This window comes from Terriglobales bacterium, assembly GCA_035937135.1.
Classification (GTDB): domain Bacteria; phylum Acidobacteriota; class Terriglobia; order Terriglobales; family Acidobacteriaceae; genus DASYVL01.
This window is the reverse complement of record DASYVL010000047.1, coordinates 1-46604: the sequence shown is the minus strand read 5'-3', so window position 1 is coordinate 46604 and position 46604 is coordinate 1. Positions and strand designations below refer to the sequence as shown.

The following is a 46604-nucleotide window of genomic DNA, read 5'->3' as shown; positions in this document are numbered from 1 at the left end:
TGCGCCTACCCTACGCCTGAGACAGGCGTGGCAAAGAACCCGCTTCCCAGACTGTGCGGAAAATCCTCTCGACTAGACGCCTCTAAGCTGCTGGAATTGCAAGATCAAATGGCCTGGGTTACTAGCGAGCCGAAACCACATCATTTCGGCGCTGGAAGGCTACTGCGGGAGGCCGATGCGACGCAGCAGGTCTGCGAAGCGCGGATCGGAACGCAGGGGATCGAACCGGGGCTCCACTTTGAGATTACTCAGATTGAACGAGTGCTCCTCATATGCCTTATCCAGCCACGCAAAGGCCTTGTCTCTCTCACCCAGGCCTGCATAGACAAGGGCCACGTCGTGCGCTGGGACATAGCTGTGTTCGGATAACCTCTGCAACTCCGCGAGTATCTTGCGTGCTTCGGTCTTCCTGCCGGACACGGCATAGACGTGGCCGAGGCTAGCCATTGCCAGTATCTTGTCAGCGCCTTTCGTAACCGTGATCGCTCTTTGAAACCCGGTGATGGCTTCCTCAAACATGCCCTTTTGCTCATAAGCCGCTGGGAGGTACGTGTGGGGCGGGGGGAAGTTCGGGTCTAGCTCCAGGGTCTTCTGGAATTGATCGATCGCCTGGCCGTAGTTCCGGGAATAGTAGAAAGCCAATGCCACCCCAAAGTTGTTAACGAGTGAAAGCGGCTCCAGCTCTTGAGCTCGTTTTTCCTCTGCGTCGCCTTCTCGGAGCCGACCTGTTGCACTCAGATAACCCCCATACCATTGGTGAGCCGGCGCATAGCGCGGATTCAGCTCAATCGCGCGCTTGAATTCTTTCTCGGCGGCCGACCAATCCCAATCGTATACAAATAGTACGCGGGCCAGTGCGGTGTGCGCTTCAACAAGCGTGTCGTCTAATTGCAGGGCCCTCATCGCTGCGGCCTTCGCGCGTGGCATTCTTTCTCTCGGCGGCAGCGGATTCGCTGGCACATGGTAACAGTCAGCCAACCCCGCGTAAGCCAGAGCGTAGCTCGGGTCTTTTTCGATCGCCTCTTGAAAGTACTCGATGGCTTTCTGTATGCCATCCGGTGTGCGTTTATTCCAGTAGTATCGACCCTTTAGATAAAGTTGATAAGCCTCAGTATTCTCTGTGAAGTGTTTGGTCAGCCGTTTTTCCTCCTCACCCTCCAACCGCAGGCGCAGCTTGTCCGTGATTTCACGGGCGATATCTTCCTGCACGGCGAGGATGTCCGCGAGCTTGCGGTTGTACTGCTCGCCCCACAATTCGGAGCCATCCCTGACGTCCATCAACTCCATGCTGATGGTCAACGTTTCGCCGCGCTGCGAGACTCTCCCCGTCAGAACCGCGCGGACATTGAGGTCGCGTCCAACTTTTTGCGGATCAATATTGCGGCCTTTATAGCGGAACACGGTACTCCGCGCCATGACCTTCAGCCGGGGTATTTGAGACAACTGCCTGATTAGAGTTTCGGTAATCCCGTCGCTGAGGTATTCCGTATCCGGATCAGTGCTGGCGTTGACAAACGGCAAAACAGCCACCGAGTCGATGGCCTCGCCCCGCCCTCGAAACAGGGTGAACCATATGGCGACCACCAGCAGGGCGGCCAGCGCAGCTCCTCCCCCTGCGAGTGCCCACTTGGCGCGCCACCACGGTCGAGGCTGGACCGCAGGGGCCACTGCGGTTATCGTACCCACCCGAGCTGAATCCATATCGCGTTTCAGCCGCTTCAGATCCGCGCGAATATCCGCTGCATGCTGGTAGCGCGTCTCGCAGTCCTTCTCGAGCGCTTTCAGAATGATTTCTTCGAGCTCCGGCGAAATATACGGGTTCAACCGCACCGGCGCCACCGGCGCCTGGCGCAGGATGGCGTCAGTCAGCATGGGCGCGCTGGACTGCGGGAACGGCCGCCGGCCGGTGGCCAGCTCGTAGAGCACCGCACCCGCCGCCCAGATGTCCGAGCGCGCGTCCGCGGGCTGGCCCTGCAACTGCTCCGGCGCCATGTAGGGCAGCGTTCCCACGGCTCCGTGGGTCTGGCTCAGGCTTTCCGTCGGGGCGGCGTCGCTGACTGGATGCAGCAGCTTCGCCAGCCCGAAATCGAGAATCTTCAGTCGCCCGTCCGGCGTCAGGCGCAGGTTCCCCGGCTTCAAGTCACGATGAATCACGCCCTCGGAGTGGGCCGCCGCCAGACCTTCCGCCAATTGCATCCCTAGACGAATGACCTCCTTCTCCGGAAGCGCGCCCGCCGCCAACTTTTCGTCCAGGGTCACGCCGGGAATCAGCTCCATGACTAGGAAGTCCACCCCGTCCTGTGTGTCGAAGTCGAAGACGGTCGCGATGTTGGGGTGGTTGAGCTTCGATAGCGTGAGCGCTTCCTTGCGGAAGCGCTTGCGGGCGTTTTCATCGGTGAGCGTGCCCGGCGGGAGAACCTTCAGCGCGACCTCGCGGTCCAGGCGCTCGTCGTGGGCGCGAAAGACCAGGCCCATGCCTCCGGCGCCGATCTGTTCCAGCACGCGATAATGGCCGAGTGTCTGCCCGATCATGGCGAAGGAATCTAGCTTGGGGCGAAATCTTAGGCTGCCAGTCTTGGCAGGTCAACGCATGGAAGGTCGGTCGCCTTTAGCCCATTGCTGTACCGACCAGACAGGGCGCGCCGAAACCCTTTCTTCCGGCACTGTGATGGCTCCCACGCCCAAGGCCAGCGGGCAGAGGTGAGCTGGGGGCGTGTCGAAACAGCGCTCGGACCGATTCCGCGCACAGGGGGGCCTGTGCTAAGGCGGGCAGTTCGGGTATGCCGTGGGCCGCCAGAGTTCTAAAATCGTCTGCTAGGGCCGACCATCTTTTCCCAAGCAGTTCATTGGATTAGCGAGCTTCCGGTTTTCGGGATTTCCACATTTTGGATCTTCCTGTTCAGGTGCTTACCCCCAATCAATCCTACCTATCCCGCACGTTAGGGGCGCTGAACCCCTGGTAAGCAAATTAAGGCCAGGGGTTCTGACTGTGAACCCCTGGTAAGCAACCACACCCAAGTTCCGGTCCAAAGCCGCGAATAGTCCGCGAAATAGTAAAAACAATAGGCGAGGCTTCAACGGGCCAGATGTCCTCCGAGCCGCGACGGTCCACGAGGATGTCAGCCTAAACGCCGCCAATCGTGATTCGCTTCGCGCTCAAAGTGCCTCCTAAGTATGCGAGGTTGTCCGTAATTATTCGATGAAAGTTGCGGCCAGATTGGTTGTGGAAGTCGTTGAACTTGCGGAATTCTGCTGCAACTCTTGGGGTTTCGTTTTACACTTCTGACACGAATCGTCCCCTTTCAGTTGGTGGGAAGGACACTTTACTTTGACTCTTTCGCAGCGCATTCGATCCATCTTCCTGTTGTCGTGCCTGGCAGCGCCTCCGTTCTCCCCTGGTGCGGACGCTCCTCATGCGGTGAAACCGCTGCAGCTCAAGGTCGTTGAGATTAACGAGCCGAACGGCCAGATTCTGAGTTACCAGCAACGTGCCGGCTCGATCACTGTCCAGATGCGCGGCACCAAGCTCGCGCCAGAAGCACAGATTGACATGAAGGTTGGAAGCCGGCCCGGATTCCTGGGCCTGAACATCGGGAAACGACCGGGACTTGTGGAGGTCGAGATCAACGGCAGCGCGGTGAGCGGATTGCGACCGGCGCATACCTTCGGCAAGGACTTCCTGACCTACGTAGTTTGGGCAGTATCAGCAGATGGCAAGGCTTCGAACCTCGGCGAAGTCGCCTTCAGCGGCAACCGCGCGAACAACACGAAACTGACCACACCGCTCCAGACCTTCTGGTTGATGGTGACGGCCGAACCGAATTATGCGGTCATCGACCCGAGCCGCTTGGTGGTGATGTACAGCAGAGGACTGCCGAACAGCATGCCCCCCGAGAGCAAGGCACTCGTCATCCCAGGGAAGCTGTTCTACTTCACCCACTACAACGTTTATGACTCGGCGGTGGGAAGCCCGCTCGAGCCAGTGCCGAACCAGCTGTTACAAGCGCGAAAAGCGGTGGAGTTGGCGTCTGAGTCCGGGATCCTGGTGAACCGTCCTACGGGGACCCTCCTCAAGGAAGAGGAATACACACGTGCGGGACTGGCGCAGGCGAAATCTTTCCTGGCCAAGGCCGAAGCTGCTTATCAGACGAATCCAAAAGGCCAGGACGTGGTGCAGTTCGCGCGCGCTGCCGTACAGAGTGCCGAGAATGCGCGGTCGCTTTCCACCGGGGCGGCCGGCAATCTCCAATTGCCGCCGCCAGAGATCAAGCCCGTTAGTGTTCCACGGCGTGCCAGAGCGCCTACGCCGGAAGTCGCAGTGAAGACCCATCCGCCGGAGCAGCAGACCACCAAGACCGTCGCCGTGGCCCCGGCTCCACCGCCAGGGACCGTCATCAGGTTGGTTTCGCAGCCCGCATTCTGGTTCGCGTTGCTCGGTTGGGGCGTTGCCATCGTGCTGCTATTCCGACGCAAGACTCGGTAGTTGCGGGCAGCGGTGTGGTGGTGCAGGAAAGGCAGAGGCAAGCGCAATGCGTCATCTTTTTGGCATGTTGGCACCCGGAGGTGTATTGCTGCTGGCCGCCTGGGCCGTGCAACAGGAAGAGGTGGTGCGGGGGATGGCGGCGCCCTACGCCGTCTACTTCTGCTTCAGCGCTCTCATCGTGCCGGTGCTGCTCAGCTGGTATCACGACCAATCGCGATTACTCGCGATTTCCCTGGCGCTCGCGTTCACGGTATTTGGTTGGGTACGGCTGCCGGCGGAGGCGAATACCGCCAGGCTGGCGATGATGTTCTTCCTGCCTCTGATCTTTCTCCTGACGGAGGTCTTCTCCGAGCAGCGCGTTCTGACGCGCATTGGTTGCCTACGCATTGGCTTGGTAGTCTGCGCCGCTCTTGGCGTGGCCTGGATGAGCGGTGCGAAGGATGGATGGTGGACCGCTTTGTTTGCGTGGGGAGGAGGTCGGAGCACATGGACGTGGCTGCCCTGGGCCGAGCAGCTGTCGTTCGCTGTGGGGGCGCTCCTGATCTTGTTTTTCGCCATCCGTCGGCGGAGCAAGACGGAGCAAGCCATGCTCTGGGCTTTGCTAGCGGCATTCCTCGGGGCGCATGCCCGGAAGCCTGAAGCAATGTACTTCTACTACGGCACCGCCGGGTTGGTCGTCATGTTCGCAGTGATGGAGCACAGCGCTGAGATCACCGACCGCGACGAGTTGACTGGTCTTCCTGGCCGGCGGGCGCTTAACCGTGTTTTGGAACAGCTCGGCCGTCGCTATGCGCTTGCGATGTGCGACGTGGACCACTTCAAACGCTTCAACGATACCTACGGCCACGAGACCGGCGACCAAGTGCTCCGGATGGTAGCCTCGCGCCTCTCGCGCGTGTCGGGCGACAGCGAAGTATTCCGTTTTGGCGGGGAAGAGTTTGTCATCGCCTTTCGCGGTCTCTTGGCGGAAGAGGCGGAGCCGCTCGCTGATTCCGTGCGCAAGGCCATAGCGGACGCCGGTTTTACCATCCGTGGACCGAATCGCCCCGCGGAAAGACTAGTCCAGGGTCCGTTGCCGGCTTCGGACAAGAAAACCTCCGTCCCCATCACAATAAGCATCGGCTTGGCCGAGGCCTCCAGTAAGGATTCCAGCCCAGAGGCTGTGCTGCGGGCCGCTGACCAGGCGCTCTACCAAGCGAAAGAAGCGGGACGCAACTGCCTCTGGGTCGCGGAGAGCGCTCGCGCCTCGGGTGCATTGGCTCCGTAGCGTCGAGTCGTGCTAGCAAACGGCCGGGGAATCACTTACTCCCTTGTGTCGCTCTGCTGGGCCTCCCGTATTCCCATCCCCCAACTCCTGCAATCAGGATTTCGTGAGTTCTAAAATCGTCCGCTAGGGCCGACCATTTTCTTCTCAGTCCGCAGTGTCAGTTCCCAGTTCGAGAATCTGCCCGTTCCGACTATTCTTCTCTTTGAGCCCGTGGTAGAAGTCTTACCCCCTCTGGCAGGGCGCGCCCGGCGCGTTGCTGGCGCAGGACGAGGTGGCGCTCGCGGAAGTGATTGCGGGCGCGCTCACCCCAGGCACGTACGAAGTAGTAGTTGAGCCCAGCGCCCAGGATCGAGCTGGCGAGGGGGATCACCCGCGCCGACCACTTCTCCACCACCTCCACGCTGGCGCGGGCAGCGATGCGCTCGATGACGCGTGGCACGAACTTGTTCACGATCTGCCTCTCTACCAGTTCGCGCCCGATGTCCACGCCGGCGGCGCTGGCGGCGGCGATCCATAGCTCGGCAACCTCCTCGTCCGTGTTGTACTCGAAGCCGTAGATCAGGCTGAGCTTCTGCACCGTGCGCAGGGTGATGACGGCGAGAATGCTGAGGTCGGGGAGCAGGGAGAAAATGCCGGCCAGGCCGAACCCCGCTCCCTCCGCAGCGGCGATCTTCATTCCGGCGCGGATGGTCTGCGCGGCCAGCTCGTCGAGCAGTTCCACGGGGAGCGAGTCCATGTCCTGAAAGCTGCTCACGGGAAGGCGGTGGGCGGCTTGCAGGTGGGAGAGGTACTGCTGGGGGTCGACGCGCACGGTTTCGTAGGCGCGCTGGAAGCCGCGGCGGAGCGCGCTCTCCGCGCGGCGCAAGAACCAGGTGCGTTTGGGCGGGTCAGCCATCGCTCCTAGTCTACGTTCTCGGAGCGAGAATTGAGGATTTCCCTAACCGGTGCCCACCAGTACCCGTACCTTGCTCATCCCTCGCTCCTGTTCTTGGAATTCCGAAGCAATCTGCTCACAGTCCGGCCCACGTCTTATTAAACCGCATTGGTCTTCATAGTTGTCAGCATCGTCTCCCATTCAGTAGGCAACACCGGGTGTCTTGCGCAGATAGGTGTCGTCGGTCAGTTGTTTGAGCATGAAGTCGGCCACATCGGCGCGAGAGATCTTCGTCGGGCGAAACCAGCCGCCAATGTCCATGCCGGCCCGATAAATGCCTTTTCGCGGCCCGTTGGTCAGGGAAGAAGGCCGAACAATCACCCAGGCGAGTCCGCTTGCCTGGATGATCTGCTCCTGCACCGCTTTGTCGGCAAACATGTTCCGCAGTAACAGAGGCACCAGAATGAGGTTGTAGAAAATCCCCAGCCGCCCTCTGCTGTCAGCGACGCCGAGCGACGACTCGCAGATCAGGCGCTGCACGCCGTGCTTCTTCATCGCCTGGACGATGTTCTTGGTTCCCTCCGAGAGGGCGGTGGTCCGTCTGGTCAGAAACAATAGCGCCAGGATCGGCCCGCCGATCCGAACCGACCAGCCGAGCGGCCCCGTGAGCGTCAGGACTCGGGCAAGGATCTGAAAGGCGAAGGTAAGAAAGACGATAGTCCACACGGGAAGGTGAGTGCCAAGCGCCGACAACACAGCGTCCTGCCCCTTTACGGCTGCCTCAACCGAGTTGAGGTCCAGCATGTTGCCCTGTGCGACGGTCAGGTTCTGGTGCGTGCTTCGGACCTTGGCTGGGTCACGGGCAAAGGCCGTCACCACATGTCCCTGCTCCAGCGCTTGCTCGAGCAGCGCCCTGCCCGTTCCGCCGGTTGCGCCGAAAATCAGAACCTTCACCGCGTTCGTTCTCCGGGAAGCGCCGCCAGCTCGCGGTCGCCACTAAGCATTCTCCGCCGCCTGGCTCGCCTTGGCCTGCGCCAGCATGGCCTGGATCTCCTTCACGTTGAGCGAGCCGGTCAGGGTTTGGCGGAGCTGCACCTTCAGTCCCTCGAGTTGTTCCTTCTTCACCTGGCGCAAGCCCTGTTGGACGAAGCCGAAGAGCACGTACCAGGCGACCAGGCCCAGCGCAATGTACTTCAGGAAGAAGATGCTGGGGAAGTAGGGGAAATCCCAGATCATGTGCAGCGCCACCGGGATGAGCATGGCCTTGAGGAAGCGCTTGTCCCAAAGCATGTTGAGTTGGAAGCTGGCGTCTCCCCGCACGCGCCAGAAGGCGGCGGCGGCGATGGCGGTCCAGGCCACGTGCCCGAAGGGCGCGAGGAAGCCGCGCAGGTAGATGACGCTGGTCATCTGGCCGTAGTTTCCCTTGGATATCAGCAGGTAGCGGAAGGCGTATCCGGCGCTTTCGAAGGCGGCGAAGCCGGCGCCCACGGCCGCGCCCAGCAGCAGTCCATTCAGGATGTACTTGTAGCGGCTTCCGCCGCGGCTAAGCGCGACCACCGTCAGCAGCTTGGCCGTCTCTTCGATGACGCCCGCCTCCGGACTGCCCAGCCAGGAAAGCGGCGACCACTCGAACTCGAACAGCGCGACCAGCATTGAGATCACCCCGCCGATCAGGAACAGGCGCAGGACCTCGTAGAAGGAGACGTTGCGCGGCGTATTCATTTCGAAGACCAGGACGGCGGTGGAAAGCGGCACGGCCAGCGACCCCATCATCAGCAAGCCGGGGATGAGGTTCAGATTGTCCGGCCAGAGGTGCAGGGCGTAGTCGAGCACCGCGTACGTCAAGCATAGGAACGCCAGCATGCGCATGAAGAACCAGGGCTTGGGCCAGCCGGTGGGACAGTCCTGGATGGCCGGCGTGGTGTGCGAGGTTCCCACCAGGAAATACTGCTCCGTGTCCTCCTGGCTGCGGTGCTTGAAGACCTCGGAGAACATCTCGCTCAGGCTGAAGCCCTCCAGCTTTTCGGTCGAGGCCAGGCGATCGATGCGTCCCTTGAGAGAGTCAATGAGGTGGATCTGATGGCTCGGCGCGGGCGCCGGCGGCGGCATGCCGGCTCCAGCCGGAACGGCGGCCACGGCCAGCGGAGCTGCGGCGGCCGCGGAAGCCGGGGCCAGGGCGGCGCCACACTTGGTGCAGAAACGGTGGCTCTCGAGGTTGGACGCGCCGCACTGGAGGCAGTGCATGGGAACAGAACTCCTGGGTACCCCACAGCCCGCTCCCGGAGCGGAGACCGCGCCTCCGGTGAGCGGGGATAGTGCCGCGCATTCTACAACCGCGACCTCAGTTTTCGCACATCTTCGCGGCTCTCTTCTTTGTGGTTCATCTAAAGCTAATGGGACCGCCCATGGAGAAGACCGTCAACCCTCCTCACGTCGTCATCCTCGGCGGCGGCTTTGGCGGGCTGTACGCCGCGCGCGCGCTGGCGCGGCATCCCGTGCGCATCACGCTGGTGGACCGCAAGAACCACCACACCTTCCAGCCGCTGCTCTATCAGGGGGCCGCGGCGGAAAACATCGCGCGCGACCTGCGCTCGGAGCCCCGCCAGAACTTCCGCTACCGGGACCGGGGGAACCTGGCGACCATCGGGCGCGCCGCCGCGGTCGCCGACTTCGGGCGCATGCGCATCTCCGGGCTCATCGCCTGGAGGGCCTGGCTCACCATCCACATCTTCTGGCTCATCGGCTTCCGCAACCGCCTGCTGGTCTTCATCCAGTGGACTTGGGCGTACATCACCTACCAGCGCGGCACGCGGCTGATCACCGGCGACCCCGAGCTGCCCGGCCGGGCTCCCTGAGCGTTTCTGCAAGGGGAAATATTTTCTCTTTGACCTGGGCCGCTGGATAGCCGAAACTTGATGGCTCGACCCCCAAACCCTCATGCCGCCGGAAAACAAAGGCAAGGCCAAGCACGGACCCACCGCGCTGCTCATTCACCTGGAAAAGGATGAAGCCGAGTTGCTGGGCGGCGTCTTTCGCCAGTTCTCCATCGCGAGCGAGACCGTCTCCGGAGACGTCGCGAAGCTTGTGAACCAGAAAAAGTTTGAAGCCTGCGTGCTGCGGCTGGACGAGGGCGCGGAGCGCACCCTCCAGACCCTGCGGGATTCCGCCCGCAACCGCAACGTGCCCATCCTGGGCATTTGTTCCAGCACGCCGCAGGCCCTGCGTTTCTCCAAATACGGCATCAACGCCCTGCTGCGCGATCCGCTGGAGCGCCAGGACGCCATGCGCGGCGTGCGCTCCGCCCACCTGCTCATCATCCATGAGCTGCGCCGCTACATCCGCGTCCCCATCGTGTTGGAGTGCGTGATGGATCTGATGGGCGGCGGGAAGGTCGCCGGCCTCACCCGCGACCTGAGCTATGGCGGCATGTCGGTAATCACGTCGACGCGCGTCTCCGTGGACCACGCGGGCGAAGTTTCCTTCAAATTGCCCAACGAGACCGGGGTGAAGGTGGGAGCCACCATCCTGTGGCGGCACGAGCCCGAGTTGGTGGGCCTGCGCTTCGAGCCGGCGGACGACCGCCGCCTGCAGCTCCGGCCCTGGATCGATGACTACCTGAAGCTCACCTGAGCCCCGCGCCCGCTTAGTGCCGCGCGGAGAGGATCTCCAGAATCTCTTTCAAACCGTGGCGGACGGCGAGCAGCCCTTCCTGGGAAGCCTTGCGCGAAAAGGGAAGCGCGGGCTGCTCCTTGCCGGCCTTGACCTCCGCCCGCAAGTGCTGGCGCGCCCCGGCGATGGTGAAGCCTTCCTCGTACAGCAGCCGCTTGATCACCAGGACGCTCTCCACATCGCGCCGGCGGTACATCCGCTGCCCGGTGCTGCTCTTGGTGGGCCGGAGCTGGGGAAACTCTGTCTCCCAGAAGCGCAACACGTAGGCCGGCAGACGGCATAGCCGCGACACTTCGCCGATGCGGAAATAGAGCTTGTCGGGAACCACGACTTCGGAGGGCGTCGACCGGCTGGAGCGGGACTTGGTTCGCGTGGGCATGAGGGGAAGCGTGTTAGCGCGATACTACGGCGCGTGCGCCCCAGCGTCAACCGCAGAGTACAGCGACGAAAATGAGAGAGGGCCAGCGCTTGCGCGGCGGCCCTCGAACCCTGTTGCAGGCTCCCTTTTTAGAAGCGAGGTTTTGGCCTCGCTGTTGTTACCTCTTTTTCTTCTTTGCCTTTTTCTTTTTCTTCATCAGTTGGCTTTCCTCCCTAGAAGTTTGGGGCCCGATTTGCCCTCATGGCCCAATCTGTGGTGTGGGTATGAGGTACTGCACTAGATGTTGGGGCAGAAGCCGAAGCATGTCAACAAAAAAAGATGCCGCGGGCGGGCCGCCGGCTCGCCTGCGCCGGAGACCGGGGAGGGGAATCGCCATGACGTAGACTCTTTCGGAGGCGGACAGGGAAGGTGCGGCGCGATCCCATCGAGCTCGAGGTTTTCAAGAACCTCTTCCACTCCATCGCGGAAGAGATGGGCGCGGCGCTGCGCCGCACCGCCTTCTCCCCCAACATCAAAGAGCGGCGCGACTACTCCTGCGCGGTGTTCGACGCGCGCGGCGAGGTGGTGGCCATGGGGGATCACATGCCCGTGCACTTGGGCTCCATGCCCATGTCGGTGCGCGCCGCCATCCGGGCCTTTCCGCTCGCGCCCGGGGACGTCGCCATGCTCAACGATCCCTTTTGCGGCGGCACCCACTTGCCGGACATCACGCTGGTGGCGCCGGTGTACAACACAAGACCACATGGCGCGGCCGCCCTCGGCCGCGCGCCCGACTTCTACGTAGCCTCCCGCGCGCACCACGCCGATGTCGGCGGCGCCTACGCCGGTTCCATGGGCCCGTGCCGCGAGATCTACCAGGAAGGCGTCCGCATCCCGCCGGTGAAACTGGTGCGCAGGGGCAAGACGGACGAAGACGTGCTGGCGCTGCTACTGGCCAACGTGCGCACGCCGCGCGAGCGCGAAGGCGACTTGGGGGCGCAGCTCGCCGCCTGCCACACCGGGGCCACGCGCCTGCGCGAGGTGTGCGTGCGCTACGGCCGACCGCGCGTCCGCCGCGCGATGAGTGCGCTGCTTGATTACTCTGAGGAGGTGATGCGCGCCTTCCTCGCCCATGTCCCACGCGGAACCTTCCGTGCCGAGGATTTTCTGGACGACGACGGCATCACGGACCGCCCCATCCGCATCGCCGTCAGCATCGCGTTCCATACCGGGCCACGTGGCGCGGCCGCCCTCGGCCGCGGTCCCGTCGTCACCGTGGACTTCACCGGCAGCGACCCGCAGGTGGCGGGCAGCGTCAACGCAGTGGAGGCCATCACTTACTCGGCGTGCTTCTACGTCTTTCGCTGCCTGCTGGCGGAGGACGTACCGGCGACCGCGGGGCTGATGCGACCCATCCGCGTGATTGCGCCCGAGGGCAGCATAGTGAACGCGCGGCCGCCGGCCGCGGTGGCCGGAGGAAACGTAGAGACCTCGCAGCGCATCGTGGACGTCCTGCTGCGCGCGCTGGCCCAGGCCATTCCGCAGCGCATCCCGGCCGGCTCGTCAGGGACGATGAACAACCTCACCCTGGGAGGGATCGATCCCAGGAGCGGCGAACCCTTCGCATACTACGAGACCATCGCCGGCGGCATGGGTGCGCGGCCTACCAAGGACGGCGTCTCCGGCATCCACACCCACATGACCAACTCGCTCAACACGCCGGCGGAGGCGCTCGAGCACGCCTATCCCTTCCGTGTGACGCGCTACTCCCTGCGCCCGGGCTCGGGCGGCCCTGGAAGATTCCGCGGCGGCGACGGCATCGTGCGCGAGATCGAAGTGTTGACCGACTCCGACATCGCGGTGCTCGCCGACCGCCGCTCCCGCGGGCCCTACGGCCTGGCCGGCGGCGATGCGGGCGCGCCCGGAAGGACGCAGATCATTCGCCGCGACGGCTCGGTCGAAGAGTTGCCCGGCAAGACAAGCGCGCGGCTACGGGTGGGCGAGCGAGTGCGCATCGAGTCGCCCGGCGGCGGCGGCTGGGGCAAGCGAAACATAAAGGCGTGATTTAGAATGCGCGCGGTGATTCCTGATGCCTGAGACCATGCTGGCGGTGGTGAAGCCGGAGGCCAAGCCGGGCGTGGAGCTCCGCGACGTCCCCATCCCCAGCCTCGGCCCCACTGACGTGCTGGTGCGGGTGAAGGTGGCCTCGGTCTGCGGTACCGACCTGCACATCTACAACTGGGACGCATGGGCGCAACGGCGCATCCATCCGCCGCTCATCCCCGGGCACGAATTCTGCGGCGAGGTGGCCGAGGTCGGCCGTGAGGTCACCGCCGTCAAGCCGTTCGACTTCGTCTCCGCCGAAATGCACGTGGCCTGCGGCGAGTGCTTCCAGTGCCGCATCGGCGAAGCCCACATCTGCCAGAACGTGAAGATCATCGGCGTGGATTCCGACGGCGCCTTCGCCGAGTACGTGCGCATCCCCGAGTCGAACATCTGGAAGATCGATCCCGCCATTCCCGTGGAGTACGCCTCGGTGCTCGACCCGCTGGGCAACGCTGTGCACACCGTGCTGGCGGGCCCCATCGCCGGCCGGACGGTGGCCATCACCGGCTGCGGGCCCATCGGGCTGTTCGCCATCGCGGTGGCGCGGGCCGCGGGCGCGACCCAGGTCTTCGCCGTCGAGGTCAACGAGCATCGCCGCAAGCTGGCGGAGACGATGAAAGCCGACCTGGTGCTCAATCCCGCCACCGACGATGTGAAGGCGCGCATCTTTGACGCCACCGATGGCGTGGGCGCGGACGTAGTGCTGGAGATGTCCGGCCACCCCGACGGCATCCGCACCGCCTTCGACGTGGTGCGCCGCGGCGGACGCCTTTCCCTGCTGGGACTGACCTCCAAGCCCATCTCGCTCAATTTTTCCGAGGACATCATCTTCAAGGGCATCACCATCCAGGGCATCAACGGGCGGCGCATGTACGAGACCTGGTACCAGATGACCGCGCTGCTCAAGAGCGGCAAACTCGACCTGCATCCTGTGATCACCGACCGCCTCTCCATGCGCGACTTTGACAAGGGGATGGAACGGCTGAAGACCGGAGAGGCCTCGAAGATCCTGCTGTACCCCAACGGGGTAAAGTGATTGGCAAACGGCAGCCAGCAGCTCGACGAGGTCAAGGCTCAGTTCGAGGCGGCCTCCTCGCAGGCCAAGCAGTTGCTCACCGGAAATAGCTCGGATATCCTCACCCGCCGCCCGCAGCCCGAGCGCTGGTCGGCGGCGGAGTGCATCGCCCACCTCACGCTTACCAACCAGCACTATCCTCTGCTCATCCGCGGGGCGCTGGAGCAGGCGCCGCCGGGCGACGGTCCCTACGGCATGGACTTTCGCGGGCGACTGCTGCGCTGGATCCTGGAGCCACCCTATCGCAGCGGGGTGAAGACCATGCCCAGCATGGAGCCGCAGAGGGGCGCGTCCCCCGAGCAGGTGCTGGCCGCCTTCCTTGCCTCTCAGGACGAGCTTCTGAGGCTGCTGGAAGCGGCGCGGGGCAAGGCGCTGGAGAAGACCACCATCACCTCCCCATTCTCGAAGCGCATGCGCTACAACGCCTATTCCTGCTTCCATGTGCTAGCGGCACACGAGCGGCGACACCTGTGGCAGGCGGAGCAGGCGCTGGCCCAGAGGAAGACGCCCTGAGGGCAGAGATGTTGCATGCAACGTCTCTACGGCGGTTGTTTTAGACTTATCCGGCCATGGCCACGACGACTGCGCGCACCAATCCTCTCTCCTATCTTTCCGGCGAGTTGAACAACCTGAAAGAAAAAGGCACCTACTTCAAGCTGCGCGTGCTCGAAGACGAGCAGGCGCCGCTGTGCACCTTTGACGGCAAGAAAGTCATCAACCTGGCGTCCAACAACTACCTGGGGCTGACCACGCACCCCAAGCTGCGGGAGGCGGCGCTCGCGGCGACCAAGAAGTACGGCGTGGGCTCGGGCGCGGTGCGCACCATCGCCGGCACCATGACGCTGCACATGCAACTGGAGGAGCGCATCGCGCGCTTCAAGCGCGTGGAAGCCTGCGTGGTCTTCCAATCGGGCTTCGCCGCCAACGCTGGTACGGTCTCCGCCATCCTGGGCAAGGACGACTTCATCATCTCCGACGAGCTCAACCACGCCTCCATCATCGACGGGGCGCGCCTCTCGCGCGCGAAGATCCTCGTCTTCCGCCACAAGGACATAACGCACGCCGAGGAGCAACTGGCCTCCGTCAAAGACCAGCCCGGGCGCAAGCTGCTCATCACCGACGGCGTCTTTTCCATGGACGGCGACATCGGGCCGCTGCCGCCTCTGTGCGAGCTGGCGGAGAAGTACGGCGCCATCATGATGGTGGACGACGCGCACGCCTCCGGGGTGTTGGGGCACAACGGCCGCGGCACCATCGACCACTTCAACGTCCACGGCCGCGTGGACGTGCAGGTGGGTACGCTCTCCAAAGCCATCGGAGCGCTGGGCGGATACGTCTGCGGCACGCGCGACCTCATCGAGTTCCTCTACCACCGCGCCCGGCCTTTCCTGTTCTCCACCTCGCATCCGCCGGCCGTGGCGGCCACCTGCATCGCGGCTTTTGATGTTCTGGAAAACGAGCCGGAGCGCATCGAGAAGCTGTGGGAGAACACGCGCTTCTGGAAGAAGGAGTTGGCAGCCCTGGGGTTCAACATCGGCGGGGTCACCACGCCCAAGAGCGAGACGCCGATCACGCCCATCATCATCGGCGACGGAAGGCTGACCATGGAGTTCTCGCGCGAGCTGTTCGCCGAGGGCGTGATGGGCACCGGTCTCGCCTTCCCCACCGTGCCCGAGGGCAAGGCGCGCATCCGCACCATCGTGACCGCCACCCACACGCGCGAGGAGCTGGAGCAGGCGCTGGAGATCCTGAAACGCGTAGGGAAGAAGAAAGGCATCCTGGCCCATTGAGAGATTGGATTCCAACGCGCTGGGCTGCGGTGTCGGCCCTTCCCACGGCGCTTGCCGGCGCGGCGGTGATGGCGCCGGTCCTTTCTGCCGGCGGCTACGGCCTGACGGCTTTCGGGATTCTTCTCTTCTTCTCGCCGGTCTGCCATCAAGACCCGGCGCGGTTGTTCTGGATCTTTGGCGGGCCTGTCGCCGTTTGCGCACGCTGCCTGGGGATCTACCTGGGAGCGGCGGTGGGAGCGTGGATTCCGGCGCCTCGACGGGTGCTCCTAGCAGGATTGGCGCTGTTTGCGGCCCTCAACCTCGCGGACGTTTTGACGGAGGCCGCTGCGTGGCACGGGAATTGGAAGCTGACCCGGTTGATCTTGGGTGCGCTGCTGGGGCTTGCCGCCGGGTCCCTGGTCGCGAACTCGATGAAGCGCGATGTTTTCAGCGCCTCCGTGACTGTGCGGTGAATCAGTCCAGCCGGTAAACGAAGTGCCCGCCCACAATCGTAGCCACAACTCTGCCGGTGAGCTGCCAGCCGTCGAAGGGAGTATTGCGCGACTTGGAGCGCGACTTTTCCGCGTGGAAGGTCCAGCGGACGCCGGGGTCGAAAATGGTGACGTCGGCGATGGAGCCGCGTGCCAGGCTGCCGCGTCCTTTTAGGCCGACGATGCGCGCGGGATTGGTGGAGAGCAGTTCGATGATGCGGGTCAAACCGATCTTGCGCTCGCGCTGCAGCTTGGTGATGGCCAGGCCCAGCGCCGTTTCCAGCCCGGTGACGCCGAAGGCGGCGCGCTCGAACTCCACCTGCTTTTCGTGCGCCGCGTGGGGCGCGTGGTCGGTGGCGATGGCGTCGATCGAGCCGTCGGCCAGCGCGATCAGCAGGGCCTCGCGGTCGTCGGCGGAGCGCAGCGGCGGGTTCATCTTGCAGTGGGTGTTGTAGTCGCCGACGTTCTCATCGGTGAGCGCAAAGTGGTGGGGTGTGATCTCGCAGGTGACGTGGGCGCGGTTGCGGCGCCCGCGGCGGACGGCCTTGATGGTCTGAGCGGTGGAGATGTGGGCCACGTGCAGGTGGGCTCCCGCGGCCTGCGCCAGCCGCGCGTCGCGATCGACGATGGCGGCCTCGGATTCCGCGCTCATGCCGCGCAAGCCCAGGCGGAACGCCGTCGGCCCATCGTTCATGGAGCAGCCGGCGCTCAGCCGCGTGTCCTCTGCGTGCTGCATGACGGGAAGGTTCAGCGCCGCCGCGGCGTGCAGAACGTCGCGCATGAGTTCGTCGCCCAGGATGGGCCTACCGTCATCGGTCAAGGCGACTGCCCCGGCGCGCTGCAGCGCGCGGAAGTCCGTAAGTTGCTCTCCCTTGCTGCCCAGAGTGGCGGCGGCCACGGGAAAGACGTTGACCACCGCGCCCCGCGCCGGGTCCTGCATCCAGGTGGTGATTTCCGGGGAGTCGTTCACCGGCGAGGTGTTGGGCATGGCGCAGACGGAGGTGAAGCCTCCGGCGGCGGCGGCGGCGGTGGCGGTAGCGATGGTCTCCTTGTGCGACTGGCCGGGCTCGCGCAGGTGAACGTGCAGGTCGATGAAGCCGGGAGCGACGATGAGGCCGCGGGCGTTGAAGGTCTCGTCGGCCGAGCCGCGGAGCTTGTTGCGCGGCGCGATCTCGGCGACGCGGCCATCGCGCAGGAGCACGTCCATCTCCGCGTCGATGCGCGAGGCAGGGTCGATGACGCGGCCGCCCTTCAGCAGCCAGGACACGGGTTTGCTGTCGCGGGTCATCGCGCCACTCCCATCGAACTGGCGAGGATGGCCATGCGCACCGCCACACCGTTCTGCACCTGCTCAAGGATCACGGATTGCGGCCCATCCGCGACCTCGGCGGTCAGCTCCATGCCGCGGATAATGGGTCCGGGATGCATCACCAGGGCGTCCCGCCGCGCCAAGCGCAGGCGCTCGCTGGTGAGCTGATAGCCGGCGACGTACTCGCCCACCTTGATCTGCCGTCCCGCCAGGCGCTCTTTCTGCACCCGCAGCATCATGATCACGTCGGCGCCGCGCAGGGCTTCCTCGAAGTGCCGCGTGACGCGGACTCGGGGGGCGAGCGTGGCGGCGACGTCCGGGGCCATCTCGACCGGGCCGCAGAGAGTGACTTGAGCGCCGAACTGGCTCAGCAGGTGGACGTTCGATCGAGCCACGCGGCTGTGGTAGATGTCGCCCACGATCACCACGCGCAGCCCGCGAAGATTCCTCTTATGCCGCAGGATGGTAAAAGCGTCGAGCAGCGCCTGGGAGGGATGCTCGTGCATGCCGTCGCCGGCATTGATGATCGGGATGTCGAGGTGGCGGGCCATCAGATGCGGCGCTCCGGCGGCGGGATGGCGAACCACGATCAAGTCCGCGCCCAGCGCCCGCAGGGTGTAGCCGGTATCGAGCAGCGACTCGCCCTTCTCGATGCTGGAAGCCTCGGCGTGGATGACGCTGGTGGTCGCGCCCAGCGCCTTGGCGGCAAACTCGAACGAGACCCGGGAGCGGGTAGAGGCTTCGTAGAAGAGCAGCGCCACGCGCTTCTTGCGCAGGAGCGGCCGCGGCTTGGCGGGATTCATGCGCCGGGCCAGGCGCAGCAACGCGGTAATCTCGTCCGTCGCCAGCGATTCGATGTCGAGAAGGGAGCGGCGCTTGGTTTTCATGCGTCGGCGAAGGGTTTCCCCGGCTTCTTGGTAGAGCGCTCGGCCGGCTTCCCGGCCAGAAGCAGGACTTTTTCCGTGCTGTCAGTCTCCTTGAGCCGCACTTCGACAAGTTCTTCAGCGGTGGTCTGGGTGGTGCGGCCGACAAAAGTGGCTTCGATGGGAAGCTCGCGATGCCCGCGGTCGATGAGCACGCAGAGCTGCACGCGCCGCGGGCGTCCGTGGTCGAAGAGGGCGTCGAGGGCGGCGCGCGCGGTGCGGCCGGTATAGAGCACGTCGTCCACCAGGATGATGTCCATGCCCGCCACCGCGAACTCCATCGGCGTCTTCTGCACCACGGGCTTCGGTCCCACGGTGGAGAGGTCGTCGCGGTAGAACGTGATGTCCAGAGTCCCCACCGGGATGCGCGTCCGCTCGATGCGCTGGATCAGCCGCGCCAGCCGCTCGGCCAGCGGCACGCCCCGCCGCCGGATCCCCACCAGACCCAGGTTGGCGACCCCGGCGTTCTTCTCCACAATCTCGTGCGCCAGACGCACCAGAGTGCGCTCGATCTCCGAAGCGGACATCAATTGCGCCTTTTCGCGCAGTTCGGGCGGTCGCATTCGGGGCTGGGAAGCCATGCGAGCGAAATCATAACAGCTTCGAGTTTCTGGCTACGAGGTGGAGGTGCCGAAGCGGGCTCGGGGATCGGGTCCGGGCGCGGAGGTCGCCGCCAATCTAAGTGACTGTTAATGAAAGACTTACTGGCTTGATTTCCGCTTCCCGAACAGTGAAGCGCCCAAGGCTCCGCCGGCGGCGGCGAAGGCCATCAGTGCAAGAAAGTTGATGGCGAATCCAAGGGTCATCATGAGCGCGAAACCGCCGGGGGAGGTTATGAACTGCATGATCCCGTGGACCATTTGCTGAGCGTTGGGATCGGGATTGCGGGTGGCGGACTGCTCCATGGCCTGGCGCATGGTGTCGCGCATCTTGCCCGAGCCCATCACCAGGATGGTCAGAGTGGTGACGGCGGAGTTGACGAGCGAGGCCACCATCCCAGTGACGGTGCCCAGGCGCGCTCCCAGGCCGACAGGAACGCTGATGGCGGCGCGGTTGCGGTAGAACAGGACCGAAACTGCGCCCGCGGCCAGCACCCACAGGCAGCATCCGATGCTCAGCACGGGAGCGGCGGAGATCAGTCCCGCCACGCCTCCGGCGATGAGCACGCCGGGCCAGGCTTTGTGCCAGTCAATGCGGGGCGTAGAAGGCGGAATCGCGGGCGAAGGCGCCGGCGGAGGAGGGCTTGGTGCAGCAGCGGCTACTGCGAGGATTTGCGGGGCCGGATCCCCCAGCGGCGCCAGCCGGGCACCGCACTGTCCGCAAAAAGGGACGCCCTCCTGGATCGAAGCGCCGCAACTGGGGCAGAGATGTTCCACGCGCAGGTCAAGCTACAGGAAGTCCGGGCGGTGGCGCAACCCCGGCTACATGGTGCTTTCCTTGCCGCCGTGCATCTGGAGATAGACCAGGGCGAACTTGCATCCTTTTGTCAGCGGCTCCACCGAAACGATGCGGTGGCTGGAGCCCTTGCCAACCGCCAGCTCCACCTTGTTTCGCATCTCCGCCCCCAAGCCTTCCTTGCAGGTGATCTCTTGGTTGCCGGGATCGCCCTTCAGGTTGATGCCGCCCTTGCACTCGGTGACGCTGCCGTAAGTCTTCAACTCCTTGCGGTAGAACTCGAGCACTTTGTCCGAGGAATCGTCGGATTCAAACTTCGCTGCAATCACCTTCAGGCCGAAGCCAGGGAGTCCCAGGGTGACGTTGGCGCTGCTCGAATCGTGGCCCTCGTCCGGCACGCGACGCGCGCCCGCGTACACCGGCAGGCCGATCTCCTTGGGGTCGACCTCGGTGCGCACCTTGAGGCCGCCGAAGGGCGTTTGGATGTCCACGCTCTTCTTGGCTTCGCCCTGCTTGCCCACGTTCATGCTGCAGGCGCTGAGGCCGAGCAGAAGCACCGCTGCCGTCGCAGCGGCGGCTCCGCCCCGGGCCAGCCTATGGAATCGTTCTTGGTCTCGCATGAAAGCCTCCTTGAGAGTGCCGCAAGAATGTGGATTGTGCCGGGCGGTCGAGCCCGGCGCCGCGCTCGGCCACGCCGGGAATGGTTACCGGCAGCCGCCCGTGGATGGGGATCTCTCCAAACAGCGCCTTCACGGCCGCTGTCTCCGAAACCGGCACCCCGGAAAAAGTGCAGAGATAATTCTGGGTCTGGGGAAAGCCGGCGGCAACGTATGGGCTGCCCAGCGCCACCACCACCGTCAGCGGCGCCGCCTGCTCGAGGATGCGGTTGAGCAGGGCGGCGGTTGCGTCGTCGAGAGAAACCGAATTGGTGGTCACGCCCTGCACTTGGACCTTTTTCCCTGCCGAGGGAGTCACGTACACCGCCGCTACCACCGCGCGCGCCTGCGCAACCGCGTTGGCGATCGAATCCCCCAGGGCCGCGGCGCTGCGGGGATCGACAAAAAAGATGCGGGCATCCGGAACGCGCGCGCGCAGCTCCTGCTCGAATACCCGCCCGTACTCCGTGCGCACGTCGTCGGTGAACAGCACCGCCACCAGGCGTTTCTGTCCTTCCCCTGGTGTGGTATACGCGCCGGCCGGAGCCGGGGTTCCATTGTGTTTGAGCGGCAGTACCTGCCCGTTGTCGCGCACCAGGGTCACGGCGGTCTCGGCCACCTCGCGCGCGGCGGCCAGATTCTCCGGCCGGGCGATGATGCTGGAAAGGGCTCCAATGTCCACCAGGCGCGCCTTGTTGAGGCCCACGGAGGCCTTCAGCCGCAGGATGCGTCGGACCGAGGCGTCAATGCGCTCTTCCGAGATCTCGCCACTCTGCACCGCCGCCAGCAGCGCGTTGAACGACCCATCGAGGTCGGCGGGCAGCAGGATCACGTCGTTGCCCGCCTTCACCGCTTCCACCGCCGCGCGCCCCGACGCGTTCTTTCCCGGCTCGGCGGGGAAGAGCCGGGTGAGCGCGTTCATGTCCATGGCGTCGGTGACGACAACTCCCCGGAAGCCGAGCTGACCCCGCAGCAGCCGTGTCACCACCGCCGGCGAGGTGGTCGCGATGCGCTCGGGATCGGGCTCGAGCGCCGGCACCGTCAGGTGCGCCACCATCACCGAATCCACCCCGGCCTCAATCGCTTTGCGGAACGGGACCAGCTCCACCGCGTCCAGGCGCGCCCGGTCGCCGGTCACCCGCGCCAGCGAGAGGTGCGAGTCGGTATCGGTGTCGCCGTGTCCGGGGAAGTGCTTGGCCGTGGTCAACAGGCCGTTCTCGCGCGCCGCCTTGATGTAGGCGGCAGCGAAGGTCCCGGCCTCCTGCGGGTCCTCGCTGAAGGCGCGAGTATTGATGATGGGATTGTTCGGCGAAGAGTTCACGTCCGCCACCGGGAAGAAACCCCACTCCACGCCAATGGCGCGCGACTCCCGCGCCGTCACCCGGCCGAGCGTCGCGGCGTACTCCGGCTTGCCGGTGGCGGCGAAGGCCATGGCGTGGGGAAATCCCGTGGTGGAGTAGAAGCGCATGGCCAGGCCGCGCTCGAAGTCGGCGGCCACGATCAGCGGCAGCTCCGACTCGCCCTGCAACTGGTTGGCGAACATGGCCGCCTCGTAAGGCGGATTGCGGTAGAGGAACGGAGCCTCGAAGCGCACCGTCAGCAGCAGTCCGCCCACGTGGTACTTCTGGATGCTGTCGCGGAGCTGTGTGTACTCCGGGCTGGCCAGGTTCAGGAACTCGGCCGGCGCGCGCAGCATGAACATCTGCCCGATCTTTTCTTCGAGCGTGAGCTTGCGCAGGGTCTTCTCCGCCCACTTCTCGCCGTCATGGTCGAGGTGGACGGGCCCGGGCTGCTGGTACTTGTCTTTGGGAAAGGCCAGCGGCGCGAGCAGGAGCAGGAGGACGAGCAGCCGCCGGAACATGGCTAGTGACAATACCAGAGCGGTTGGCGGTTGTCAGTGCTCAGGTCATACGGCGCAGTCGCCCCCGGCTGTGCGACTAGCAGCGGACTGAACTAGATCCATAGCTTCAGACTGGATTTGCATGACGTCCCCGAAGCTCTTGAGCCAGTGCACCTCGGGCTCGCGCCGGAACCATGTCATTTGGCGCTTGGCGTAGTTGCGGTGGGCCTGCTGGGTGGCCCAGATGGCAAGCTTGCGGTCAATCTCGCCGCGCAGCAGTTGTCCGGCCTGCTTGTAGCCCAGGGACTGGAGCGGCCGGGCGTCGCCGTACTTCGCGAGCAGCGCGCGCGTCTCCTCCACTAGCCCGGAGTCGAACATGTGGCGGGCGCGCTCATTGATGCGGGCGTAGAGCGCGTTGCGCTCCGGGTCGAGGCCAATCCGCAGAACGCGGAAGCCAGTAAGCGGCTCGCGGCCGCGCTGCCACAGCTCGGACATCTTCTCGCGCGACTGCATGCCGACCTCGATCGCGCGGATGAGCTTGGGCGTGTCGTTGGCGTGGATCTTGGCGGCGGCGGCCGGGTCCAGGCGCTGGAGCAGCCGGTGCAGGCCCGCCGGGTCGTTCTTTGTAGCCTTCCCGGCCTTCGTGGCGCGGGCGCGCAGACGCTGGCGCAACTCTTCCGCCCGTGGCGGGCCGGAGAAGAGTCCTTCGAGCAGCGCGCGCAGATAAAATCCGGTCCCGCCGACCACGATGGGAATCCTGCCCCGGCCGGCGATCTCGGCCAGCACGACACGGGTGCGGCGGGCGTAGTCGCCGGCAGTGACCGCTTCGTCGAGTCCGGCAATGTCGAAGAGATGGTGGGGGACTCGAGCGCGCTCGGCGGCCGTGGGCTTGGCCGTCCCGATCTCTACCTCGCAGTAGAGGGCGACGGAGTCGCAGTTGACGATCTCGCCCTGGAAGCGCTCGGCCAGGGCGAGAGAGAGCGCGGTCTTGCCGCTCCCGGTGGGGCCGAGAATGACCACCAGCAGGGGCTCCTGCCTGGCCTGTGTGGAAGCAGCCGACTCGGCCGCGCGTGCGGGCGAGGTCGCCCGCATCCACACATTTTTGCCCGGGCGGCTCACGGAGTCAGCGCGCGCCCCAGGGGATATGCCGGAAGTGGCGCGCGATGATCAGCGCCAGAATGAGCAGCGCGATGATGAGGTAGCCGAGGACTTGCTGGCGCAGGGGTCGCACGGGGTCATTCTAACGCGGGGCTTTCGTGGCGCTCGCGGCGAAACGCAAGGTCCTTCGTCCCGCTAGGCGGGACTCAGGATGACAACCGCGAAAAACGCTACCGCAGGCCTTCCTTCTCCGGGTCCTGGTTGTAGAAGAAATAGAAGCGGAGCGCGAGGTACTGGCCGCGGAACTCCGGGGGCAGGGGCTGGAACGGGTTGGAAGCGGTGACGCCGCCCCAGGCGGCGCGGTCGAGCGCGATGTCACCCGAGGTGCTGTCGAGCTTCAGGCCGGCGACGCTGCCGTCCTTGAGGATGGCGAACTGGATGACCACGCGGCCGCGCTTCATCAGCGGCGCGCGCGCGACTTCGGGGATCAGGATGATCCAGTTGGCGCGGACGTCGTGGACGACGCGAGCCAGGTAGGGGCCGAAATCCACGCCCATGGTGTCGCTCAAGACGTCGAAGCCGCTGCGGACGTTGCCGCGCGGCGAAGAGCCCAGGCCGAAGTCGCCGTCCATCCCGCCCGTGCCGCCGCGGTTGGCAGCGGCGGCGTGCGCCGCCTGCTGGATGGCGGAGCCGGCGGACACCCCGTTGCCAAAGCCGCCCTTGCCGGCGAAGGCAGGGGGCTGCAGCTCGGCCATCTGGTTGGCGGGCCCCGACTGGGTCGGGGGCGAGCCTGCACGGCTTGCTCCGGATGGTGCCGCCTGTGAGCCGGGCTGGGGCGGCGGCGCCGGAGGCGCGCTCAGGCCGGGAGCGCCGGGACGCGCGGCGTCCACCAGCTGGTCGAGCACCTTCCTGTCCGGCGAGGGAGCGCGCGAAGTGGCGATGCGGTTCTTGTCGGAGAGGATGTTGGTGTTGGTCGGATGGTCGAGCTTCTGCGAGTCAGGAGGCATCGCAAGAAAGGTAAAGTCCTTGCCCTTGAACATGTCCATGGGAACGGCCAGAGCGATGTAAGAGCGCTCCGGGAGCAGCCGGCCCAGCAGGGGCAGCGAGGAAATCAGGGCGATGTGAAACAGGACTGACAACAACGCGATGGCCAGCAGGCGCCAGCGCGCGCTCTCGTCGGCGTACTCGATGAGCAGGACGGGGACGTCGTGCAGCCCGGGTGGGGGAGCATCCCCGCGGCGCGGCGCGTATTCCAGGGGCGGGATGGGAGACACAGCCAAGGGACTGATTGAGCGTGAACCCCGGCCGCCGGCCAGAGTTGTTAGCGATTGGATGCCGGAAGGGGCCGGCAGGCTGCCGCCACCGGCGGCTCCCTAGTAACTATTGTCGCACTATTCCTTCGAGATTAATACGGCGGCCGTGCTCGCGGATCTGGGTCAGGATGTCGAGAGCGACGGCCAGGGCGCGGCGGCCGTCCTCGAGCGGGACGACGGGCTTGGAACGCCGGCGGACGGCGTCGAGGAAGGACCGCAGCTCGGCATGCAGCGGCTCTTCCGCCGTTACTGCCGGCCGGGTCACGCCGATGTTGGGGCTGGAGGGATGCGCGGGCGGCTCCGCGGCCTTCGCGTCCTGAGCGGCGCCGGGGTCGCCCGCGACGCTGAAGACCAGCACGTCCTGCCGGCTATAGTCCACGGAGACGTACTGGTGGGGCTGGAAGAAGCGCAGTTTGCGCACCTTTTCAGTCGAGACGCGGCTGGCGGTGAAGTTGGCTACGCAGCCGGAGTCGAACTCCATGCGCACGTTGGCGATGTCCACTTTGCCGGAGAGGATGGGCAGGCCGACGGCGCGGATTTCTTTCACCGGCGATTTCACGAAGCTGAGCACGATGTCGAGGTCGTGGATCATGAGGTCGAGGACCACGTCCACGTCCAGCGCGCGGGGCGTGAAGACGCTGAGGCGGTGAACCTCGAAGAAGAGCGGCTGCGTCACCAGCGGCAGCGTGGCGCGCACCGCGGGATTGAAGCGCTCCAGATGTCCCACCTGGGCGACGCGCCCGGTGCGCTGCGCGATGCGGATGAGCTCATCGGCTTCGGCCAGCGAGGAGGCGAGCGGCTTTTCGACGAGCACGTCCACGCCGGCTTCCATCAGCTCGCGCGCGACCTTCAGGTGCTCGACGGTGGGAACGGCGATGCTCGCCGCCTGGACGCCGGACTGCACCAGTTCCTTCAGCGAGGCGAAGGCGGCTGTGCCGTATTCAGTGGCTGCCGCGGCGGCGCGAGCCGGGTGGCTGTCCACGAGGCCGGCCAGCTCGACATTGCCGTCCTGCTGGGCCAGTTCGCGGTACACCCGCGCGTGGTTGCACCCAAAGGCGCCCACCCCGACGACCGCCGCGCGGATTGGCTTGTCTGACGTCAACGCTTCGTCCTCGGCTTCTTCAGCAGGGCGATCTGGCCGGCGTGGTAGAGGTCGTGCTGCACCAGGCCGTGGAGCAGGAAGTAGACCGTGTGCTTGCGGCCAGGGACGATGCGCTTCAGCCGCGATTCCGGCAGCCGGGCAACGGTCCTCTCAAGTTCGCGATGCGCCCGCTCCAGCGCGTTGAGGGCCTTCCGCCAGGCGGCGGCGCTGGCTTTGCCAACGGGCGGCCAGTCCTCGCGCTGAGAAAGCTCGATGGCTTTTCCCATCACACGCTGGCGTACCGCCTTCTTCCAGGCGGTGATGTGCAGGACGAGTTCCCAGATGCTGTGGGTGCCGGCGAGTGGCCGCGCCGCAGCTTGCCTTGCGGTGACGCCGACCAGCAGCTCGCACAACGCTGGGCCGTGCCAGGCGCCGCCGTGGTAGGCGCGGTGGAGCTGGTCGGCGATGCGTTCGGTCTCACTCATGACGACGCCTCGACCGAAGTGGCGGCGATGCTGATGCCAGCGGCGTCAGCAGCCGCGACAATCTTATCGCCGTCGAGCAGCAGGCACCTGCCGGCATCAATCGCCAGGCAGGTGGCGCCGGCGCGCTGCATGGTCTCGATGGTCGAGAGGCCGATGACGGGGACGTCGAAGCGCATGTCCTGGTTGGGCTTTGCGACCTTGACCACGGTGAGCGCGCGACTCAGGGTCGAGGCCGTGCCTTCCAGTCCGCGCATGATCTCGCCGGCGCGCTGGATGGTCGCGTCTGTGCCCTCCATGGCTTCGACGGCGACGCAGGCGGATTCGGCGATGACTACCGTCTGGCCGATGTCGTACTGCGCCAGGTGGCGGGCGACCGCGCGCCCGTAGGCGATGTTCTTCCGTTCTTCCTCGCTGGGAGCGCGTTTGGTCAGCACGCCGGCACGGGCCAGCAGCGGCTCGAGGAACGAAGTCGAGTCCAGCAGGGTGATGCCTTCGTCGGCCAGGACTTTGGCCACGGCGCCGATCAGGGAATCGGTACTGCGCGTGGTGAGCGACACTATCAGTTTGGCCAGGCGCCAGTCCGGCTTGATGCTGGAGAAAATCTGCTTGTGCTTCACCTGCCCGGCCATGATGGCTCGGGTGACGCCTTCGCGCTTGAAGGTGTCGATGAGCTTGGAAAGGTCGCCCAGGGACATCCAGTAAACGGCTGCGGCGCCGTGCGACTCGATCTCCGGGGAGGTCTCCTCCTGGATGGCTGCTACGACCACGTCGAGGCCGCGGGCGCGGGCGGCGTCCAGCACCAGCAGCGGGAAGCGCCCGTTGCCGGCGATGAGGCCGAGTTTTTCCTGGTTCGCCACGGATTACACGGATGAACACGGATTTTACAGGTATCGGTGCCAATCCGCGCGAATCGGTAGCGAGAACCTTGCCGCCAGCGCGGTCACTTGATGACGCCGCGTTCGCTGGTCTCGATGAAGCGCAGGAGTTGAGCCACGTCCTCGCCCAGGTCACCCTCCGCCTTGAGTCGCTCCAGGGCCTGCGAGGTATTGAGCTTCGAAGCCATCAGGACCTTGAAGGCGTGACGGAGCTGGCGGATGCGCTCCGGGGTGAAGCCGCGGCGCTCCAGGCCGGTGGAGTTCACGCCGTAGGCGCGGGCCTCGCGGGCGGCGCTGGTCTTGGAGAAGGGCAGCACATCCCGGGTGATGATGGTTCCGCCGCCGATATAGGCGTGGGCTCCGACGCGCCCGTACTGGTGCACCGCGGAGAACGCCCCGACCACCGCCCACTCTTCGACGGTCACGTGGCCGGCCAGGGTAGCCGCGTTGGCGAGGATGCAGTGGTCGCCGACGATGCAGTCGTGGGCGACGTGGGCGTAGGCCATGATGAGCGTGTGGCTGCCGATGCGGGTGACGCCGCCGCCGCCGGGCGTGCCGCGATGCAGGGTGACGAATTCGCGGATGATGTTGTGGTCGCCGATCTCCAGGCGCGTCTTCTCGCCCTGGAACTTCAGGTCCTGGGGCTCCTGGCCCACGGAGGCGAAGGGGAAGATGCGGTTGTGGCTCCCCAAGCGCGTGGGGCCGTCGAGGGTGACATGGGAGACGAGTTCGCAGTCCTCGCCCATCTCCACCCCGGCTCCGACCACGCAGTAGGGGCCGATGCTGCAGGACGAGGGAATGTGCGCGCCGGGATCGACAATCGCAGTCGGATGAATGGGCATGCGGGAGCTACGGCGAGGGAGCCCCGGCATTGGGGGAAGCTGGTCGGTCCACGAGTGCGCAGCTGACCACGGCTTCGCAGGCCAGCTTGTCGCCCACATAGGCCGTGCCCCGCATGCGCACGGCGGTTTTGCGCCAGGCCAGGACCTCCACCTCGATGCGTAGCTGGTCGCCGGGGACCACGGGCTTGCGGAAGCGGGCGCGCTCGATGCTGGTGAAGACCACGAGCTTGTCTTCGCGGTCCGGGATCTCGCTGAGCACCAGCGTGCCGCCCGCCTGGGCGATGGCCTCGATAATCAGCACCCCGGGCATGATGGGGTAGCCCGGGAAGTGTCCGGCGAAGTGGGGTTCGTTGGCGGAAACGTTCTTCAGGGCGACGAGGCGCTTCCTGGGCGTGAGGCTGATGACCCGGTCGATCAGCAGGAAGGGATAGCGGTGCGGCAGGATGCGCTGGATCTGGGTGACATCCAGCACGGTCGAGTCGGCCGGGCCTTCGGAGAGTTCCACCGGGAGATTTGCGGCTTCCGTCATGGTGAAATGCTATGTTTACAGGCGGTTGATTATAGTGGATTCCGCGCGCAGGTAAAGCGGGAGCGCGAGCGCCGATGAAAAAGTCCATTCCGAACCGTAAGGCCGTGATGCCGGAGGATGAGCCGGGCGGCGTGGGCGAGCTGCTCCGGTTTCTGGAGCGGCAGCGGGAGGTAATGCTCCAAACGCTGCGGGAGTTGGTGGAGATGGAGTCGCCCAGCCACGACAAGGCGGCGGTGGACCGGCTGGGAGAGTTCGTTGCCGCAGAATTCAAGCGGGTGGGCGGCCAAATCATCGTCCACCCGGACTCGCGCGCCGGCGACAACCTGCAGGTGGAGTTTCCGGCGAAGGCCGGTGGCGGCCCGCCCATCCTGCTGCTGGGGCATCTGGACACGGTTTGGGAGATTGGCACGCTGGACGCCATGCCCTTCGCGGTGCGTGACGGGCGCGCATGGGGGCCGGGCGTCTTCGACATGAAGTCCGGTATCGCCCAGATGATCTTCGCCCTGACGGCGCTGCGCGAGGTGCGCGGCGGCCTGCAGCGCCGGGTCACCGTGCTGCTGAACTCCGACGAAGAGGTGAGCAGCGAGTCCTCGCGCGCGCTCATCGAAGGCCTGGCCCGAAGGTCGGCGGCGGTGCTGGTGTGCGAACCGGCGCATGGCCTGGAGGGAGCGGTCAAGACCTCGCGCAAGGGAGTGGGCGAGTACATCGTGCGGGTGACCGGGAAGGCGGCGCACGCCGGCCTGGACTATGAGAAGGGCGCGAGCGCCATCGCGGAGCTGGCGCGGCAGATCGCGCGCCTGGAAGAGTTCACCGACCTGAAGCGTGGAGTCACGGTGAGCGTGGGCGTGATCCGCGGCGGGACGCGGACCAACGTGATCGCCGGCGAGGCGGTGGCGGAGGTGGACGTCCGCATCCAGCGGCCGAGCGACGCGCGAACTCTGGAGCGGAAGTTCCGCTCCCTGAAGCCCTTCGACGGGCGCTGCCGGCTGGAGGTAAGCGGCGGGATCGAGCGTCCGCCTATGCCGCGGAGCCCGGCGGTGGCGCGGCTCTACGGCCTGGCGAAGGGCGTGGCCAAGTCGTTGGGCATGGATTTGCGGGAGGCAGCGGTCGGGGGAGGCTCGGACGGCAACTTCACGGCCGCCCTCGGCATCCCAACCCTCGATGGTCTGGGAGGAGTGGGCGAGGGTGCGCACGCCAAGCACGAATCGGTGCTGGTCGCGGAGCTGCCGCGGCGGGCGGCGCTGCTGGCAGGACTCATTGAAGCTATCTGACCCCAGCCGGATGCCTTTGACTCCTCAGTAAACAGGGCCTAGAATCGGAGCCAGTGGAGGCACCATGTTCGGTGGTAAGTTGGGTTTGCCCGAGATTCTCATACTCCTGGCCATTGTCCTGCTCATCTGGGGTCCGGGCCGTCTGGCGAATCTGGGCAAGAGCATGGGCGAGGGCATCCGCAACTTCAAGTCCTCGGTCAAAGACGGCGAAAAAGAGCCGGAGAAGAAGTAGCGCGGCTCCGCCGAGTCTTTCCTGCCCGATTCCAGCTTTTCTTCCTTTAGCCAGACTTAGAGGCAGTCGTGCGCCTGGAGCATGCGGTAGACCAGGGGCACGGGCAGGCCCACCACGTTGAAGTAGCATCCCTCGATGCGTGAGATCCAGCGCGAGGCGATTCCCTGAATGGCATAGGCGCCGGCTTTGTCCCTAGGCTCGCGGCTCGAGACGTAGTCGCGGATCTCCTTCTGGCTCAGCTTGCGCATGGTCACCCGCGTGGTCTCCGAGCGGAGGTCTTCGAAGCTCGGGCCGGCGAGGCAGACGGCTGTCGTGACCTGGTGAGAGCGCCCGGATAGCAGGCGCAGCATGCGCCTGGCGTCGCTGTGGTCGCGAGGCTTGCCCAGGACTTTGCCGCGAACGACCACGATGGTGTCGGCGCCGAGGACAAGACTGCGCGGGCGCTGCGCGAGGATGGCGTGCGCCTTCTCCCGCGCCAGGCGCTCGGCGAATTTCCTGGGTGATTCCCCTTGCCGCCGGCGCTCGGGAATCCTGGTGGCCTGCGCCGTGAAAGCGATTCCGGCGTTACGCAGCAATTCGGCGCGGCGGGGCGAAGCCGAGGCCAGGATCAGTTTCGGGTTTCGAGTTCCAAGTCTCAAGCGGAGTTTCAGCGGATTCCCACCAGCCCGCGCACCGACTGGATGAGCTTTTCCGAGTCGTAGCCGACGCCGTCCTTGAAGACGATCTCCACGTTCTCGATGTCGGCGATGTTCTTGCCCGGGTCGCCCTTCACCACGATGAGGTCGGCGGCCTTGCCGGGAGCGATCGAGCCCACCCGGTCGGCGACGCCGAGGAATTGCGAGCCATTCCAGGTACAGATCTTGATGGCCTCGAGCGGGGTGAAGCCGGCCTCGACCAGCAGCTCGACCTGGCGCTGATCACCGAAGCCGGGCAGCGCGCCGCCGTTGCCGGTGGGATCGACCCCCGCGATGAGCAGCCCGCCGGCTTTGGCGAAGGCGTACTCGAACTCCATTTCCATGCGGAAGGCCTTGGTCCACGGGGAGTCCGGCCGGCCATAGCGCTGCTGGTTGCGGGCGGCGTCGTCCAGGCGGGCGCGCGAGGTGAGGAAGCTGACGCGGGCATTCTCGCTCATAGCGTCGAGCACGCGCTGCGGCGTCGCCGCGCGGCCGGGGACGAACATCTCGAAGACCGGCAGGGTGGAGGTGACTGCCACCTTTTTTTCGACCAGCGTGCGGATGGTTTGCTGGATCTCCGGCCCGGCGACTTCCATGCTGGTCAAATGGACGACCGCTTTGGTCGGATTGGGGCACTGGTCGGGCTTCTTCTCGGGAAAGAACTCGGTGTCCACCACCAAGCCGTGTTCCAGGTCGTCGATGCCCAGCTCGGCGGCTTCGCGGAAGCCGATGGAGCAGAGATGTCCGGTGACCTTGAAGCCGCGAGCGTGGGCGGCGTCAATGGCCGCCTTCAACTCGTCGCGCGTGATGAAGTTGTAGGCCTTGAACGAGGTGGCGCCCTGGTCGGCCCAGAAGTTCACCGTGCGGCGCGCGTCGTCAGGGTCAGGAATGGCGTGCATCTGCGGCGTGAACGAGCCCTTGCCTTCGAGGTAGGGCCCGGTGACGTGCATCTTGGGGCCGGGCGTTTGGCCCGCGTCGATGAGCTTCTTGATCTCGAGGTCGGTGTAAGGCTCGATGCTGCCGCCGGTGCGGATGGTGGTGACGCCGGCGGCCAGGTAGAGCCGCGGGAAGCTGTACGCCATCTCGTGGAAGACGGCGCCGCCCGCGGGATAGAACAGGTGCTCGTGCACCATCACCATGCCGGGCAGAACGGTGCGGCCGGCGAGGTCGAGGACCTTGGCGTCGGCCGGGACGGGGCCGCCGACAGATTGGATCCATCCGCTGGCGAGGACCACGGTCTGGTCTTCTTTCGCAGGTGCGCCGGTGCCGTCAATGACGCGGACGTGGGTGAGAGCGACGACCGGCGAGTCAATCTTCACGTACTCGCGGACCGCGGGCGAGAGCGTCTGGGCGGCGGCCATGGCCGAGAGGAGGCAGAACAGCAGCAGCTTCTTCATGGGGTGGAATTGTAAAGCAGAGGGCTTCCTCGCTGCGCTCGGAATGCAAATCAAAAGCGGATGTTAGAATCGAAGACTACCCGCGCAGTTCCTGCCGCCTATGGACCGCAAGTTCATCCGCAATTTCGCCATCATCGCGCATATCGACCACGGGAAGTCCACGCTGGCCGACCGCCTGCTGGAGCTGACCGGATCGCTCACGGCGCGCGAGATGCAGGCCCAGGTGCTGGACAACATGGATCTGGAGCGCGAGCGCGGCATCACCATCAAGGCGCACGCGGTGCGCATGAACTACACCGCGCGCGACGGCGACCTCTACCAGCTCAATCTCATCGATACCCCGGGGCACGTGGATTTTTCCTACGAAGTCTCGCGCGCGCTGGCTTCCTGCGAGGGAGCGCTGCTGGTGGTGGACGCCTCGCAGGGCGTGGAGGCGCAGACGCTGGCCAACGCGCACATCGCCATTAACAACGGCCTGGACATTATCCCCGTCATCAACAAGATCGACCTGCCCAGCGCGGAGGTGGAGCGGGTGAGGGAGATGATCGAGCACTCGCTGGCCCTCGACGCCAAGGACGCGCTGCTGGTGAGCGCCAAGACTGGCGTGGGCGTGCCCGAGGTGCTGGAAGCGGTGGTGCACAGGGTCCGGCCGCCCAAGGGGTCGCCCGATGCTCCCCTGCAGGCGCTGGTCTTCGATTCCTGGTTCGACCCCTATCGCGGCGTGATCGTGCTGGCGCGCGTGATGCAAGGCACGCTGAGCCGCGGACAGCGCATCCGGCTGTGGTGGAACGGGGCTGTGTTCCAAGTGGAGACTCTGGGGGTGCTTACGCCCAAGCCGGTGGAGCTGGAGACGCTCTACGCCGGCGAAGTCGGCTTCCTGATGGCCAACATCAAGAACGTGGCCGACACCAAGATCGGGGACACCATCACCGACGATGCGCATCCCGCGATCGAAGCACTGGCTGGGTTTGAGGAGATCAAGCCCATGGTCTTCGCCGGCTTGTACACGGTGGACGCCCACGAGCACACCCAGCTGCGCGAGGCGCTGGAGAAGCTGCGGCTGAACGACGCATCGTTCTTCTTCGAGCCGGAGAGCTCGGTGGCGCTGGGCTTTGGCTTCCGCTGCGGCTTCCTGGGACTGCTGCACATGGAGATCATCCAGCAGCGGCTGGAGCGCGAGTTCAACCTGGAGCTGATCACCACCGCGCCCAGCGTGCGCTACCACATCACCAAGAGCACCGGAGAGGTGCTGGACGTAGACAACCCGTCGAAGTGGCCGCCGGCGGGCGAGATCGCCAAGGTGGAGGAACCGATCATCACCGCCATGATTCTGACCAATGAGACGTATGTGGGCGGGATTCTGAAACTGGTGGAAGATAAACGGGGGCGGCAGAAGGCGTTTGAATACGTCAGCGCCAGCCGGGTGATGCTGACCTACGAGCTGCCGCTGAACGAGATCGTGATGGATTTTTACGACCGGCTGAAATCGGTGTCGCGCGGCTACGCCTCGCTCGACTATCACCTCTCGGGGCGCTGGGAGTCGCCCATGGTGAAGCTGGACATCCTGGTGGCGGGCGAGCCGGTGGATGCGCTGTCGCTGATCATGCATCGCGACTTTGCTTACGACCGCGGCCGGGCCCTGGTGGCGAAGATGAGGGAGCTGATTCCGCGGCAGATGTTCGAGGTGGCCATTCAGGCGGCCATCGGCAGCAAGATCATCGCGCGCGAGACCGTGGCTGCCATCCGCAAGAACGTGCTGGCCAAGTGCTACGGCGGCGACATCACCCGCAAGCGCAAGCTGCTGGAGAAGCAGAAGGAAGGCAAGAAGCGCATGAAGCGCATCGGACGCGTGGACATCCCGCAGGAGGCCTTCTTGGCCGTGCTCAAGGTCAGCGAGAACGAGTAGCGGAGCGGCCGCCCTGGTCGCCAACGTGCTGCGTTAACTGTGCAAAAACTCCGTAGGTCTCCCGGTGGCTCGAAACCCCGGCAGCGCACGGTTATATATCAGCTAAGTAGTTTATCTACAATGAGTTATCGCACAGTTTGCGGTTTACGGTGCGGTTCGGGTCAGGTGGGCGGCAATCCAGAGAATTCCACAGATTTTCCACAGCCCGAGGAAAGCAAATTGCCGGGCGGGTTTAGTGAGACATGATGAAGTTCACCGTAATCTGGGCCTCGACCTCAACCGGAACGCCGTTCAGCAGATAGGGGCGGAAGCGCCACTGCGCGACGGCCGCGAGCGCTGCGTCGTTGAGCGTGGGATGCGCGCTGCTGACGACGCGAAGGTTCTGGACCGCTCCATCGGCTCCGATCACGGCGTGCAAGACCACCGGCCCCTGGGCTCCGATCTGCTTTGCAATCGGCGGATACACCGGCAGGACCCTGTAGATCACGTTGCCTTCGGTCACGATGGAGGGGTGGCGCGGCGGCGGAGGCGCCGCCGGGCGGGGCGTAACCGCAGGCGCATCGAGCAGCGGACCGGTGGAGTGCTCCACGCCGTTCGGCAGACCCTGTGGCAAGTCCGGGCCGGTCCCGCCGGTGTTCGGGCCCTGCGCGTCGGGAGTCCGGTCGGTGCTTGTCGGGATGGTTCTCGGCGGCATCAAGACCAGGTTGACGGCGTGGGGAGGCCTGCGACCTGCAGCATTGTGTCCGGGATTCGGCACGCCGCGAGGTGGCGGAGGAACCGATGTGGCGACGGTGGAGGTCCATAACGCGCGCGGAAGGCCCTGGTTCTGGAGCAGTGGGATCAAGACCAGAAGACTGATGAACGCGCCTGCAGGGCAAGTGAGAAAAGCACGGTCCAACGCTGGTTGGTTCTCACACCGCCAGCAGACTCAAGCAGGCTCTCCGCAAACATGGCGCGCCTCCGGTGATGTTGACTTAGACACCGCGGCGGTTGTGGGCGGCGCCCGGGCGGGCGGAGGGAAGACCTCCCAAGAACGAATCGGGCCGCTCGAAGGCGGCCCGGAGAATTCGCTATTACTGGAATCTAGTTGGGTTTGGTGGAAGGAGGAGTGGTGGTCGGCCGGCGAGCGGCCCCTGAGGCTCCAGCGGCCGGGGCAGGTGGCGGCGGCACGCCCGACTGGGCGTTGTAGGCGTCCACGATGTCCTTGGTCACGTCCGTCGAAGCTCCGGCCCACAGCACTCCGCTCTGAGGGTTGGAGACGTCCAGGATGACGGCGAAGCTACGGTCCTTGGCGTACTTATCCAGGACCCCCAGCATCTTGCGCCCGATCTGGTTGGCCAGTTCCTTCTGCTGGTTCTGGAAGTCGGTCTGGGCGTCCTCGAGCGAACGCTGAAGATTCTTCTGCTTCAGCTCGATGCTCTTCACTAGGCCGGCGCGAGCGTCGTCGTTCAGCTTGTCCCCCTGGGTATTGAGCTGTTTCTTGAGGTCGTCCACTTCCTTGCCCAGGGCTTGAAGCTCGTTCTGCTTGGGCTCGAAGCGCTTCTGCAGGGCGGCGAAGTCGCGCTGACCCTCGTTGCTGCCGACGATGGCCAGCTCGATGTTAATGATACCCAGCTTGGTGGGCGGCGGTCCGGCAGGAGCCGGGGGAGGGGCAGCCGGCCTGGCGGTCTGAGCCAGCGCGGTGAAGGAAATCGCCACAAACAGCGCCAGCATGTACGGTGCGAACTTGTGTTTCATGAGATTGGGTGTACTCCTTAAGGGAATCCTGTCCGGGCTGCCGAAAGCCGGCGCCAGAAGACCGGCGGAAAGCGCTCCTGACCAGCGGACTAACAAGGATTATAGTGGCCTTCTTGCCAGAGCGTCAAACCACGCGGGGGAGGCTAGAAGGTGGTGCTGACGGTGAAGCGGAAGGTGGTGCGCGGGTCCCGGAGGCGGTAGATGGGGCCGAAGGCTTGCAGCGCCTGCTGATAGCTGAAGTCGCCGGCGCCGCCCACCGGGAACATGTCGCGGGTGAACTGCACGGGAGCGGGGGTCGAGGTGTTCATGCGGAACGGATTGTAGGCGTAGTAGATGCGGAAGGGGGCGTTGACCACCGGCATCAGGATCTGCAATTCGAGGCCACTAGACATGCGTGGAACAAAGTTGGTGTTCGAAACCACCTTGAGATTGGGCTCGAAATTGAGGGAAACGTTGCCGACGCAGTTGAAAGAGCCGTCCAAGACCGGGCAGCCAAAGGGGATGGTGTTGAGACTGGCGAGTTGAGTGGCGTTCACCCGCAATTGTGAGGGCCGGGCGATGAAGTTCATGCCGAAATCAGTGAAAACCGCCAGGGTCACTGGGCCGACGATGGGAATGCGGTACTCGATGTTGGAAATGAGCGAAGTATCTCCACCGGGGAAGACGAGGTGGTTCACGGGAATGGGAACGGTCCAGACCCCGCGGCGCAGGTTGGTGGGATCCTTGGGCACGCTGGTGCCGTCCGGATTCAGCAGCGGGAAGTCGATTTTATCCACCAAGAAGGCGACAGGCGACACGGCGCGGACGTCGAAGCCGCGCAGGTCGGTGTCGCCACCGATGTAGAAGCGCTGAAATGGCGGGGCCACGCGTCCGGCGTATCCGGTCATGAATGAGCCCTGGAAACGGACGCCGAGAGTGTTGCGGTCCTTGTTCATGGGGCGGAAATACTTGAACTCGACGATGGGGCGGATGTAGCGGACGTTGCCACCCAGGCCCGCAATCTCGCCTCCGACGAACAAGCTGCGTCCGCGATGTGCGCGCTGCGGGTTGTCAATGGTGCTGACGGAGTAGGTGGGAACGAGCTTGCTGGTGATGACGCCGTTGAGCGCAGCCGGTCCGGCGATGCCGCGAAAGGCAAGCTGCTCGAACAGACTGCGCGAAGCGTCGCTGAACACGGTGACCGAGGTGCTGTCCAAGGAATAGGTCAGGCCCAGGCGCTTGAGCGAGCGCTTCAGGGGGTAGCTGAGGGAAGTGGTGACTCCCTTGCTGGAGGTGTTGTAGTTCTGCAATTGGTCGAGGATGGACGAGGGGAGGTTGAGGGGAAGGCCCTGGGCAATGGCTGTCTGACGCGCCTGATTGTAGTTGAACTTGCGAGCATACACCGTGAAGCCGAACTGCAGCGGCCGGTCGAACATGTAGGGCTCGGTGAACCCGAACAGGACGTTGCGCTCAAGGTCTCCGACGTTGGCCTCGATGCGCAGGGTCTCGCCCAATCCCAGGAAGTTGTTGGTCTCGTAGTTCAAGCCGATGAAGGAGCCGGAGAGGCCGCTCACGCCGCCGGTGAGGCCGACACTGTTCTTCCCTTTCTCCTTCACCTTCAGGGTCAGGTCGACGGTCCCTTCCTTTTCGTTGAGCCTGCGTTCGGAGTCCTCTTCCGGCTTGAGCTGCTCGAAGTAGCCGAGCTGGTTCAGGCGCAGAATGCTGAACTCCCAGGCGCGGCCGTTGAAGATGCCGCCCTCCTCCACCGCCAGCTCGCGCCGGATGACCTTGTCCCGCGTGGTCTGGTTGCCCACGAACTCGATGCGGCGGATGTAGAAAGGCTTGCCCTCGTCCAGGTCGATCTCCAGGCGGATGAGCTTTTTGTCATCGTCGATCTGGGTATCCGGAACGGAGGTGAAGTTGATGTAGCCCAGTTCGCCGTAGCCCTTGCGCAGATTCTCCAGGCCCTTGCGGATGTTGTCGGTGTTGAAGATGTCCCCGTCCTTCATGGGGAAGAGCGAACGCAGGAGCGCGGCATCCTTGATCGCCTTGTTGCCCTTGAAGGTGATGCCGCCCAGGCGGTAGCGCTCGCCCTCCTCGATGGGGATGGTGATGTCGACCGCCTTGCCACCGCCCTTGAGGATGAGGGGGATGTGAAGCCCCCCGGTGTCCTTTACCTTGGTCTTGGGTTCCTCGACCAGGGCCTTGAAGTAACCCCTCATCTGGTAGGCGTTGCGCACCCGCTCCGCGTCCTCGTTCAGCTTGGTGGCGTCGTAGGTTTTGTGGATGATGCCTTCCAGGAAGATGGAGTGGGGAACGCCGATGGGCTTCAGGTTCTTCATCGCCCGGCGCAACTCTTTGCTCCCGATGTGCTTGTTGCCCTCGAACCTGATGTTGCCCACCTTCACCTTGGGGCCTTCTTTGATGATGAAGGTCAAACCCACGGAGGCCGGCGGGATGGGCCGGACCTCGGAACGGATGGTGGCGAACTGGTGCCCGTGCTCGGAGAGTAGTTCCTTGAGCACCACCTCGGCTTTCTTGATCTTGGTGGGGTCGTACTGGTTCTCGACCGTGAGGCCGACCTTGCGCTCTTTGTAGCGGTTGAGGACGTCGCTCACCGAGACCGAGCTCAGCCCCTTGTAGTCGATGGCGCGGATGGTGGGTTTTTCCTTGATGTAGATGTGGACGCGCCAGCCCTTGGGAGCTTCCTCGCGCTCGAAGCGGACGTCCTCGAAGAAGTTGGTGTTCCACAGGGAGTTGAAGTCGCGCTGCAGGGCGGCTTCGTCATAGACGTCGCCGGCGCGGCTGAAGATGCGGGCGCGGATGGTCTCCGCCGGGATGCGGCGGTTGCCGTGGATTTGGATCTCCTGGATCAACTCCTGCGCCGCCGCCAGTCCCGGCAGGAAAAAGAGGGCCAATGCCAGCAGGAAAAGACCCCGCAGAGGAGGGAACGAACCGCGCCCGCGTTGGGTCACGGGCTTTTCCTGATGAGAGCCAGAAATAAGACGACCTCGACCGGAGAGTTAGAGGAAACGGGCATTATACGGTAGGCCCCGCTCCCGCGCAAAAACTATGACAACAAAGATGCTTATGGATGCCGGGGGGTTGCAACGCCGGCTCAGGCAGAAGCACGCTCCACTTCCGCCAGCACGGAATAGAAAGTGGCGGCGGCGCCAATGTCGGTGAGCCGCTCGGAGGTGAGCACGTTGATGTTGCGTCCGCCTGGGGTCAGCTTGGCCCAGTTGAGGCGCGCGGCCACCACGCCCCGGGGAACCGTGCCGTTGACGCGCGCGGTGAGCACGATCTCGCCGCGCTCGTTGAACACCCGGACACGGTCGCCGTCGCGGATGGAGCGCGCCGCCGCGTCTTCAGCATGGATCTCGAGGAGTTCCGGCTGCTCCAGCGGTTGCAGCGACTCCAGATTGCAGAAGCTGGAATTCAGGAAGTTGTCCGACTTGCGTGCCAGCAGCTCCAGCGGGAACTTACGGGCCAGCTCGGTATGGCGAGACTCGCGCGGGGGGACGAAGCAAGCCACCGGATCCAGCCCTTGGGCCGCCAGGACGTCGCTGGAAAGCTCTGCCTTGCCGCTGGGGGTGGGGAACCTGCCCTCGGCGAAGGGCAGGAAGGGCGCGGAGCGGTCGTGAGCCTGGCCGTTCGAGAAATTTAAGCGCACGTGGCCTTCCGCTTCCAGCCGCTGGCGGTTGATGCCGGCGAACCGGGAGTGGCCGCTGGCCAGGGCCAGGTCCATCATCTCGTCCTCGGACTGTTGGAAGCACTCCTCCTCAAAGCCCATGCGCTGGGCCAGGCCGCGGAACAGCTCGACGTTGGAGCGGCACTCGCCCAGGGGTGCGATGGCCTGTTCGGACATCTGCAGGTAATAGTGGCCGTAGGAGGCCTGCAAATCCTTGTGCTCGAAAAATGTGGTCGCGGGCAGCAGGACGTCGGCGTAATCGGTAGTGTCGGTGAAGAACTGCTCGTGCACCACGGTGAAGAGGTCGTCGCGTCGCAGGCCACGGACGACATCGTTGTGGTTGGGAGCGATGGCCGCCGGGTTGGAGTTGTAAACGAAAAGCGCCTGGACGGGCGAAAAGCCCGGCGAGGTGAGCACCTTGCCCAGCTCCGTCATGTTGACCAGGCGCGCCGGACGGCCGAGGGGGCCGGACTTCATCAGGTCGGGGCGCTCGAGCGCAGCCTTGTCCAGCGGGAATCCGCCGCTGGTGGAAAGTTGCAGGCCGCCGCCCACCTCCTTCCAAGAGCCCGTGATGCAGGGCAGCATGGCGATGGAGCGCATGGCCATGCCGCCATTCTCCGAGCGCTGCACGCCGTAGTTCACGCGGATGGCGGCGGGACGGCAGGTGGCGTACTCGCGCGCCAGCCGGACGATGTCCGCGGCGGCGATGCCGGTCCAGGCGGCGACGCGCAGCGGCGGGTACTCCTGCACCCGGTTGCGCAGTTCGTCGAAACCCAGAGTGTGGCGGGCGACGAAGTCGGCGTCATAGAGATTCTCGCCGATGATGACGTGCATCATGCCCAGCGCCAGGGCCACGTCGGTTCCCGGATGGATGGGCAGATACCAGTCGGCGCAGGCGGCGGTGCGCGTGCGGTAGGGATCGATGACCACCAGCTTGCCGCCGGCGCGCCGCGCCTCCTCGATGAACGGCCACAGGTGGACGTTGGCGCCGTGGATGTTCGCGCCCCAGGCCAGGATGTAGCGCGAATGGCGAAACTGCTCGGGCTCGGTGCCTTCCTTCACGCCAATCACCGAGATGAGCGCATCGCCTCCGGCGGTGGCGCAGATGGTGCGGTTGAGCTGCGAGGCGCCCAGGCGGTGGAAGAAGCGCCGGTCCATGGAGGCGCCGTTCAAAGCGCCCAGCGTCCCGCCGTAAGAGTAGGGAAGGATGGCTTCGGGGCCGAACTCCTTCGAGATACCGCGGAAGCGCTCACAGATCGTGTCTAGCGCCGCGTCCCACGAGATTCGTTCGAAGTCTCCCGGGCCCTTCTGTCCTTCGCCCTTGGGCGCGTTCTTCCTGCGCCGCATGGGATAGAGGACGCGGTCGGGCGAATAGACGCGGTCCAGATACTTGGCGACCTTGGCGCAGAGGAATCCGCGCGTTACCGGATGTTTGGGATCGCCCTGGATCCTGGTAGCGCGCCCGTCCTCGACGGTGATGAGCACACCACAGGCGTCGGGACAATCGTGCGGGCAGGCGGCGTGGACCACGCGCTTCATCCAGGGATGATTATAAGGGTGAAGGCGACGGCCGAGGACGGCCGTGCCACGCACCCACGCGGGAGCTAGACCGACATGACTTCCTTTTCCTTGGCGGCGCTCATCTCTTCTATCTTCTTAATCTCGGTGTCGGTGAGCTTCTGGATCTCGTCGTGGGAGCGGCGCTCCTCGTCCTCGCTGATCTTCTTTTCCCGGAGCGCTTTCTTGATGAGCTCGTTGCCGTCGCGGCGAATGTTGCGCACCGCGGTGCGGTGGTCTTCGAGGACCTTGTGCACGTGCCTGACCATTTCCTTGCGGCGCTCCTCGGTGAGTGGCGGCACCGGGATGCGGATGAGCTTGCCGTCGTTCATGGGATTCAGGCCAAGATCGGCGGAGCGGATGGCCTTCTCGATTGTGGCCAACGACGTGGGGTCGAAGGGCTGCACGGTGAGCAGTTGAGGCTCCGGGGCGTGCACCTGCGCGATCTGGTTCAGCGGCATCTGTGAGCCGTAGTATTCCAGGCGGATGGAGTCGAGCATGTGCACCGAGGCGCGGCCAGTGCGCACGCCGGTGAGTTCCTGGCGGAAGTCTTCGACCGCCTTGTCCATGCGGGCCTTGAGTTGCAGGTAGGATTCTTTGAGAGCGGGAACGCTTGCCATCGTGAGCTGGGTCATGGTCCGGTCGCCTGGCGAAGGATTTCGAAGCGCACATTATAAACACAAGAGACGAGCGATGGACTCCGGAAACGAAAAGGCGCGATTGACGGCGCGCGCGCTGGAGCAAATCGCAGAGAGCGCGGGCGTGACTCAAAAACAGGCCGAGGAAGCACTAGCGAGCCTGGCGGAGATCGGGGGGTGGTAGAGAGACCCGTGTAGCTCTCAGGCCGAGATCCATCGACTCACTACGCACGGCTGGAGAGGGTTAGAGGTCCTTCGACTCGCCCGTCCCCTTCGGCCGGCTCAGGGTCCGGCCTCGCTCAGGATGACAAACGATACCCAGGATGACGGACGAAAACAGCTAAGCACTGACCAGGGAGCCGATCTTCTCGCCGGTGACCACGCGGCGGATGTTGCCGCGCGTGTTGAGGTTGAAGACCACGATGGGCAGGTTGTTGTCCTTGCAGAGGCTGATGGCGGTGGAGTCCATCACCTTCAGGCCTTTTTTCAGGACGTCCATGTAGCTGATGCGGTCGAACATGTGCGCGTCCTTCACCTGGACCGGGTCGGCGTCGTAGATGCCGTCCACCTTGGTGGCCTTGAGGATGGCGTCGGCCTTGATCTCCATGGCGCGGAGGGAGGCGGCGGTGTCGGTGGAGAAGTAAGGATTGCCGGTGCCGGCGGCGAAGACGATGATGCGGCCTTTCTCCAGGTGGCGGATGGCGCGGCGGCGAATGAAGGGTTCGGCCACCTCGTGCATCTCGATGGCGGACATGACGCGGGTGTAGATGCCGAGCTTCTCCAGGGCGTCCTGCAGGGCCAGGGCGTTGATGACCGTGGCCAGCATGCCCATGTGGTCGGCGGCCACGCGGTCCATCTCGCTTTGCTCGGTGCCGCGGAAGAAGTTGCCGCCGCCCACTACGATGGCGATCTGGATGCCGAGGGAGTGGACGTCCTGCAGCTCGGAGGCGATCTCCTCCACGCGCTTGGTGTCCACGCCGAAGCCCTGGCCTGCGGCCAGCGCCTCGCCGGAAAGCTTGAGCAGGATGCGTTTGAAGACCAGCGGCATAGGTAAGCAAGTATACAGGCGCGGCAAGAAAGAAGAGGCGGCAGCCCGCCGTCCGGGGAACAAGTACGCTACTCGGCTTTGGGCTCCTGGGGCGGCTTGCCGATGGCGACGGTCTCGCCGACGTCTCCGACCTTGAAGCGGGCGAAGCGGCGGACGGAGAGGTTCTCGCCCAGCTTGCCGACCTTGCTGGCGATGAGTTGGGAGATAGTGATGGTCTGTTCTTTGATGAAGGGCTGGTCGTAGAGGCAGACCTCCTCGTAGAACCTGCCCATCTTGCCCTCGACGATCTTCTCGACGACGTTCTCAGGCTTGCCGGTGGCCTTGGCCTGCCCGCGGTAGATCTCCTTCTCGCGCTCGTAGGCCTCGGGGGTGACGTCCTCGCGGCGGATGAACTTGGGATCGCTGGCGGCGATGTGCATGGCGATGTCGTGCACCAGGTCCTTGAAGTCGTCGGTGCGGGCGACGAAGTCGGACTCGCAGTTGACCTCGACCAGCACGCCGATCTTTCCGCCGGCGTGGATGTAGCTGGCCACTGCGCCTTCGCTGGTGACGCGCACGGCCTTTTTGGCGGCGGTGGCAACACCCTTCTTGCGCAGCAGGACGATGGCCTGTTCCATGTCGCCCTTGGCGCCTTCGAGCGCCTGCTTGCAGTCCATCATGGGGGCGCCAGTCTTCTGGCGGAGTTCTTTGACTTGTGAGGCTGAGATGGTCACGGTGGCTGTACCCATTTTCTCTTAGAAGTGCCTTCCGAAGATGCCCGGTTTGCCGGGGCTATACAGGACTTGACCCGCGCCGTCTTGAGCACGCGGGCCACGCACAGGCGAGGACGCCTGTGCCACACAGTCCATGCTAGTACGTCTTGGACTCGACCGGATCGGCCTCGGCCTTGGCGGCGGGACTCTTGCGCGTGCCCTGGCCCAGGACGTCTTCCATGCTGACGTCTTCGGCTTCCGCGGCGGTTGCCTCGGCCGGGACCTCGGGCGCATCGGCCGCGGGGGCTTCGCCTTCGACGGGGGCAGCTTCGGCCATGGCGGAGATCTCCGCGCCTTGCTGGTCCGAAAGCGACTGGGCGCCTTCGGCGACCGAGTCGGCGACCTTGGAGGCAAAGAGGCGGATGGCGCGCAGGGCGTCGTCGTTGCCGGGGATGACGTAATCCACTTCGCTGGGGTCGCAGTTGGTGTCCACCACCGCGACCACGGGGATGCCGAGCTTGCGGGCTTCGCGAACGGCGATCTGTTCCTTGTTGGAGTCGATGACGAAGAGGGCATCGGGCAGGCGGGTCATGCTCTTGATGCCGGCCAAGTTCGTCTGCAGGTGCTTGCGCTCGCGCTCCAGCTTGATGACTTCCTTCTTGGGCAGCAGGTCGTAGCGGCCGTCGGTGGCCATCTCGTCGAGCTCCTTGAGGCGCTTGACCGACTTCTGCACGGTGATCCAGTTGGTGAGCAGCCCGCCCAGCCAGCGCTGGTTCACGTAGAACATGCCGCAGCGCTGGGCTTCCTCGGAGATGGCGTCCTGCGCCTGGCGCTTAGTGCCGACGAAGAGGAGGGTCTTGCCCGCGGCGGCCTGATCCTGCACGAACTTGGAGGCGTCCTTGAACATCTTGAGGGTCTTCTGCAGGTCGATGATGTAAATGCCATTGCGCTCGCCGAAGATGAATTCCTTCATCTTGGGATTCCAGCGCTTGGTCTGGTGCCCGAAGTGGACGCCCGCTTCGAGCAGCTCCTTCATGGTGATATTCGCCAAACTACCTCCTTGTTGAATTGCATCCTTCGCGGCTTGCAGCCCGCTCGGGATTGATTCCCCCCGCCGGGGGAGATTTCTTACCGCTTCGAATACTGGAAGCGCTTACGAGCGCCCTTCTGGCCGTACTTCTTGCGCTCCTTGGAGCGCGAATCGCGAGTGAGCATGCCTGCGGCCTTGAGCTTGGGACGCAGTTCGATGTTGAATCCGAGCAGGGCGCGAGCAATCCCCAGCTTGACGGCGCCGGCCTGTCCATCGACGCCGCCGCCGCAGACGGTGGCGCTGACGTTGAAGGTGGCCGCGGTCTCGGTGAGCATCAGCGGCTGGCGGGCCTTGTTGCGCTGCGACTCGGTCACGAAATAGCTCTCAAAAGGGCGACCGTTGATCTGGAAGGTGCCGCTGCCGGGGCGCAGATATACCCGGGCGATGCTGGTCTTGCGGCGTCCGGTGCCGTAGTAATGAACCTGTTCTGCCATGCTGTTCGGTCAAAACCTTTCTTCAAAAAATAGCAGCCGCGAAGCGGCTGCGGAAACCCTATGCCCCTCTGCGGGCCAGCAACAGCGCCTGCGGTTTCTGGGCCTGGTGCAGGTGCTTGTCGTCGCGATAGACCTTGAGTTTCTTGGCCATGGCGCGGCCCAGCTTGGTCTTGGGCAGCATGCCCACGATGGCGTCCTCCACGATGGCCTCGGGCTTGCGCTCAAAGCGCTTGCGGAAGCTCTCGGTCCTGAGTCCGCCCGGGAAGCCGGTGTAGCGGTGGTAAAGCTTCTGGTCGGCGCGCAGGCCGGTGACGTGGATCTGGGCGGCGTTAATGACGATGACGTGGTCGCCGGTATCGAGGAAGGTCGTGAAACGGGGGTTTTCCTTGCCGCTCAAGATGCGGGCCACACGCGTAGCGAGGCGGCCGAGGGTCTGCCCCGCCGCGTCCACGACGTACCACTTGCGCTCGATTTCCCCGGCGCCGGGGAAATAGGTAGACATTCCAAAAATCTCCAGAGATAGAAAGAAAACCGCTCAAGTCAACCCTATCGGAACACTTAAGATAGGAACCTCAGGCGGGCAACTGCAAGACAACTGAAGCTTCAAAGATAGCGGAAGGGCGCGCGGATTGTCAACGCGGGCGCGGGCACCGGCCTACTCGTAGGCCAAGGCGTCCACGGGGTCTTTCTGCGCGGCTTTGAAGGCGGGATAGATGGCGCCGAGGATGGCGCCGGCAAAGGCGATGGCCGTAGCGCGGAGGATCCAGCCGCTCGTGATGAGCACACGCAGGGTGGGGAACTCGTGGCGGATGCCCTCGGCGGTGGTCAAGCTGAGCAGGATGCCGAGCACGACGCCTGCCAGCGCCATGAGCAAGGTCTCGCGCAGGATGATCTGCACGATGTAGCCCTTGGAGGCTCCCAGAGATTTCAGGATGCCAATCTCGCGGGTGCGCTCCATGACCGCGGTGTACATGGCCTGGAAGATGACGATGAAGCCGATGCACACCGCCACCCCGATGACCACGTCGATAAAGGTAGAGAGGCCGGGGAGATTACTTGCAGTCATGAGCGAGAGCCACTGCCGCATGGACTGGACGCCGTATTTTTCCATTCCGGGGATGAGCTTGATCTGGGCGGCGACGGCGTCGGCGTTGGCCGGGTCGTCGAGCTTCAGGTAGAAGATGGAGGCCTTGCCCTGGGCGCCGACCATGTCCTGCACAGTCGCAATCGGCATGAACTTGCGCGCGCCCTTGCCGTGCTCCACGATGCCGGCGACGCGGAAGTTGTGATTCAGAACCTCCATGGTGGAGCCGACCTTCACGTTCTTCGAGTCGGCGAAGAAGTCGTCCACGATGATGTCGTCGGGTCCCTGGAAGGGTCCCCCCTTGAGGTAGTGGAAGGGGCCGCCCATGGACTCGAAGCTGGCGAGGTCGATGCCATAGAGCACCTCGACCGTGCCTCCGCTGGTGGAGATCTGAGTCACCACGGGCGCGACGGCGACCACGTGCGGAGCTTTGCGGAGCACGTCCGCGACCTTGATGGAGACCGGGGAGCCGGTGACACCCATGATGAAGGAGGAGCCGGGCGGACGCACCATGACGTCGGCGCCGATGCCCTCTTGGCGCTGCTTGGAGTCGTTGAGGATGCCGTTGGCGAGACCGACAATCACCAGAATCAGAGTCACCTCGACGGCGATGGCGACGGCGCTGATGGCCGAGCGCAGCGGCCGGTGCACCACGTTGGCGACGATCATCTTGTTCATCATGGGAGATTCCCTGCGCCGTCCCTCGACGCACAAGGAATCCTGCATTGTACCGTGC

Annotated in this window: 43 protein-coding genes; 12 read left to right on the top strand and 31 right to left on the bottom strand. The window is 64.7% G+C overall.

Annotation, left to right across the window (positions count from 1 at the left end):
- Positions 1–159: 159 nt before the first annotated feature.
- A complete protein-coding gene (locus VGQ94_02940) occupies positions 160–2532 on the bottom strand; it encodes a protein kinase (protein HEV2021462.1) in 2373 nt (790 codons plus the stop codon).
- A gap of 796 nt (positions 2533–3328) precedes the next feature.
- Between VGQ94_02940 and VGQ94_02935 the strand changes: the two genes are divergently transcribed.
- A complete protein-coding gene (locus VGQ94_02935) occupies positions 3329–4483 on the top strand; it encodes a hypothetical protein (protein ID HEV2021461.1) in 1155 nt (384 codons plus the stop codon).
- A gap of 85 nt (positions 4484–4568) precedes the next feature.
- A complete protein-coding gene (locus VGQ94_02930) occupies positions 4569–5750 on the top strand; it encodes a GGDEF domain-containing protein (protein HEV2021460.1) in 1182 nt (393 codons plus the stop codon).
- A 190-nt stretch (positions 5751–5940) separates the two neighbouring features.
- Here the strand turns inward: VGQ94_02930 and VGQ94_02925 are convergent, their stop codons facing one another.
- The 3 genes from VGQ94_02925 to VGQ94_02915 all read right to left on the bottom strand — a co-directional run bounded on the left by VGQ94_02925 (position 5941) and on the right by VGQ94_02915 (position 8868).
- Positions 5941–6645: an EcsC family protein gene (locus VGQ94_02925; GenBank protein HEV2021459.1), complete on the bottom strand. Its 705-nt coding sequence runs from the start codon at positions 6643–6645 to the stop codon at positions 5941–5943.
- 180 nt (positions 6646–6825) lie between these two features.
- Complete coding sequence (locus VGQ94_02920) at positions 6826–7578, bottom strand: SDR family oxidoreductase (protein ID HEV2021458.1); 753 nt, start codon at positions 7576–7578, stop codon at positions 6826–6828.
- Between the two features lie 42 nt (positions 7579–7620).
- On the bottom strand, positions 7621–8868 hold the full coding sequence (locus VGQ94_02915) for a PrsW family intramembrane metalloprotease (protein HEV2021457.1): 1248 nt from the start codon (positions 8866–8868) through the stop codon (positions 7621–7623).
- A 149-nt stretch (positions 8869–9017) separates the two neighbouring features.
- On the opposite strand from VGQ94_02915, the gene VGQ94_02910 reads away from it, so the two are divergent.
- A complete protein-coding gene (locus VGQ94_02910; protein HEV2021456.1) occupies positions 9018–9479 on the top strand; it encodes an FAD-dependent oxidoreductase in 462 nt (153 codons plus the stop codon).
- 82 nt (positions 9480–9561) lie between these two features.
- Entirely contained in the window at positions 9562–10254 is a 693-nt protein-coding gene (locus tag VGQ94_02905; GenBank protein HEV2021455.1) for a PilZ domain-containing protein, read from the top strand.
- Between the two features lie 13 nt (positions 10255–10267).
- Here VGQ94_02905 and VGQ94_02900 read toward each other — a convergent pair whose 3' ends face one another.
- Positions 10268–10672: a MerR family transcriptional regulator gene (locus tag VGQ94_02900; protein HEV2021454.1), complete on the bottom strand. Its 405-nt coding sequence runs from the start codon at positions 10670–10672 to the stop codon at positions 10268–10270.
- A gap of 408 nt (positions 10673–11080) precedes the next feature.
- On the opposite strand from VGQ94_02900, the gene VGQ94_02895 reads away from it, so the two are divergent.
- From VGQ94_02895 to VGQ94_02875, 5 genes are all read left to right on the top strand, one after another.
- The gene (locus VGQ94_02895) at positions 11081–12715 is read left to right on the top strand and encodes a hydantoinase B/oxoprolinase family protein (GenBank protein ID HEV2021453.1); all 1635 of its coding nucleotides are present in this window, start codon (positions 11081–11083) and stop codon (positions 12713–12715) included.
- Positions 12716–12740: 25 nt separating this feature from the next.
- A complete protein-coding gene (gene tdh, locus VGQ94_02890; protein ID HEV2021452.1) occupies positions 12741–13793 on the top strand; it encodes an L-threonine 3-dehydrogenase in 1053 nt (350 codons plus the stop codon).
- Positions 13794–14345: a DinB family protein gene (locus VGQ94_02885; GenBank protein HEV2021451.1), complete on the top strand. Its 552-nt coding sequence runs from the start codon at positions 13794–13796 to the stop codon at positions 14343–14345.
- A 56-nt stretch (positions 14346–14401) separates the two neighbouring features.
- Positions 14402–15622, top strand: coding sequence for a glycine C-acetyltransferase (locus VGQ94_02880; protein HEV2021450.1), 1221 nt, complete (start codon positions 14402–14404; stop codon positions 15620–15622).
- Positions 15623–15690: 68 nt separating this feature from the next.
- The gene (locus VGQ94_02875) at positions 15691–16074 is read left to right on the top strand and encodes a DUF2085 domain-containing protein (GenBank protein ID HEV2021449.1); all 384 of its coding nucleotides are present in this window, start codon (positions 15691–15693) and stop codon (positions 16072–16074) included.
- A 1-nt stretch (position 16075) separates the two neighbouring features.
- Here the strand turns inward: VGQ94_02875 and VGQ94_02870 are convergent, their stop codons facing one another.
- From VGQ94_02870 to fabZ, 13 genes are all read right to left on the bottom strand, one after another.
- Positions 16076–17380 (bottom strand): dihydroorotase, encoded by a 1305-nt coding sequence (locus VGQ94_02870; GenBank protein ID HEV2021448.1) that lies wholly within the window; start codon positions 17378–17380, stop codon positions 16076–16078.
- On the bottom strand, positions 17377–18288 hold the full coding sequence (locus tag VGQ94_02865) for an aspartate carbamoyltransferase catalytic subunit (GenBank protein ID HEV2021447.1): 912 nt from the start codon (positions 18286–18288) through the stop codon (positions 17377–17379). The genes VGQ94_02870 and VGQ94_02865 overlap by 4 nt, the downstream gene beginning before the upstream one ends.
- Positions 18285–18887 (bottom strand): bifunctional pyr operon transcriptional regulator/uracil phosphoribosyltransferase PyrR, encoded by a 603-nt coding sequence (gene pyrR, locus VGQ94_02860; protein HEV2021446.1) that lies wholly within the window; start codon positions 18885–18887, stop codon positions 18285–18287. Before pyrR ends, VGQ94_02865 begins: the two co-directional genes overlap by 4 nt.
- Before the next feature lie 138 nt (positions 18888–19025).
- Positions 19026–19490, bottom strand: coding sequence for a hypothetical protein (locus VGQ94_02855; GenBank protein HEV2021445.1), 465 nt, complete (start codon positions 19488–19490; stop codon positions 19026–19028).
- Positions 19491–19745: 255 nt separating this feature from the next.
- The gene (locus VGQ94_02850) at positions 19746–20339 is read right to left on the bottom strand and encodes a hypothetical protein (GenBank protein HEV2021444.1); all 594 of its coding nucleotides are present in this window, start codon (positions 20337–20339) and stop codon (positions 19746–19748) included.
- A complete protein-coding gene (locus VGQ94_02845) occupies positions 20314–22236 on the bottom strand; it encodes a glycoside hydrolase family 3 N-terminal domain-containing protein (GenBank protein ID HEV2021443.1) in 1923 nt (640 codons plus the stop codon). The genes VGQ94_02850 and VGQ94_02845 overlap by 26 nt, the downstream gene beginning before the upstream one ends.
- A gap of 45 nt (positions 22237–22281) precedes the next feature.
- Entirely contained in the window at positions 22282–23307 is a 1026-nt protein-coding gene (gene miaA, locus VGQ94_02840) for a tRNA (adenosine(37)-N6)-dimethylallyltransferase MiaA (GenBank protein HEV2021442.1), read from the bottom strand.
- A 236-nt stretch (positions 23308–23543) separates the two neighbouring features.
- Positions 23544–24587: a TonB C-terminal domain-containing protein gene (locus VGQ94_02835; protein HEV2021441.1), complete on the bottom strand. Its 1044-nt coding sequence runs from the start codon at positions 24585–24587 to the stop codon at positions 23544–23546.
- A 106-nt stretch (positions 24588–24693) separates the two neighbouring features.
- On the bottom strand, positions 24694–25728 hold the full coding sequence (locus VGQ94_02830; protein HEV2021440.1) for a Gfo/Idh/MocA family oxidoreductase: 1035 nt from the start codon (positions 25726–25728) through the stop codon (positions 24694–24696).
- Positions 25725–26192 carry a DinB family protein gene (locus VGQ94_02825; GenBank protein ID HEV2021439.1) on the bottom strand — a complete coding sequence of 156 codons (468 nt, stop codon included), beginning with the start codon at positions 26190–26192 and terminating at the stop codon, positions 25725–25727. The genes VGQ94_02830 and VGQ94_02825 overlap by 4 nt, the downstream gene beginning before the upstream one ends.
- Positions 26189–27049, bottom strand: coding sequence for a UDP-2,3-diacylglucosamine diphosphatase LpxI (gene lpxI, locus VGQ94_02820; GenBank protein HEV2021438.1), 861 nt, complete (start codon positions 27047–27049; stop codon positions 26189–26191). The genes VGQ94_02825 and lpxI overlap by 4 nt, the downstream gene beginning before the upstream one ends.
- Positions 27050–27132: 83 nt before the next feature.
- Positions 27133–27909: an acyl-ACP--UDP-N-acetylglucosamine O-acyltransferase gene (gene lpxA, locus VGQ94_02815; protein ID HEV2021437.1), complete on the bottom strand. Its 777-nt coding sequence runs from the start codon at positions 27907–27909 to the stop codon at positions 27133–27135.
- A gap of 7 nt (positions 27910–27916) precedes the next feature.
- On the bottom strand, positions 27917–28438 hold the full coding sequence (gene fabZ, locus VGQ94_02810; protein HEV2021436.1) for a 3-hydroxyacyl-ACP dehydratase FabZ: 522 nt from the start codon (positions 28436–28438) through the stop codon (positions 27917–27919).
- Between the two features lie 74 nt (positions 28439–28512).
- On the opposite strand from fabZ, the gene VGQ94_02805 reads away from it, so the two are divergent.
- Both VGQ94_02805 and tatA read left to right on the top strand, forming a co-directional pair.
- The gene (locus tag VGQ94_02805; GenBank protein ID HEV2021435.1) at positions 28513–29709 is read left to right on the top strand and encodes a M20 family metallopeptidase; all 1197 of its coding nucleotides are present in this window, start codon (positions 28513–28515) and stop codon (positions 29707–29709) included.
- Positions 29710–29794: 85 nt separating this feature from the next.
- Positions 29795–29941 carry a twin-arginine translocase TatA/TatE family subunit gene (tatA, locus tag VGQ94_02800; protein HEV2021434.1) on the top strand — a complete coding sequence of 49 codons (147 nt, stop codon included), beginning with the start codon at positions 29795–29797 and terminating at the stop codon, positions 29939–29941.
- Positions 29942–29997: 56 nt separating this feature from the next.
- Here the strand turns inward: tatA and VGQ94_02795 are convergent, their stop codons facing one another.
- Positions 29998–30579, bottom strand: a complete 582-nt coding sequence (locus tag VGQ94_02795) for a Maf family protein (GenBank protein HEV2021433.1) — start codon at positions 30577–30579, stop codon at positions 29998–30000.
- A gap of 8 nt (positions 30580–30587) precedes the next feature.
- Entirely contained in the window at positions 30588–32012 is a 1425-nt protein-coding gene (locus VGQ94_02790; GenBank protein HEV2021432.1) for an amidohydrolase family protein, read from the bottom strand.
- Between the two features lie 100 nt (positions 32013–32112).
- On the opposite strand from VGQ94_02790, the gene lepA reads away from it, so the two are divergent.
- Entirely contained in the window at positions 32113–33918 is a 1806-nt protein-coding gene (gene lepA, locus VGQ94_02785) for a translation elongation factor 4 (protein ID HEV2021431.1), read from the top strand.
- A gap of 232 nt (positions 33919–34150) precedes the next feature.
- Here the strand turns inward: lepA and VGQ94_02780 are convergent, their stop codons facing one another.
- The 11 genes from VGQ94_02780 to VGQ94_02730 form a co-directional block, all read right to left on the bottom strand.
- The gene (locus VGQ94_02780; GenBank protein ID HEV2021430.1) at positions 34151–34612 is read right to left on the bottom strand and encodes an energy transducer TonB; all 462 of its coding nucleotides are present in this window, start codon (positions 34610–34612) and stop codon (positions 34151–34153) included.
- Between the two features lie 389 nt (positions 34613–35001).
- Positions 35002–35655 carry an OmpH family outer membrane protein gene (locus VGQ94_02775; protein HEV2021429.1) on the bottom strand — a complete coding sequence of 218 codons (654 nt, stop codon included), beginning with the start codon at positions 35653–35655 and terminating at the stop codon, positions 35002–35004.
- A gap of 143 nt (positions 35656–35798) precedes the next feature.
- Positions 35799–38552, bottom strand: a complete 2754-nt coding sequence (bamA, locus tag VGQ94_02770; protein ID HEV2021428.1) for an outer membrane protein assembly factor BamA — start codon at positions 38550–38552, stop codon at positions 35799–35801.
- Between the two features lie 200 nt (positions 38553–38752).
- Positions 38753–40864 carry a molybdopterin-dependent oxidoreductase gene (locus VGQ94_02765; protein ID HEV2021427.1) on the bottom strand — a complete coding sequence of 704 codons (2112 nt, stop codon included), beginning with the start codon at positions 40862–40864 and terminating at the stop codon, positions 38753–38755.
- 65 nt (positions 40865–40929) lie between these two features.
- Entirely contained in the window at positions 40930–41502 is a 573-nt protein-coding gene (gene frr / locus VGQ94_02760; protein ID HEV2021426.1) for a ribosome recycling factor, read from the bottom strand.
- A gap of 358 nt (positions 41503–41860) precedes the next feature.
- Positions 41861–42568 (bottom strand): UMP kinase, encoded by a 708-nt coding sequence (gene pyrH / locus VGQ94_02755; GenBank protein HEV2021425.1) that lies wholly within the window; start codon positions 42566–42568, stop codon positions 41861–41863.
- 68 nt (positions 42569–42636) lie between these two features.
- Positions 42637–43296 carry a translation elongation factor Ts gene (tsf, locus tag VGQ94_02750; GenBank protein ID HEV2021424.1) on the bottom strand — a complete coding sequence of 220 codons (660 nt, stop codon included), beginning with the start codon at positions 43294–43296 and terminating at the stop codon, positions 42637–42639.
- 121 nt (positions 43297–43417) lie between these two features.
- Positions 43418–44311 (bottom strand): 30S ribosomal protein S2, encoded by an 894-nt coding sequence (gene rpsB / locus VGQ94_02745; protein ID HEV2021423.1) that lies wholly within the window; start codon positions 44309–44311, stop codon positions 43418–43420.
- 77 nt (positions 44312–44388) lie between these two features.
- Entirely contained in the window at positions 44389–44784 is a 396-nt protein-coding gene (gene rpsI, locus VGQ94_02740) for a 30S ribosomal protein S9 (GenBank protein HEV2021422.1), read from the bottom strand.
- A 58-nt stretch (positions 44785–44842) separates the two neighbouring features.
- Entirely contained in the window at positions 44843–45286 is a 444-nt protein-coding gene (gene rplM / locus VGQ94_02735) for a 50S ribosomal protein L13 (protein HEV2021421.1), read from the bottom strand.
- A 153-nt stretch (positions 45287–45439) separates the two neighbouring features.
- Positions 45440–46604, bottom strand: a 1165-nt coding sequence (locus VGQ94_02730; GenBank protein ID HEV2021420.1) for an ABC transporter permease, incomplete at its 5' end; no start/stop codon positions are given.

Excerpts from the sequence above, each read along its gene's own strand:
- VGQ94_02910 (HEV2021456.1), top strand. The coding sequence starts at position 9,018 with ATGGGACCGCCCATGGAGAAGACCGTCAACCCTCCTCACGTCGTCATC.
- VGQ94_02900 (HEV2021454.1), bottom strand. The coding sequence starts at position 10,672 with ATGCCCACGCGAACCAAGTCCCGCTCCAGCCGGTCGACGCCCTCCGAA.
- VGQ94_02850 (HEV2021444.1), bottom strand. The coding sequence starts at position 20,339 with ATGCGAGACCAAGAACGATTCCATAGGCTGGCCCGGGGCGGAGCCGCC.
- lepA (HEV2021431.1), top strand. The coding sequence starts at position 32,113 with ATGGACCGCAAGTTCATCCGCAATTTCGCCATCATCGCGCATATCGAC.
- frr (HEV2021426.1), bottom strand. The coding sequence starts at position 41,502 with ATGGCAAGCGTTCCCGCTCTCAAAGAATCCTACCTGCAACTCAAGGCC.
- VGQ94_02775 (HEV2021429.1), bottom strand. The coding sequence starts at position 35,655 with ATGAAACACAAGTTCGCACCGTACATGCTGGCGCTGTTTGTGGCGATT.
- rplM (HEV2021421.1), bottom strand. The coding sequence starts at position 45,286 with ATGTCTACCTATTTCCCCGGCGCCGGGGAAATCGAGCGCAAGTGGTAC.
- VGQ94_02940 (HEV2021462.1), bottom strand. The coding sequence starts at position 2,532 with ATGATCGGGCAGACACTCGGCCATTATCGCGTGCTGGAACAGATCGGC.
- VGQ94_02790 (HEV2021432.1), bottom strand. The coding sequence starts at position 32,012 with ATGAAGAAGCTGCTGCTGTTCTGCCTCCTCTCGGCCATGGCCGCCGCC.
- VGQ94_02865 (HEV2021447.1), bottom strand. The coding sequence starts at position 18,288 with ATGAAAACCAAGCGCCGCTCCCTTCTCGACATCGAATCGCTGGCGACG.
- rpsI (HEV2021422.1), bottom strand. The coding sequence starts at position 44,784 with ATGGCAGAACAGGTTCATTACTACGGCACCGGACGCCGCAAGACCAGC.
- VGQ94_02805 (HEV2021435.1), top strand. The coding sequence starts at position 28,513 with ATGAAAAAGTCCATTCCGAACCGTAAGGCCGTGATGCCGGAGGATGAG.
- tsf (HEV2021424.1), bottom strand. The coding sequence starts at position 43,296 with ATGGGTACAGCCACCGTGACCATCTCAGCCTCACAAGTCAAAGAACTC.
- VGQ94_02880 (HEV2021450.1), top strand. The coding sequence starts at position 14,402 with ATGGCCACGACGACTGCGCGCACCAATCCTCTCTCCTATCTTTCCGGC.
- pyrH (HEV2021425.1), bottom strand. The coding sequence starts at position 42,568 with ATGCCGCTGGTCTTCAAACGCATCCTGCTCAAGCTTTCCGGCGAGGCG.
- VGQ94_02825 (HEV2021439.1), bottom strand. The coding sequence starts at position 26,192 with ATGAGTGAGACCGAACGCATCGCCGACCAGCTCCACCGCGCCTACCAC.
- VGQ94_02765 (HEV2021427.1), bottom strand. The coding sequence starts at position 40,864 with ATGAAGCGCGTGGTCCACGCCGCCTGCCCGCACGATTGTCCCGACGCC.
- VGQ94_02905 (HEV2021455.1), top strand. The coding sequence starts at position 9,562 with ATGCCGCCGGAAAACAAAGGCAAGGCCAAGCACGGACCCACCGCGCTG.
- VGQ94_02780 (HEV2021430.1), bottom strand. The coding sequence starts at position 34,612 with ATGCCGCCGAGAACCATCCCGACAAGCACCGACCGGACTCCCGACGCG.
- fabZ (HEV2021436.1), bottom strand. The coding sequence starts at position 28,438 with ATGACGGAAGCCGCAAATCTCCCGGTGGAACTCTCCGAAGGCCCGGCC.
- pyrR (HEV2021446.1), bottom strand. The coding sequence starts at position 18,887 with ATGCGACCGCCCGAACTGCGCGAAAAGGCGCAATTGATGTCCGCTTCG.
- VGQ94_02875 (HEV2021449.1), top strand. The coding sequence starts at position 15,691 with ATGGCGCCGGTCCTTTCTGCCGGCGGCTACGGCCTGACGGCTTTCGGG.
- tdh (HEV2021452.1), top strand. The coding sequence starts at position 12,741 with ATGCCTGAGACCATGCTGGCGGTGGTGAAGCCGGAGGCCAAGCCGGGC.
- lpxA (HEV2021437.1), bottom strand. The coding sequence starts at position 27,909 with ATGCCCATTCATCCGACTGCGATTGTCGATCCCGGCGCGCACATTCCC.
- miaA (HEV2021442.1), bottom strand. The coding sequence starts at position 23,307 with ATGCGGGCGACCTCGCCCGCACGCGCGGCCGAGTCGGCTGCTTCCACA.
- VGQ94_02845 (HEV2021443.1), bottom strand. The coding sequence starts at position 22,236 with ATGTTCCGGCGGCTGCTCGTCCTCCTGCTCCTGCTCGCGCCGCTGGCC.
- VGQ94_02915 (HEV2021457.1), bottom strand. The coding sequence starts at position 8,868 with ATGCACTGCCTCCAGTGCGGCGCGTCCAACCTCGAGAGCCACCGTTTC.
- VGQ94_02925 (HEV2021459.1), bottom strand. The coding sequence starts at position 6,645 with ATGGCTGACCCGCCCAAACGCACCTGGTTCTTGCGCCGCGCGGAGAGC.
- VGQ94_02870 (HEV2021448.1), bottom strand. The coding sequence starts at position 17,380 with ATGACCCGCGACAGCAAACCCGTGTCCTGGCTGCTGAAGGGCGGCCGC.